General features: G+C 58.8%; 57 protein-coding genes and 1 pseudogene (2 of these 58 only partly in view). 27 read left to right on the plus strand and 31 right to left on the minus strand.

What is annotated here, in order from left to right:
- On the minus strand, positions 1-316 hold the beginning of the coding sequence (locus tag ACV7GQ_RS18065) for a S8 family peptidase (protein WP_470313307.1). The gene continues 1817 nt to the left of window position 1, outside the view; 316 of the gene's 2133 nt are visible here — the first part of the coding sequence; its start codon is at positions 314-316; its stop codon lies off the left edge, out of view.
- A 316-nt stretch (positions 317-632) separates the two neighbouring features.
- Here ACV7GQ_RS18065 and ACV7GQ_RS18070 point away from each other — a divergent pair, with 316 nt between their 5' ends.
- Complete coding sequence (locus ACV7GQ_RS18070) at positions 633-929, plus strand: helix-turn-helix transcriptional regulator (protein ID WP_470313308.1); 297 nt, start codon at positions 633-635, stop codon at positions 927-929.
- A 77-nt stretch (positions 930-1006) separates the two neighbouring features.
- Here ACV7GQ_RS18070 and ACV7GQ_RS18075 read toward each other — a convergent pair whose 3' ends face one another.
- Positions 1007-3928, minus strand: coding sequence for a DUF7282 domain-containing protein (locus tag ACV7GQ_RS18075; RefSeq protein ID WP_470313309.1), 2922 nt, complete (start codon positions 3926-3928; stop codon positions 1007-1009).
- A 123-nt stretch (positions 3929-4051) separates the two neighbouring features.
- Here ACV7GQ_RS18075 and ACV7GQ_RS18080 point away from each other — a divergent pair, with 123 nt between their 5' ends.
- Positions 4052-5086: a hypothetical protein gene (locus ACV7GQ_RS18080; protein ID WP_470313310.1), complete on the plus strand. Its 1035-nt coding sequence runs from the start codon at positions 4052-4054 to the stop codon at positions 5084-5086.
- A 49-nt stretch (positions 5087-5135) separates the two neighbouring features.
- Here the strand turns inward: ACV7GQ_RS18080 and ACV7GQ_RS18085 are convergent, their stop codons facing one another.
- On the minus strand, positions 5136-5315 hold the full coding sequence (locus ACV7GQ_RS18085; protein WP_470313311.1) for a DUF7576 family protein: 180 nt from the start codon (positions 5313-5315) through the stop codon (positions 5136-5138).
- A 205-nt stretch (positions 5316-5520) separates the two neighbouring features.
- A complete protein-coding gene (locus ACV7GQ_RS18090; protein WP_470313312.1) occupies positions 5521-6318 on the minus strand; it encodes a helix-turn-helix transcriptional regulator in 798 nt (265 codons plus the stop codon).
- A gap of 993 nt (positions 6319-7311) precedes the next feature.
- Here ACV7GQ_RS18090 and ACV7GQ_RS18095 point away from each other — a divergent pair.
- On the plus strand, positions 7312-7872 hold the full coding sequence (locus ACV7GQ_RS18095) for a DUF7344 domain-containing protein (protein ID WP_470313313.1): 561 nt from the start codon (positions 7312-7314) through the stop codon (positions 7870-7872).
- Here the strand turns inward: ACV7GQ_RS18095 and ACV7GQ_RS18100 are convergent, their stop codons facing one another.
- Both ACV7GQ_RS18100 and ACV7GQ_RS18105 read right to left on the minus strand, forming a co-directional pair.
- Positions 7873-8100: a DUF8028 family protein gene (locus ACV7GQ_RS18100; protein ID WP_470313314.1), complete on the minus strand. Its 228-nt coding sequence runs from the start codon at positions 8098-8100 to the stop codon at positions 7873-7875.
- A gap of 69 nt (positions 8101-8169) precedes the next feature.
- Positions 8170-8550 carry a winged helix-turn-helix transcriptional regulator gene (locus tag ACV7GQ_RS18105; protein ID WP_470313315.1) on the minus strand — a complete coding sequence of 127 codons (381 nt, stop codon included), beginning with the start codon at positions 8548-8550 and terminating at the stop codon, positions 8170-8172.
- Positions 8551-9594: 1044 nt separating this feature from the next.
- On the opposite strand from ACV7GQ_RS18105, the gene ACV7GQ_RS18110 reads away from it, so the two are divergent.
- The 5 genes from ACV7GQ_RS18110 to ACV7GQ_RS18130 all read left to right on the plus strand — a co-directional run bounded on the left by ACV7GQ_RS18110 (position 9595) and on the right by ACV7GQ_RS18130 (position 18339).
- Entirely contained in the window at positions 9595-12777 is a 3183-nt protein-coding gene (locus tag ACV7GQ_RS18110) for a bacterio-opsin activator domain-containing protein (RefSeq protein WP_470313316.1), read from the plus strand.
- A gap of 177 nt (positions 12778-12954) precedes the next feature.
- Positions 12955-15774 carry a bacterio-opsin activator domain-containing protein gene (locus tag ACV7GQ_RS18115; RefSeq protein ID WP_470313317.1) on the plus strand — a complete coding sequence of 940 codons (2820 nt, stop codon included), beginning with the start codon at positions 12955-12957 and terminating at the stop codon, positions 15772-15774.
- Positions 15775-15953: 179 nt separating this feature from the next.
- Positions 15954-16673 (plus strand): hypothetical protein, encoded by a 720-nt coding sequence (locus ACV7GQ_RS18120; RefSeq protein WP_470313318.1) that lies wholly within the window; start codon positions 15954-15956, stop codon positions 16671-16673.
- Positions 16670-16834 (plus strand): hypothetical protein, encoded by a 165-nt coding sequence (locus tag ACV7GQ_RS18125; protein ID WP_470313319.1) that lies wholly within the window; start codon positions 16670-16672, stop codon positions 16832-16834. Before ACV7GQ_RS18120 ends, ACV7GQ_RS18125 begins: the two co-directional genes overlap by 4 nt.
- Positions 16831-18339 carry a sodium:solute symporter family protein gene (locus ACV7GQ_RS18130; RefSeq protein ID WP_470313320.1) on the plus strand — a complete coding sequence of 503 codons (1509 nt, stop codon included), beginning with the start codon at positions 16831-16833 and terminating at the stop codon, positions 18337-18339. The genes ACV7GQ_RS18125 and ACV7GQ_RS18130 overlap by 4 nt, the downstream gene beginning before the upstream one ends.
- Before the next feature lies 1 nt (position 18340).
- Here the strand turns inward: ACV7GQ_RS18130 and ACV7GQ_RS18135 are convergent, their stop codons facing one another.
- On the minus strand, positions 18341-18853 hold the full coding sequence (locus ACV7GQ_RS18135) for an HTH domain-containing protein (protein ID WP_470313321.1): 513 nt from the start codon (positions 18851-18853) through the stop codon (positions 18341-18343).
- 662 nt (positions 18854-19515) lie between these two features.
- On the opposite strand from ACV7GQ_RS18135, the gene ACV7GQ_RS18140 reads away from it, so the two are divergent.
- On the plus strand, positions 19516-19938 hold the full coding sequence (locus ACV7GQ_RS18140; RefSeq protein WP_470313322.1) for a hypothetical protein: 423 nt from the start codon (positions 19516-19518) through the stop codon (positions 19936-19938).
- 157 nt (positions 19939-20095) lie between these two features.
- On the opposite strand, the gene ACV7GQ_RS18145 is transcribed toward ACV7GQ_RS18140, so the two are convergent.
- Both ACV7GQ_RS18145 and ACV7GQ_RS18150 read right to left on the minus strand, forming a co-directional pair.
- Positions 20096-21142, minus strand: a complete 1047-nt coding sequence (locus ACV7GQ_RS18145) for a hypothetical protein (protein WP_470313323.1) — start codon at positions 21140-21142, stop codon at positions 20096-20098.
- A 164-nt stretch (positions 21143-21306) separates the two neighbouring features.
- Positions 21307-21591, minus strand: a complete 285-nt coding sequence (locus ACV7GQ_RS18150) for a DUF7331 family protein (protein WP_470313324.1) — start codon at positions 21589-21591, stop codon at positions 21307-21309.
- Between the two features lie 397 nt (positions 21592-21988).
- Here ACV7GQ_RS18150 and ACV7GQ_RS18155 point away from each other — a divergent pair, with 397 nt between their 5' ends.
- The 4 genes from ACV7GQ_RS18155 (at position 21989) to ACV7GQ_RS18170 (ending at position 24746) form a co-directional block, all read left to right on the plus strand.
- A complete protein-coding gene (locus tag ACV7GQ_RS18155) occupies positions 21989-22213 on the plus strand; it encodes a hypothetical protein (protein WP_470313325.1) in 225 nt (74 codons plus the stop codon).
- A 69-nt stretch (positions 22214-22282) separates the two neighbouring features.
- On the plus strand, positions 22283-22897 hold the full coding sequence (locus ACV7GQ_RS18160) for a helix-turn-helix domain-containing protein (RefSeq protein ID WP_470313326.1): 615 nt from the start codon (positions 22283-22285) through the stop codon (positions 22895-22897).
- A 101-nt stretch (positions 22898-22998) separates the two neighbouring features.
- On the plus strand, positions 22999-23382 hold the full coding sequence (locus ACV7GQ_RS18165; protein WP_470313327.1) for a winged helix-turn-helix transcriptional regulator: 384 nt from the start codon (positions 22999-23001) through the stop codon (positions 23380-23382).
- Entirely contained in the window at positions 23379-24746 is a 1368-nt protein-coding gene (locus ACV7GQ_RS18170) for a dihydrolipoyl dehydrogenase family protein (RefSeq protein ID WP_470313328.1), read from the plus strand. Before ACV7GQ_RS18165 ends, ACV7GQ_RS18170 begins: the two co-directional genes overlap by 4 nt.
- Here ACV7GQ_RS18170 and ACV7GQ_RS18175 read toward each other — a convergent pair.
- Positions 24743-26500 (minus strand): carbamoyltransferase family protein, encoded by a 1758-nt coding sequence (locus ACV7GQ_RS18175; protein ID WP_470313348.1) that lies wholly within the window; start codon positions 26498-26500, stop codon positions 24743-24745. The genes ACV7GQ_RS18170 and ACV7GQ_RS18175 overlap by 4 nt on opposite strands.
- Positions 26501-26507: 7 nt before the next feature.
- Positions 26508-27494 carry a hypothetical protein gene (locus tag ACV7GQ_RS18180; RefSeq protein WP_470313329.1) on the minus strand — a complete coding sequence of 329 codons (987 nt, stop codon included), beginning with the start codon at positions 27492-27494 and terminating at the stop codon, positions 26508-26510.
- Positions 27495-27781: 287 nt separating this feature from the next.
- Here ACV7GQ_RS18180 and ACV7GQ_RS18185 point away from each other — a divergent pair, with 287 nt between their 5' ends.
- A complete protein-coding gene (locus tag ACV7GQ_RS18185; RefSeq protein ID WP_470313330.1) occupies positions 27782-28141 on the plus strand; it encodes a hypothetical protein in 360 nt (119 codons plus the stop codon).
- The gene (locus ACV7GQ_RS18190) at positions 28141-28461 is read left to right on the plus strand and encodes a DUF7521 family protein (RefSeq protein WP_470313331.1); all 321 of its coding nucleotides are present in this window, start codon (positions 28141-28143) and stop codon (positions 28459-28461) included. Before ACV7GQ_RS18185 ends, ACV7GQ_RS18190 begins: the two co-directional genes overlap by 1 nt.
- Positions 28462-28469: 8 nt before the next feature.
- Here the strand turns inward: ACV7GQ_RS18190 and ACV7GQ_RS18195 are convergent, their stop codons facing one another.
- Positions 28470-29009 carry a peroxiredoxin family protein gene (locus tag ACV7GQ_RS18195; protein ID WP_470313332.1) on the minus strand — a complete coding sequence of 180 codons (540 nt, stop codon included), beginning with the start codon at positions 29007-29009 and terminating at the stop codon, positions 28470-28472.
- Positions 29010-29139: 130 nt separating this feature from the next.
- Between ACV7GQ_RS18195 and ACV7GQ_RS18200 the strand changes: the two genes are divergently transcribed.
- The gene (locus ACV7GQ_RS18200; protein WP_470313333.1) at positions 29140-30165 is read left to right on the plus strand and encodes an NAD(P)/FAD-dependent oxidoreductase; all 1026 of its coding nucleotides are present in this window, start codon (positions 29140-29142) and stop codon (positions 30163-30165) included.
- On the opposite strand, the gene ACV7GQ_RS18205 is transcribed toward ACV7GQ_RS18200, so the two are convergent.
- Positions 30150-31142 (minus strand): patatin-like phospholipase family protein, encoded by a 993-nt coding sequence (locus ACV7GQ_RS18205; protein WP_470313334.1) that lies wholly within the window; start codon positions 31140-31142, stop codon positions 30150-30152. The genes ACV7GQ_RS18200 and ACV7GQ_RS18205 overlap by 16 nt on opposite strands.
- The gene (locus ACV7GQ_RS18210) at positions 31135-31998 is read right to left on the minus strand and encodes an SDR family oxidoreductase (protein ID WP_470313335.1); all 864 of its coding nucleotides are present in this window, start codon (positions 31996-31998) and stop codon (positions 31135-31137) included. The genes ACV7GQ_RS18205 and ACV7GQ_RS18210 overlap by 8 nt, the downstream gene beginning before the upstream one ends.
- Before the next feature lie 190 nt (positions 31999-32188).
- Here ACV7GQ_RS18210 and ACV7GQ_RS18215 point away from each other — a divergent pair, with 190 nt between their 5' ends.
- On the plus strand, positions 32189-33181 hold the full coding sequence (locus tag ACV7GQ_RS18215) for a transposase (protein ID WP_470313336.1): 993 nt from the start codon (positions 32189-32191) through the stop codon (positions 33179-33181).
- A gap of 79 nt (positions 33182-33260) precedes the next feature.
- On the opposite strand, the gene ACV7GQ_RS18220 is transcribed toward ACV7GQ_RS18215, so the two are convergent.
- Positions 33261-34238, minus strand: a complete 978-nt coding sequence (locus ACV7GQ_RS18220) for an aldo/keto reductase (protein ID WP_470313337.1) — start codon at positions 34236-34238, stop codon at positions 33261-33263.
- 232 nt (positions 34239-34470) lie between these two features.
- Between ACV7GQ_RS18220 and ACV7GQ_RS18225 the strand changes: the two genes are divergently transcribed.
- The gene (locus ACV7GQ_RS18225; RefSeq protein ID WP_470313338.1) at positions 34471-34647 is read left to right on the plus strand and encodes a hypothetical protein; all 177 of its coding nucleotides are present in this window, start codon (positions 34471-34473) and stop codon (positions 34645-34647) included.
- Positions 34648-35005: 358 nt separating this feature from the next.
- On the opposite strand, the gene ACV7GQ_RS18230 is transcribed toward ACV7GQ_RS18225, so the two are convergent.
- Positions 35006-35962 (minus strand): sulfite exporter TauE/SafE family protein, encoded by a 957-nt coding sequence (locus tag ACV7GQ_RS18230; protein ID WP_470313339.1) that lies wholly within the window; start codon positions 35960-35962, stop codon positions 35006-35008.
- A gap of 2 nt (positions 35963-35964) precedes the next feature.
- Positions 35965-36522 (minus strand): carboxymuconolactone decarboxylase family protein, encoded by a 558-nt coding sequence (locus ACV7GQ_RS18235; protein WP_470313340.1) that lies wholly within the window; start codon positions 36520-36522, stop codon positions 35965-35967.
- Positions 36523-36671: 149 nt separating this feature from the next.
- On the opposite strand from ACV7GQ_RS18235, the gene ACV7GQ_RS18240 reads away from it, so the two are divergent.
- Positions 36672-37709 (plus strand): two-component system sensor histidine kinase NtrB, encoded by a 1038-nt coding sequence (locus ACV7GQ_RS18240; RefSeq protein WP_470313341.1) that lies wholly within the window; start codon positions 36672-36674, stop codon positions 37707-37709.
- A gap of 4 nt (positions 37710-37713) precedes the next feature.
- Here the strand turns inward: ACV7GQ_RS18240 and ACV7GQ_RS18245 are convergent.
- The 4 genes and pseudogenes from ACV7GQ_RS18245 to ACV7GQ_RS18260 all read right to left on the minus strand — a co-directional run bounded on the left by ACV7GQ_RS18245 (position 37714) and on the right by ACV7GQ_RS18260 (position 41698).
- Positions 37714-38090, minus strand: a pseudogene (locus ACV7GQ_RS18245) (winged helix-turn-helix transcriptional regulator).
- A gap of 683 nt (positions 38091-38773) precedes the next feature.
- Positions 38774-40024 (minus strand): M20 family metallopeptidase, encoded by a 1251-nt coding sequence (locus ACV7GQ_RS18250; protein ID WP_470313342.1) that lies wholly within the window; start codon positions 40022-40024, stop codon positions 38774-38776.
- Positions 40025-40034: 10 nt separating this feature from the next.
- Positions 40035-40466, minus strand: a complete 432-nt coding sequence (locus ACV7GQ_RS18255) for a hypothetical protein (RefSeq protein WP_220620377.1) — start codon at positions 40464-40466, stop codon at positions 40035-40037.
- Between the two features lie 239 nt (positions 40467-40705).
- Positions 40706-41698: a transposase gene (locus ACV7GQ_RS18260; RefSeq protein WP_470313349.1), complete on the minus strand. Its 993-nt coding sequence runs from the start codon at positions 41696-41698 to the stop codon at positions 40706-40708.
- A gap of 181 nt (positions 41699-41879) precedes the next feature.
- Here ACV7GQ_RS18260 and ACV7GQ_RS18265 point away from each other — a divergent pair, with 181 nt between their 5' ends.
- Positions 41880-42404, plus strand: coding sequence for an HTH domain-containing protein (locus ACV7GQ_RS18265; protein ID WP_470313343.1), 525 nt, complete (start codon positions 41880-41882; stop codon positions 42402-42404).
- A gap of 83 nt (positions 42405-42487) precedes the next feature.
- On the opposite strand, the gene ACV7GQ_RS18270 is transcribed toward ACV7GQ_RS18265, so the two are convergent.
- A complete protein-coding gene (locus ACV7GQ_RS18270; RefSeq protein WP_470313344.1) occupies positions 42488-43246 on the minus strand; it encodes an iron-sulfur cluster assembly protein in 759 nt (252 codons plus the stop codon).
- Positions 43247-43315: 69 nt separating this feature from the next.
- Positions 43316-44368 (minus strand): amidohydrolase family protein, encoded by a 1053-nt coding sequence (locus ACV7GQ_RS18275; protein WP_470313345.1) that lies wholly within the window; start codon positions 44366-44368, stop codon positions 43316-43318.
- Between the two features lie 95 nt (positions 44369-44463).
- Here ACV7GQ_RS18275 and ACV7GQ_RS18280 point away from each other — a divergent pair, with 95 nt between their 5' ends.
- Positions 44464-45504: an NAD(P)-dependent alcohol dehydrogenase gene (locus tag ACV7GQ_RS18280; protein ID WP_220620375.1), complete on the plus strand. Its 1041-nt coding sequence runs from the start codon at positions 44464-44466 to the stop codon at positions 45502-45504.
- Positions 45505-45588: 84 nt separating this feature from the next.
- Here the strand turns inward: ACV7GQ_RS18280 and ACV7GQ_RS18285 are convergent, their stop codons facing one another.
- From ACV7GQ_RS18285 to ACV7GQ_RS18295, 3 genes are all read right to left on the minus strand, one after another.
- Complete coding sequence (locus tag ACV7GQ_RS18285; RefSeq protein ID WP_470313346.1) at positions 45589-45756, minus strand: hypothetical protein; 168 nt, start codon at positions 45754-45756, stop codon at positions 45589-45591.
- Positions 45757-46119: 363 nt separating this feature from the next.
- Positions 46120-46956 (minus strand): alpha/beta fold hydrolase, encoded by an 837-nt coding sequence (locus tag ACV7GQ_RS18290; RefSeq protein WP_470313347.1) that lies wholly within the window; start codon positions 46954-46956, stop codon positions 46120-46122.
- Between the two features lie 246 nt (positions 46957-47202).
- Entirely contained in the window at positions 47203-47907 is a 705-nt protein-coding gene (locus tag ACV7GQ_RS18295) for a bacterio-opsin activator domain-containing protein (protein ID WP_470313191.1), read from the minus strand.
- A 212-nt stretch (positions 47908-48119) separates the two neighbouring features.
- Between ACV7GQ_RS18295 and ACV7GQ_RS18300 the strand changes: the two genes are divergently transcribed.
- Both ACV7GQ_RS18300 and ACV7GQ_RS18305 read left to right on the plus strand, forming a co-directional pair.
- A complete protein-coding gene (locus ACV7GQ_RS18300; protein WP_470313192.1) occupies positions 48120-48434 on the plus strand; it encodes a M20/M25/M40 family metallo-hydrolase in 315 nt (104 codons plus the stop codon).
- Positions 48431-49216 (plus strand): sulfite exporter TauE/SafE family protein, encoded by a 786-nt coding sequence (locus tag ACV7GQ_RS18305; RefSeq protein ID WP_470313193.1) that lies wholly within the window; start codon positions 48431-48433, stop codon positions 49214-49216. The genes ACV7GQ_RS18300 and ACV7GQ_RS18305 overlap by 4 nt, the downstream gene beginning before the upstream one ends.
- A 17-nt stretch (positions 49217-49233) precedes the next feature.
- Here the strand turns inward: ACV7GQ_RS18305 and ACV7GQ_RS18310 are convergent, their stop codons facing one another.
- The 4 genes from ACV7GQ_RS18310 to ACV7GQ_RS18325 form a co-directional block, all read right to left on the minus strand.
- Positions 49234-49494: a winged helix-turn-helix domain-containing protein gene (locus ACV7GQ_RS18310; protein ID WP_470313194.1), complete on the minus strand. Its 261-nt coding sequence runs from the start codon at positions 49492-49494 to the stop codon at positions 49234-49236.
- Between the two features lie 143 nt (positions 49495-49637).
- A complete protein-coding gene (locus ACV7GQ_RS18315; RefSeq protein ID WP_470313195.1) occupies positions 49638-50618 on the minus strand; it encodes a hypothetical protein in 981 nt (326 codons plus the stop codon).
- Positions 50619-51094: 476 nt separating this feature from the next.
- A complete protein-coding gene (locus ACV7GQ_RS18320; protein WP_470313196.1) occupies positions 51095-51331 on the minus strand; it encodes a hypothetical protein in 237 nt (78 codons plus the stop codon).
- Positions 51321-51686: an ArsR/SmtB family transcription factor gene (locus tag ACV7GQ_RS18325; RefSeq protein ID WP_470313197.1), complete on the minus strand. Its 366-nt coding sequence runs from the start codon at positions 51684-51686 to the stop codon at positions 51321-51323. Before ACV7GQ_RS18325 ends, ACV7GQ_RS18320 begins: the two co-directional genes overlap by 11 nt.
- Positions 51687-51803: 117 nt before the next feature.
- Between ACV7GQ_RS18325 and merA the strand changes: the two genes are divergently transcribed.
- From merA to ACV7GQ_RS18345, 4 genes are all read left to right on the plus strand, one after another.
- Entirely contained in the window at positions 51804-53261 is a 1458-nt protein-coding gene (gene merA, locus ACV7GQ_RS18330) for a mercury(II) reductase (protein ID WP_470313198.1), read from the plus strand.
- Positions 53262-53305: 44 nt separating this feature from the next.
- Positions 53306-53560 (plus strand): glutathione S-transferase N-terminal domain-containing protein, encoded by a 255-nt coding sequence (locus ACV7GQ_RS18335; RefSeq protein ID WP_470313199.1) that lies wholly within the window; start codon positions 53306-53308, stop codon positions 53558-53560.
- A 113-nt stretch (positions 53561-53673) separates the two neighbouring features.
- Positions 53674-55050, plus strand: a complete 1377-nt coding sequence (gene lpdA, locus ACV7GQ_RS18340) for a dihydrolipoyl dehydrogenase (protein ID WP_470313200.1) — start codon at positions 53674-53676, stop codon at positions 55048-55050.
- Between the two features lie 100 nt (positions 55051-55150).
- Positions 55151-55456, plus strand: coding sequence for a putative quinol monooxygenase (locus ACV7GQ_RS18345; protein WP_470313350.1), 306 nt, complete (start codon positions 55151-55153; stop codon positions 55454-55456).
- A gap of 166 nt (positions 55457-55622) precedes the next feature.
- Here the strand turns inward: ACV7GQ_RS18345 and ACV7GQ_RS18350 are convergent, their stop codons facing one another.
- A protein-coding gene (locus ACV7GQ_RS18350; protein WP_470313201.1) for a redoxin domain-containing protein crosses the window boundary here: on the minus strand, positions 55623-56552 show its 3' portion. The gene runs 186 nt beyond the window's last position; 930 of the gene's 1116 nt are visible here — the last part of the coding sequence; its start codon lies beyond the right edge, outside the window; the stop codon is at positions 55623-55625.

Below are 56552 nucleotides of genomic sequence, written 5' to 3' on the forward strand. Positions count from 1 at the left end.
ACTCGACGTTGACATCCTCTTCGACGTATCTCACGCCCGCAGTTCCCTCGAGTGCAGAGGCAGTCGCAGAGTCGAAAAAACCGACGACAGCGTCTCCGATATCCCCGAGATCGACGGTTTTTTCCACCGCCGCGGACTGCTGTACCACGCTTTTTGTTTTAAATTGAGAGTCAGTCCCGACGACCCACCGATCCGTTGACGTCGAACGTTTCCCGGCGGATGCGACTCCGCTTCCAAATAGTCCGAGACCGATAGTCTTCGTGAACGCTCGACGAGTCACCGAACCTGATTCTCTGCGCTTGTTTGTGTCCGTCATAGGCTACCACATAGTTGGTTGGTAACAGTCAGGTAAGGTAATAGCCGTATAAAAAGATTGTTCAAGATTCGTTGAACGATCGTGTACTCATGGCGCACACGGTTCGACAGTTCGGACAATTTCGATTACTGAAACACGGTTAGTTCACTCGGACACCGACCCGAGCGGTGCCCTAGGAATTGAAACCGTCGGGTAGACGCTCGCTTTGTTCGAACGGGAGCGCGAGTCCCGTCCCGGTTACCGGCTTTCGGACCGGTAACGCCGTGAGCGGCACACGAGCGAGAGAATATACGCACGGAGCGAGCACTGACAAAATATGGATGGTCTGACCGGGTTCCAACGCGACATCCTCTACGTGCTCGTCGGACTGGAGTCGCCGAAGGGACTCGCAGTACAGGCAGAACTCGACGAATACTACAGCGAGTCCGTTACCCGAGGTCGCTTGTACGCGAACCTCGACGAACTGGTCGACCGTGGATTCGTCCACAAGGGGCGGCAGACTGACCGGGCGAACCAGTACACTCTGACCGAGCATGGGATCCAAGCCATCGTCGTCCACCGCCAGTGGACCGAGCAACAACTGCTGGACGCCCTCCGGCGTAGCGGGCAGTAACCGGCCACCGACGGCGACCCACGTAGACATAAAGTGATGCTCGGTAGCCCAACCACTCGACAGGCAGCGGTTGGCCGCTATCTTGCTCGCCGCCCGAGGAGAACCGAACCGACTAGCACCAGGAGGGTTACACCGAAGAGGAATAATCGATCAGCGCGACTGCGATGGAGTGTCGTTGGCGTTTCACCGGTTGGAACGGGATGGTTTACGTCGCTGTTTCGATTATTTTGGGCCACATGGACACCCGAAGTCCGTTGATCTGGGCCCGATGCCGGTGTTAGGGTCTCCACAGTCGGCGACTGGGTCGGTCGGTGACTGGACACGATGCTCGCAGAGTCGGACGTCTGCACCGTTGAGGCATTCTCTCGGTCGATGAATGCACTCGCGGCGACAACGTCACATGAACGACGGAAGGGAGTATCCACGGTCGCCCCATCGAATCGGGCGTCCCCGTTAGTGTCGGCGTACGGGACGGCGACGGCAGTAAACGACCCGTTCGGCCGTCGGTCCAGTGCTATCTGGACGTCACGGTGTACGCCGGCGGCAAGTCGCTCGCTCACGCCCACTAGGTCGAGCCCAGTCGCATCGTAGACCACGACGAATCCACTCGCCGGGAGGTGGACGGCGTCGACGTGAATACTGTTCTCTCCGACCGACTGATTGCGTAGCTGTACCGCTGCAGGTGATCGGTCGACGACCTGGACCATCTTAGTGGGGCCTCTTTCTTTGTGGGACGAAATAGAGAGGGTCGTGTTCGATTCCACGTCAGAGAGGTTGATTAGTGCCTCGAACCGTCCGGTAGACTTGATAGTCGTCTCGGGGAGTGCCACCGTCCGGCCGTCGTTCCCACGCACTCGGAGGTGGAACGACGTACCCGGTGCGAGGGTACTCTGTCCCGTGATTCGCTGACAGGGTGCGGGGCGGACGTGGCGCGGTCCATCCACCGTCACGCGACGCTCGACAACCTGCCAGTCGGCGACGGCGGTTCGCTGGCCCTCGACACCCCCGTTCGTCCGGGCGACAGTCAGGTTCGTCCGCAATTCGTCTGCGGATCCCAGCGTCCGCGTCTCACCGTTCGGCCTCTTGAGCACGGCTCGCGCTGTGTCGATGACGAGGAACACCGTTCCGTTTCCAGTTTCGGTAACGACCCTGAGCCCATCCGCAGCGGCCGTGGAGCGCAGATCGAGACGTGATGGCGGTTCGTTGGGTGCAGGGTCCCACTCGTGAACTCGGACCGAGAACGAATCCGAGGACGCGACACCGTCGACGAACGTGCTCGTCACGTCCGCGTCGTCAGGGTGGTTGGCCGCGATCCAGCCGACGAGCCCGGGCGCTCGGAGTTCGAGGACGGCGACGTCGCCGTGTGCAACGCTCGTATCGCTCGTGAGTGTTCCCTGGTCGCTGGCCGCCCTGATGTCCTTGACACTGTCTAACTCCACGTAGGCGACCGCGGGCGCGGTCAATGTTCGTGGTCGCTCAACCGAACGATTCTGGACCGCCACGAGCCCTGCGTGTTTCTCGTGCCCTCGGACGGACAGAGCGAGCGGATAGTTCGCGACGTCGAGTGGTGGACTCGCAATTGGGTCGGTGTGCAGTGTCACGTCCCGTACGCGCCCATCCGTCGCGGTGAATGCCCGTTCGTTGGCCGCCACCGAGCGTCCGGCGAGCCACGCGTTCATTGTTAGGACAACGAAGCTGTCATTGTCGGTATCCACTACCTCGGCCGTAGTGTGGTAGTTGACTGCCGGAGATCCGACGGAGACGGTGCCCCGGTCGGCGTTGCGTAACCGAATCGGGACCCGGACGACGCCGCCTTCGCCAGTCGTGTAAACCCTCGTCGTGAAAGCGGCCTCCACGTCCTGCTCACCGAATCGGACCACTGGCACGGACGCGTCGGCAGTGCCGTCGGTGACCGCGATGTTGAGGAGGTAACGGCCTCGTTCCACTCTCGAAAGGTTCAGACGGATCCGGTCCCTCTCGGGTGTGATCCTGACCGCGACGCCGTCTTCTCGTGCGACAGGCTTCGCATCGGTGAACAGTCGGCCGAGTTCTGCCGTCGATAGTCCGTCAGCTGTTACCACCACGGTGTACTGCGCCCGATTCGAATCGAACGTGAGTGTAGTGGGTCTCGTCGCTACTGACGCATTTTCGGTACCGACTGTCAGGTCTTGTGTGCTGACAGGCACGGCCGCCCGCCGAAGGGCCTCGTCATAACTCACCGGTGCCCGCTCGGCGACCCGACCCTCGTGGTCGAATCTGAGGACTCGCCCCGCTTCGGACACGACTATGTACCGGCCATCAAGTCGCCTCGTGTCGATGACGGCCTCGGCATTCTCGTCGAGTGTGACCGCCCCAAGACGAATCGGTCCGTCGTCGGAGAGTTCGTATAGCGTCCAGACCGCACCGGCATCAGCGGTGACTCTGTCGCTCTTCAGGAAACGCTGGCTCCCGCGCCAAACCCGCCGACTGGACTGCCAGTAGCCGTCGGCCCTCTCGGCCCTGACGGCGCTCGTGTTCGCGACGAGCAATCGAGTCTCGGCATTACCCCATTTTTTGAGGCGCGCGCCCTCGACCGGTTCGGCTGCGTGAGTCGCGTTCTCGGTCGCGTACACCGTCCAGACGCCGGCGGCGTTCGCCATCGAGCCTAGGTCGAACTCTGGAGACGGTCCAGTGGCCATCAGATCCGAAGATGCCTGATATCGATTGTCTCTGGAGACGACGACACGGACTTCTCGGTCGCCGCCTGACCGAACCACCGTCTCGAAGCGCGCGTCGTCGGCCACGACACTATCGTTGGCATCACCCGACGTCTCCGCTACCTCGACATCAGAGACTGTGGTCGGTTCCCGACCCGTCATTGCCGTCGTGTCCGCGTTACCAGCCTCTGCTGTTGCTACTCCGACGACTGCAGGACCTGCGCTGACCCCGACGAGGAGTATGGTGACGAGAACACAGCTACGGAGTCCCGGATGTACTGACATACTGATGGAGTCCTGCACTGTTGGGTTTCGGGCATACACGCATAGTCTCTAGCTTACCCGACTACTGGCCGATTTCGATGACGAAATGGACGCCACTCGTCAGCCGTCACCTGTTCGGTCGTTGGCTGATACGTTCCTGTAATGGTCTCACTGGACAGTAATCGAGTTTTTAAGACTCTAGCCTGTATACTCTCTAGTGGGACGAAACAAAACGGTGTCGAGACCACACCCAGCATGACTCAAAAACCACCACAGCCATCGGCACTCGCCGACGACGTTACGTCGATCTATGAGTCGCTACTGCAGGATGTCCGCGACCTAGATGACGGTCTGGGTTCGACCGCTCCCGACGGCATCTCCGTCTCGCCGGTGGCCGAAAACCTGCGACTGCCACTGGAGCTCTGGGTGTACGGAAAGAAGCCCACTCGGACGGTGCCCGCACTTGTTGCGTACGACGACCACGTCGAAACGGTTGACACGCAGCATCTGAAGCTCTTCGTGGGCCTCGACGTGTTGGTGACGATGCTCGACGAGTTCATTGACACGGCTAATGCAAATCCCCGGGATCGTCTGCAGGTAGCGGTTAACGTCGCGTTCGCGAGTCTGTTATCTTTCGCGAACGTCCCCAGCGCGAACGCCGAGGCGATAACCGAGATGATACGCGAGTACCTCGTCGATACCGCCCGTATTCCGTCGGTTGAGCGTGCAATACATAGGAAACTGGTCCAGGCGGACTCGGTCGACGATGCACTAGCACTGATGCAGTTCGCGTACGCGTATCGCGCCCGTGACATTACTGCATTCGGTCGGCTCCCGGGCCTTCTCTACGATATCGACGAGAAAACTGTCGACCGGACGGTACGTGATCTTGTAACCTACAGAGCGCACTCACTCGTATTCGACGACGTAAGAGACGTTCGAGAGGACGTCCACAACGGCGTCCAGACCCCGGTCGTCTGGCTACTGTGGACTCACGATGACGTCTCAACTGCCCAGGAGGTGCTCGTAGAGTTGTTCGCTCAGTTCGAGTACGCGGACACATCCTACCGAAATGCCCTCCGCGAACTGGAGCGCAAACCCGATGATTTGGAATCGGCGCTCGCAGCTGGGAAGAGCGCTCTTTCAGAGGAATCGGCATGTGTCGAATCGACCTCCGTGTCCGAAGACCGCAAATAGAGTAACAACCTCCCTGTGGTGAACTGTGACGACCAGCGTCAGGTGTTTTTTATTTTTCCTCCCATCGCTCCCGACAGCCCTCGCTACAGAACGTGCGTATCGTGATCATACCGTCCGTCGACGTCTCCGCCGTGACGATGTGCCACGTATCGGTCTCTATTTCTGCACCGCAGACCGCACATTCGTTGGTTGTCTCGCTCTGTAGCGTATCGTTGCCGTTGGATACCATGTGTTCCGGGCCTCGGGCCCATTTGTTGGTACGGGCTGTAGGTCAATTACTCTGCCGAGTCGTACGTGGGTACCGGCATAACCAGGTTCGAGTTTCCGAATCATGATTCGCGTCGCGAAACATCCACGTCACCTCAGTGAGCGCGTTGACGGCCGGTCTGTTCACGTCGACAGCCAGTTCTACCACAGCTTTTGCGCCCAGTTGCCTATTTTTCCGTATCCGAAACCGGCTGGGTCGCGGAGCTGAGGTACTCTTTCCATCGGTCGCGTCCCCACTCGTAAGCTCGGTCCGAGTCGTTGATCAAGACTCCCTCTATGTCTCCAGTACTGTCGTATACAATAATCGCGATGGCCTGTGTCGGCTCCTTGACGACTAATAATCCGTACGGGAGTTCGACGTCGGTCACCCAGCCACAGAGATCGTCCATCTCTAAGGCCGCGGTAAAATCTTCTTCGTAATCCGTGGTGAGATATTCGAAGACCGGGCGTTCCCATACCAGCTCGGCCTCCAGCTCTCCGGACATGACTTGCTGAGAGAACAGTTCGACGTAGCGTGGTAGCACGACCGGTGCAGTCCCTTTAACCGAGGACGCTGCCTCAACGAGGCGTTCGATTTCTCGGACTGGTTCGTTCGGTGCGTGCCGCTTCGAAAAGGATACATCGGCGTCTTCGACGACGGCGAACGGTATCTCGACGTCCGGCGGGAGGACGGCCAGTAGTCCTCCGGCACGGCACACGTCTTCGACTCTGTCGCGGAAGCGTCGATACTCATCGTAGAGAAGCCGCCCAAACACGGTCAGTTCGTGGCCGTCGTCACTCCGGCGAACTAGTTGTAACGTCTCCAGTTCCGACGTGGCCTTGTATGCTGTCGACCGGGAGACGTCGAGAGCGTCTCGGATATCTCGGTTGTACTTTGGGCCCTCAATCAGACAGTCGATGACTGCCGCGCGCCGCGAGACGATGTCTACTGCGTCATCAGTGTCCGTCCCTGTGTTTTTGACCATGCTGTTCCTCTATCAAAACAACGGTGTTCGGACGTTTAGCTGTTTGGTCCCCAGTTATCTGCTCTCGATATAGTTCTGAAACCGACTTACCGTGAAGATAGGGAATTAGAATTGGTAGTCAAACATTTAAGACACAGACTGGCGAACGTACACGCGTACTCGTAGGCGCGAACCCGTCGGATTTAGTTCAGTGATACTCTCACGTGGCTCGCATTCGAGCTATAACTGAGGGAGGCGCGACAATCACTGACCCTACCGGACGGTGTGTTCGCTGTATACGAGCGACCAGACTATGACGACAGACCATCCCGCACACGACAGGCCACGAAGAACTGACACGCTAGACCCGCTGCCGGCCCCGCTTGCGCGGGTCGAGTCGTACTGTTCTCGGTCTGCTCTCCCGCTGACCGATTGGTTGTATAGCCTGCACAACCGTCCTTTTGACGCTTGTCTCCAGTGTGAGATGGCAAACTCCACGCTATATCTCACGTGGAACGCCGACCGGCAACAATTGTACGAGACCGAGCGAACAGCGGACGGTGTGGTCGTTGGCCCCCAACCGGCAGGATCAGTCCGTACGGCTGCAGCTATCGGGACGGCGCGGGTGGTGACACTCGTACGCAGAACTGATACACCTCTGGAGTGGTCGTCGGGACAGTAGTATCTCGGCACAACGTGTACCGTGCCTTCTCACGTATCTAGCCTACCGCGACGTTACGCCCTGACCGTGTCGTGAGCGAGTTACCCTCACGTACGTAAAATATTATATTATTTTAATCAAAACAGCGTCATACCGGGCATCGAAAACTGAACTGATGTCTACCGGTCGCTCGTGGGTATCGCTTCCCGTCAGCGGCACGAACCCGTATCCGAGAGCTCGTGAACTTCGGATGCACGGTTCGCATCGCTGTTCATGAATGCTCCAGGGATGGATCGTGTGGGAGTGACCGCTGAGAAGAACCGTCGCTGAACACGTCCATCCGACCGACAAAAATGTCAGTCCCACCTCACAAATCCGACAACGAACACCGACTCTCGCGAGACCGAATCTTCCACATACTCAGCAACAAACGCCGCAGATTCATTCTGGAGTACCTACGGCGTGCAGACGAGCCAGTAAAACTAACCGACCTCGCCGAAATTGTGGCTGCTTGGGAGAACGACAAACCACGAGAAGAACTAATTGTAGACGAACGGCGCCGAATGTACGTCTCACTTTATCAATCACACGTGCCGAAGCTCTCTAGCGCAGGACTCGTCGACTACGACACAGACGAACAGACCGTCGCGACCGGTGACACCATCACTCAAATAGAACCGTATCTTGCCGGGCATCGGACTGGACCGGACTGGTATCTGTACTATTTATTGGTCGCAGTGTTCGACATCGGTCTGCTCTCAGCTAGCGTCACGCCGTTCCCTGGCCTCTGGCCACTTGAGAACGTACTGGCAGTCGTCGCTCTCTCGTTTTTATTGCTGGCCTCAGTCCACTTCATTGTTGAGCGTAATAAAAAAGAGCTGAAACCCAGATCAGTCAACGGACGAAGTGTATAGCTAATACCACTGGCCGACGTACACTGTACCAGCGTGTAGTACCAGGAGAAAAATAAAAGCCTCTATCATCGGGGGGGTTTCGAGCCCTGTCGCCAACAATGGTATATATAAAAAGGGGAGCGTGATGGCGAGCCAAAACCCTATTCGAGTCACTACCGCTCGGACGTAGTGCTCGACTCGATTGATAGTATTGGACGTGGGGCGGATCTGCTCCGGAACAACCGTCATCGTTCGTAACTGATGAAGTGTTGCGTGTGGGACAGCTGTCCATAGTTGGGTCTCGGCAGGGGTAGGCAATCAGGTGACATTGATCGTACCCTCCCGAACTTTGTCGATAACCGAATCGAGCGCGATTCCACGGTTGGTCAGGGAGTACTCCACACGGAATGGTCGCTCACTAACAATAGTACGTTCAACGAATCCAGCCTCCTCTAGGTCGTCGAGACTCTCCGAAAGGACTTTACTGGAGATATCGTCTATTTCGGTCAACAGGTCGCTGAACCCGAGCGGGCCGTCTCGTAGAAGTTCGTGGACGATGACGAGACTCCACTTCCGTCCGAGGACGTCTGAAAGCGATAACAACTCGTTGCGCGTGCGTACTGATTCTGGCTGTCTTGGTCTGTTCTGTATCTCACTGTGCTCGGCGGCAGCGCCGGTCGTTTTGCGGTCGGGACACATGGTATCCACACTAACCTTTAGACTGTGGTATCATATCCCTTGTACCGACCACTCTGGTACTCGCCCACCCAACATAGTTTGGGAGTTGCTGACATGGATACCAAAAGCCAAGACATCCGTACCAATGTAATCAATTATTCGATGAAGTACCGTCTCTAAAACCGCCACCCACATTCTGTCTGAGCTCTCTCGAACATCCACAGACGCTGCTCAGGAGGGTACAGTGGATGGCTTGTTTGGTATCCTATGCGGCGACCGAGCGGTTTGACTCGTTCGTCTCGGTCTGACGTATCCGGGTAGCCCATCGCATCAGAACGATTCCAGCGCTTCAGATCCCGTCAACGACAACGAATGGGCGTCTGTTGAGATTCGGTTGGCCAACCAACAATGGTCGGCCGGGTCAGTGTCCAGTAATCTAGAATGTGCGATTGCGGAACCCTCATCACGTACCAATTCCGCCAGCTTAGCACAGAGTCCGGAAGATTGCGCCACTAGCATATTCCTAACAAGCGTACTTGTGTTATCTACACCAGAGACCGACCAGTAAGCGGGAGAGGTATTTCTACGCGACAAGTCCAGATTGTGGTGAAGATATTGGACAAAGAATGTGTGGCGACCCGTTTCAGAGCGAGCGAACCTGTTGTACCGAACTGCTTACTACACAAAAGGATCGAATAATCAAAATAATGGACAGACCATAAGACAATTTGACCGACGGTGTTCAAGCAAAATAAGCGGTCGATACGGAAAGTATCCTGAAAAAACATCATAGTAAGTAAAATAATACTCAGAGGAACAGACTGTGACTCTATTCGCGTTTTGGAATCGGAAACGCACCCGTATAAATCCATGTCCGACGACTGTGCGAACGAGAAACATAAGGGGACGAACTATATATGTTGATAGAATTATTATTTGTTGTGGAACTTGGAGCGTCTGATCTCGAGCAGCCGCCGACAGATATCCGAACAGCCATGGGATGATGAGTGTATGTCACTAAATAATCAAACTCAGTCTGAATTCCTGACGCGGGTAGTCGACGATATGACTACGAGTATCCTCGTGGCCGACGAAACTGGTCAGGTAGTGTACGCGAACGAATCTGCCGGTGAGTTACTCGACGTCGATACTACCGCTATCGAAGGACAGTCGGTCGATAGTGTGCTCTCAAACGGCACGGATGGGCTATCGCTGGACGAACTGCGCGACCGACCTCTCACCCATGGGGAGTCACATCGCGAGACAGTTACGGTGCGTGGGCAAGATGGACCGCTGTCGGTGTCTCTCTCGGAGAGTGCGCAAAACGAACGGCGATTCTTCGCTCTCTCTATCGAACGTGGTGGCTGGGAACGGCCCTCTGGAGACGCGTTTCGGGAGGCGATTGGTGGGGAGGCATTCGAGACAGTCAACGACGCTATCCTCGTGTTCGACCCGGAAGACGGTACGTTCGTCGACTGCAACGTGCGCGCGTGTTCACTGCTCGGCTACGACCGAGAGGAACTCCTGTCGCTCACTCTCGAGGATGTCCACCCCGACGATATGGACCGGTTGAACTCGTTCGTCGACCGTATCATGCAAGCCGGGGAGGGATGGACAGACAATCTGAGCTGCCACACCTGTGAGGGCACTCGGATTCCGGCAGAGGTGTCTGCGACGAGAGTCGATACTGCGGGGAGTTCGTACGTTCTGGCCAGCGTCAGGGACATCTCGGAACAGACAGAGTACGAGGCTCGACTCGAAGCGCTGACGAAGACCACGAGTGAACTGATCACCGCCGAGTCGGTTACAGAAGTAGCTACGGTCGTTCTCAACATCGTCCAGCGTGTCCTCGACTGTCCAGCGGCAGCGCTCTGGGTACCTGACCCGGAGACAGACCGTCTGAAGCCGGTCGAGGTCAGCGACGAAATCGAGGCGATGGTCGCTGATGAACGCATCGGGACGCAGTTCGATATCGAACCGGAAACTGTCGAGATGGATGCGTTCCATACCGGTGAACAACAGTTCATCTCGGACTACGGGGCCATCGGGAACCCGGCGCACCCCGAGTTCTCGCTCGAGAGCCGGTTCCTGTTGCCGCTCGGTGAACACGGTCTCTTGGGGGTCGGCGCTACAGAGAGCGGGCAACTCACCTCTACCATTCGGAGCCTGCTTCGAATCGTCGCTGGTAACGCCGAGACAGCGCTCGACCGGCTCGCGAGCGAGCGGACCGAGCGCCGTCGGTCGGCCGCAGTGGAGGCCGCTAACGACGGCATCGCGATACTCGACGAGGACGCCGAATTCGTCTACGTGAACCCTGCCTACGCCGATATCTTCGGATACGAAGACCGTGAGTCACTTGTCCAGCGGGGGTGGCAGGAGCTCCTCGACGACGACAGCGTCGAACGGATGCGGACCGAGGTCATCCCATCAGTTACCGACGAGGGAGCTTGGCGGGGGGAGCTGACAGGTATCCGTCGCGACGACAGTACCGTGGACCTCGGCGTCGCACTGACGCGACTCGACGAGGGAGGGTACGTGAACGTTTGTTCTGACATCAGTGACCGAAAGGCACAGGAGCGACGTCTCAAGGCGCTGAACGAACTGAATCAAAAATTGATGCAGGCCGAAAGCTGGGACGAGATATCTCGACTCGGGACTGATATCGTCACGGACTGTCTCCCGTTCGATGTGGCTGCTATACGGCTGTTCGACCGGGAAGCGAACACGCTCGAACTCGATGCAATGACTGACAGTGCCGAGTCACTACTGGAGTCACGGCCCGCCTACGATCTCGACGCAACCTACGCGGGCACGGCGTACCGACGTGGTGAACCAGTTATCAAATCGGCCGACGAAAACGGACCGGCCGCTGAAGCGTCAGCGTACGCGAGCCTGCATGTACCACTGCGGGACTACGGATCCCTGTCCGTACTTATGGATGTCGGACAGACGCCCGACGATGACGTCGTAGAGTTCGTCAGACTGTTGGGAACTGCACTGGGAATCGCCCTCGAACGGCTGGAGCGCGAGCAGGAACTCCGCGACGGGCGAGACGAACTGACGTGGGTCAACCGGATAAACACCGTCGTGAGAGAGATTATCCAGTCGCTAGTCGACGCGGCGACCCGCGACGAGATAGAGACCGTTATTTGTGAGCGCCTCGTTGAGTCAGGCCTCTACGAGTACGCGTGGGTCGGTGAAGTCGACAGAGAGACGGAAGAAATTATTCCACGGGCCAGCGCAGGGACCGACGCCGAGACACTGCAGGCGACAGCGGGCATCGACCTGTTCAAGGCCGGTGCGGACACGGTCCTGAACGCAGTCCAGACCGGCGACGTCGAGACAGTCCGACAGTATCGCGTATCTGACGAGGAGATGGACGCGGCCTCGGATATCGTTCTCAGTGAGTTAGAGGGGTTCGAGACAGTCGCTGCCATCCCACTCTCGTACGGCACGCGCATCTACGGCGTTCTGATACTCAAAACCACTCGCTCCGAGACGTTCAAACGAAGCCCGAAAGAGGAGTTCGAACTGCTCGGTGAGACAGCAGGATTCGCCATCAACGCCGTCCAGAACCGACAGGTGTTGCTGTCGAATCGTATAACGGAGCTCAGGTTCGAGGTCCGGGACCCCAGTAGTCTCGTCGTCGCCGTATCCGACCGTCTTGACTGCAACTGTCGGCTCGAGATAGCCGAACCCTCGGACGGCGGGAGTGTCCGCTGTTACCTCCGGATAAAGGATACCGATTCGGAAGACCCGGCCGCGGTGGCGGAAGAACTCGACAGCGTCGAGCGTGCCGAACTGGTCAGCGAGAACGATGCGGAGTGCTTACTCGAGTTGATTCAGACGCGGGCGCTCGCACAGGAACTTGCGACCACTGGCGCCAGTATCCAGACCGCTATTGGCAGGCAAGGTGAGGGCGAAGTAGTCCTCGAAGTCCCTCAAAGCGCGGACACCCGTAACGTCGTCGACAGGTTCCAGCAGCTGTACCCCGACTCCGAACTCGTCGCAAAGCGTGAGCGCAAGCGCGGTGGAAAGAGTGTTGGCGAGTTCCGGGAGACTATCGAAGGTAAATTAACTGACCGCCAGCAGGCCGTTCTCGAGAACGCGTACGAGGCCGGCTACTTCGACTGGCCCCGCGAGAGTACGGCCGAGGAAGTCGCTGATCGGCTGGAAATCTCCTCGTCGACGCTCCACCAGCATCTCCGACTGGCCGAGTGGAAATTGCTGTCCACGCTGTTCGAATAGGTACCGGTCGGGAACGGACTCCCAATACTCGGGCCGACCGACGACATCACCATGCCTCGTGACAGGGCAAAAAGATGTCTACATGAACCGTCTCCAGAGACCGTCAGAGGTCCACAAACACCTGCGTAAAACAATTAGGCCCAAATTTGTTACTGTAACGACTATAACCAATCCACTATGTCCACGCCATCGTCGTACGAAGCTCCGTTTCTTCAGGGTGTGGTGACCCGAACTACGGAGTGTATCGTCACAGTAGACTCCCGGGGTGTAATTGTCTTTGCTAACGCGGCAGTCGAGGAAACGTTCGGCTACACGCCTGAGCGTTTGATCGACGCACCGCTCGACATACTGTTTCCAAACACACATACGAGCCCCATCGAGACTGTCCGCAGCGTGGCTGTTCAGAACACTGCCGAACCGGACTCACAGGCGCGGCGGGTAGATCTGATCGACAGCGACAGCCAACCGGTAGAGGCGTTCTTTTCCGCGACGACCGTCGAATACGACGGTCAGACATATATCACCGTCACGATACAGGAAACGTCGTTGGCGGCCGATCGGTCTGGCGACGCCGTGGAGTCTGAAAATCTACTCAGACGAGTGCTCGACCAGAGCCCGACCCCCGTGTTCGTTCTTGGTCCGGCTGGCGAGACGATCGACGACTGCAACCAGAGCGCAGTTGATCTCCTCGACGCCGGGGGCACGAATGCCGTCGTCGGCCGGTCCGTCTCGGCGCTGTTCGGAGACGGTGAAGACGAAGTTGAGGCACTGTTCGGGCGGCTACGGAGCGAGGAACAGAACGGTGAGTTGTGCGTTGAGAGGACCGATGGGCGCGCCATTCCCGTCGATGTCACTGCGTCCCCTATCGAAATTAACGGGCACCACCGAGTGCTAGTCCACGCCGAGCGTGACGCGACCGTAGACAGGCGTGGACAGGACCTCGCTGCAGCCGTCGAGGCGGCGACAGAGGGGATCGCCCTCCTCGACGACGAGGGGACGTTCAAGTTCGCCAACAAGGCACACGCAGACATCTACGGCTATGACGATCCGGCGGCCCTCATCGGTGAGAGTTGGCAGGAGCTATACAGTGACAGTGAAACGGACCGGTTCGAGACGACTATCCTCCCCGAGACTCGCCGAGAGGGTAGCTGGCGGGGCGAAGCGATCGGTGAGCGCGCCGACGGGACGACGTTCCCGCAAGAGGTCACGCTTCGGCGGCTCGATTCCGGAATATTCGTCTGCGTCGTCAAAGATGTCAGTGATCGTAAGGATTCGGGCGGCCTCGACCAACATCACCTACAACTGCTTAATCGGGCGAGTAGGGAATTGATACAATCGAAAGACTGCGAGACCATCGCCAATGTCGGCGTCGATACCGTCAAAGAACTCTTCGACTGCGACGTCGCCTGCGTCCGTCTGCTCGACAAAGAAACCGAGAACCTCAATGTGGTAGCAGCGACAGAGACAGCCGATGACCTGATGAACTCCCGGCCGGCCTGTGACCTCGAAGGTACATTCGCCGGGCAGGCGTACCGCCGCAAAGAGCTGGTCAAGCGGCCTGCCGACGTGTCCGAACAACTGGCTGGGACGCCCATCGCGGCCAGCGTCCATGTCCCGCTGGGTGAGTTTGGGACGCTCACTGTCGGAAGTACAGAGATGGCGTCGTTCTCGGACATCGACATCGAGGGAATAAAAATGCTGGCTGCGAACGTTGAGGCAGCACTTACGCGAGCGAAACACAAGAGCGAGCTCCGGAACCGGACCGAAGATCTCAGTCAGCGGCGTGACCAACTGGAGACGGTCAATCAAATAAACCAGCTGGTCCACGACCTCGTCAGCGATCTCTTCCAGGCTCGGTCTCGGGAGCGTATCGAGCGCGAGGTATGTGAGCGGCTCGCGGAGTCGACGCTGTACCGCAGCGCGTGGATCGGCGAATTGTCCGTAACCGGCGATGGATTGTCGACGACTGCTACGGCCGGCGTCGACGGCTGGAATTTCGACGCCGTCGAGGGCGTTCCGCTGGGCGTCATGAGTAGCGGTATCGTCGAGGAGGCGCTCGAGACCGGAGAGGTCGTCAGCGACCGGCGGTATCAGGTCCGCGATGGGACGGACGAGTCGCCCGATGCTGTCGAGGCTATGGCCGCCGTTCCGATCCGACACGACGATCGGATGTTTGGCATCCTAGTCGTCGACGCTACAGGTAAAAAAGCGTTCGAGACAATCGGGACGAGGAGTCTCGAAGTGCTCGGCGACATCATCGGCTTCGCGCTCAAAGCCGTCCAAAACCGTGAGTTGCTCCTCTCAGACGAGGCGGTCCAGCTCGAGTTCGAGGTGACGGATCGCTCCTGTCTCGCGGTGGCCGTCTCGGCGGAACTGGAATGCCACTGCCGCATCCAGCAGACTGTCAGAGCGAACGAAGAGGCGTACCTGAGTTATCTCCAGCTCTCCGGTGTGGACTCCGAGCGGGCTCGGGACGTGACGTCGGAACTCGAGTCCGTTATGAATTGCCGAATCGTCTCCGAGCACGACGAGGAGTGCGTGCTGGAAGTCAAACGAGAGACCTGCGGCGCGGAAGTGATGATGGAGTATGGCGCGACAACGGAGCAGGCCGAGGCCGACCGCGGCGTGGGCACGCTCATCGTGGAGGCCCCGCAGACGACAGAGATCCGTGACGTTGTCGAAGCTTACGCGGAGTACAACTCTGAATCTGAACTCGTCGCGAAGCGGGAGGTCGAGCGGCCTGTCAAGACCGCGGCGGATTTCACTGACCACGTCGAGTCACAACTCACCGACAAGCAACGGGCGGCCGTCGCCTCCGCGTACTTTTCCGGGTACTACGCGTGGCCGCGTGAGAGTACCGGCGAAGAGATAGCGTCGTCGATGGGTATCTCCTCGGCGACGCTCCACCAGCACCTCCGGTCCGCACACCGCCAGCTCATCGGCACAGTGCTGCACGACGATGCACGGGAGGACCGACTGCCGAGTGAGCAAACGTAACCGGAATATTATATGTTCTGCTGTCGATATCGAAATCGTCAATAGAACATCATATGGGGGAGTCGGTACGGCACGTCCTCGTTCAGAGAGTCCGACTGAGAGCGACGTGATCCCGGAGAAGACGTGGTAGAGGGACTGATTGTCCACTACAATCGCGGGGCAGCGACTAGGATATGCGTATGCGACCGCTCGCCTCGGCGAGCCTCGGGTTAATACTCGCCGCGGCTGTGGCCGGACTAGCGGTGACGCCGGCGGCAGGAGCAGGACAGAGCGGCGGCACCGCCGCAGGAGCTCGATTGGGGGATATAAACGTCTCGGTTGATGTGAGGACCGACGCCGACGTCGTCGCGACCTATCGCTTCGACCGGTTAGGAACTGACACCGGTGTCGGCCGGTCGTGGATCAACGGGACGATGTGGACGTTCGAGGGTGCGCCGGTCAATAACATCACCGTCTGGATCGACCGACGGCAAATAGACCCAGTGATCGAACCGGCGGCCAAACACCTGACCGTCAGCATTCCGATCTCGACCGGGAACAGTAGCGTTTCGCTGCGGCTGTCCTACACTGTCCCGGCGTCGACGGACCTCGTGGTCCCGCTGTGGGTCCCGAATCAGGGGGTGTCCGGCACTGACCGAACGGTCTCCATCCGGCTCTCCCTCGCCGAGGGAAACCGACTCACGCACGCTCGGTTCCCCACGGTCGACAGCCGTCGTGACAGTGGCCGAGTGTCGACGTTCCGGCTCAGGAAACCGCCCGGATTTCTGGCGGTCCGGTACGGTAGCGTGGGCTCCGCCAACGACGTTCGGACACTGACCGGCATCGCCGTGACCATCGGCATCGCTGGCATCTGGCTGGTCGTGGTCAGACGCGATACCGACGGAGGAGGGGAGTCGTGACGCTCGTCGAGCAACTCGCCGCGTTCCTCCTCGTCGCGTTGGCACACGTGGCGGTCGCGTTCCTGCTGGCTAGACGCGAGAACGCCCGCGGAGAGTGGGATGACACCAGCGAAAGTCCGACGAACACTCGCTATTCAGGCCCCGGGAGGGACACCAAGTGACCGTCCAGTCGACGCCGGGCACGCTGTTTTTCGTCGTCGTTGGCACCTACTTGCTCGCAATCACTCTTATTGGGTTCCGGAGCTACACCCGGACCGAGGACGAGGCGGATTTCTTAGTCGCCGGCCGCGAGGTGGGACCGCTCCTCGGCGGAGCGACGCTGTCGGCAACGCAGATGAGCGCGGGTACGTTCGTCGGCGCGTTCGGCATCCACTACCTGTTCGGAGTCGGGTTCATCTGGGTCTGGACGGGGCTGTGGCTCGGCTGGCTGACATCGCTGCTCTGGGTCGCTCCCCAGATGCGCCACCTCGGCCGGATGACCGTCCCGGACTACTTAGCCCAGCGGTACGCCGACGACGGGGCCGACGGGGACTACGCCCGCTTGCTCGGCGCGTTCTTCATCGTCGTCGTCTACACCGTGTTTCTGACGGCGCAGGTGACCGCCGGCGCGCTGGTGTTCAAAGCCGTCCTCGGCATTCCAGAAACCCTCGGCGTCGCGGCGATGGTCGTCCTCTCGGTCGCGTACACGATGTTCGGCGGGATGCGAGCCAGCGTCCTCACCGACCTCCTGCAGGTACTCGTGATGGTGGGTGGCTCACTCGCCGCACTTCCCATCGCACTGAACGTCGTCGGTGGGTTGTCAAACCTCGAGGCGATGCTCAGTTCGCTCGATCCGTCGCTTGTCGGTCAGTCCTTCGCAACCAACGATATCGCGGGCTTCATCGTGGCGTTCGCGCTCGTGCGGCTCTCCTCGCCGCGGGCAATCACCCGGTTCTACACCATGCGCGACGAGGCCACTGTCCGCCGGTCTATCGTCGTCACACTCGTGATCCAGACGATAGTCGCTGTCGGCATCGGTGTGTTGGGCCTCGCGACCAGAACCATGTTCCCGACACTCGGGACGCCGGACCTTGCCAGCGTCGTCATGGGGCTGAACTTGCTCGGCCCGGTACTGGGCGGACTGTTCGTGGCCGCCATCCTCTCGGCGACGCTCAGCACCATTGACTCCATCATGCTCGTCTCAGCGTCGGCACTCGCTCACGATATTTATGGGGAACTAGTCCATCAGTCCGCGACGGAACGCCAGAAGCTCATCGTGAACCGACTGGCCGTCCTTCTCACGGGCACAGCCCCGGCCGTACTCGTCTTGAACCGCGAACTCGTCGGTGGGCTCGTTCAGTTCATCGCCATCCTACAGGCCTCACTGATGGGCGGCACGTTCGCCGTCCCATTTCTCCTCGGACTGCACTGGAAGCTGGCGACCACGCAGGGTGGCATCGCGGGTATGACGGCGGGCTTCTCGACTGTCGTCGTCTGGCACGTCGGGACCGAGATCTACAGTTTCGTTCCTACGACAATGGATGCGCTAGTTGGTGACCCGGTAGTTCCCGGAGTCTTGGCCAGTCTCCTCGCCTTCGTCGCTGTCTCGTTCGTGACCTCTCCCCCTTCGATGCGGTCACTCTCGTCGTTTTTCGACGTCGGGGAGGATGCAACTGACCGCCGGTAAATCACCTGCCTGACGAGGGACGGCCTGTCGACTCCGCTTGCTCCGGGGCGGAGTCGTCTGCATGAGCTTGGAGTTTCTCTAGCCCAGTAACACAATCAGCGACGCTGTTCGTATTTCCGTCGCTCGTACACGGAAACACCGCAAGCAACTCGCCGTCACCACGAACTTCGATACACGTCACGGGGAGGGTGACCACTTCCTTCGTCTCGTCCGTGGCTAGCGACGTCGTCTTACACCACCGAAACGCGGGCTCTAGCTCGTGGCCCTCTGCGTCGGCCCAGTCCTGAAACTCCGCGAGTCTGTGCCGTATCTCCTCGTTAGACCCGTGCACTCGGTACTCCGGATCACATTCGATCTGTTTGCTCCAGTTGTTCACCGAAAGGTCCTGGATGACCCCATCACGTTCCAGTTCTCGGAGGCGGGTCAAAAGCTCTGACCGGTCGCTGGTAGTAGACCCTGCTTGGCGCAGCCAGACTGTCACGGACAGCGTGTCGTAGTCACCAAAGTCGACCATCGTTCAGGGTTATAATTCCAGCCTCTTTTTTTGATAGAGGCCTCCGGCCGTCGGACCGTGGGAGACATCGGGTCGCAGTTGTCGACCGGTCTTGTCGAATTCACCATTCAATTCGTGCCGCACAGCGTTAATCCGCATGTGCGTGATTTGTCTACTATCCATACGTAATCAACACGAATTGTTGATGGGGATTAATAAAAAGAGCGTACCTTAGCACATAGGGGTATCGAGCCCAAAGACTGTAGCCGCGAGTCCCAGTGGGGTCTCCCACCGAACCAGCGACCCCTCGTTATGACGTTCTGATCTATCGGTAACCCGATTACTCTTCGGTACAAAACAATAAAATATCCCACAGTCCAAGAAACAAATGGTACGCACGAACGTCTCAAATGTCGGATCCCCCTACCCTTGCCGACTGGCGTGCTCATAACGTCACTGTCATCCCTATCCCCCAACCACGCTCCGGCTAAAACGTGTGTGCCATCGCGGTTTTCTTTTGACGCGGAAGATGGTGATCGACGACATCTGAGTCATGGTCGCCTGTGATACTAACGCTGTGAAGTTGCTACCGTGACTGACTATCGAGATACCACGTTACCGGGCAGTTGTATTAGGTATTTGATACTGAGCACCCTTGTAGTACGTACGCACAATTCCAACCTATGATTCGAGACAGACATACTCGGATAGTCGTCCAATCGGCGGCGATCGCTGTCGCGTTACTGGTCGTAGGTGTCTCCATAATGGGTACGGTGAGTGCACGGTCGCTCGCGGTTCCGAGCGATGCACCGACCAACCCCGGAGACGCACTACAGTTTCAAAACGAATCGTCGACCGTTGAGCAGGAATCCGACGAGTTCGGTATATGTATGATCGGGACCGCTAGCCCGTGCAACGGCGATGAGTGGAAATACCGACCGACGATGGATAGCGACTCCAACGAGACTGTCGCGAGCGGTGAGCAGGTCGACCCGGACTTCGACGTCGAGTTCGACGAAGATATTGACTCCGACTTCCGGACCGAGTTCAACGAGACTGACCCCGAATTCCGAACGGACCCGGCAGAACGAGGCGAAAAGTCCTGAGGATTCGGTCGTCCGGCAATACTACTCTCGACCCGAGACGTCCTCGCTGACGGCTCCTGTCTGCTGGTCGTGATTTTTCGACACCAAACCCCGGTCAGTAGTCGGACAAGGGACGGTTAACCGGCAGGGGTTTGGGACGTGACTCGGACTCGGGTTCTCAAGGCCCGAACCCGTCGTCGAAGTCGCCCAGTAGCTCTTCGAGATGGTCGATCCGTTCGTTTAGCTGGTTCGCCACTCGCTCCATCGGTTCGACGAGACCGCCTCGGTTAGCCCCGAGTCGCTGCTCGGTCGTGTCGACGGCCTTCTGAACCTCTTCGAGCAGTGCGTGGGCCCGTTGACTCTCTTGTCGTACGATAGTGTGCTGGCTGGTCCTGATTTCGTCAAGGACAGTGGCTACCTCGGCGACCTCCTCGCGAACGTCGGCGAGGGCCGTCCGGGCTCGAATCCTTTCGATGGCCACCGTCTGCTCGTCGCTATGGCTCTGGCGACTGCCGGTGGCGTTCCCCGAGATGTCGCCTCCGACGCCGTCGGCGACAGCCTGTTCGCTGCTATTGGAAGCCCCATTTGCGGTGCCGTTGGTCGTCCCACCGCTGAGGTCTGCACCTGCAGTCGCGGCCGAATCGTTCGCCGTCTCAGTACGGGTTTCGCTCGCCTGTCCGAGGGGCACGCCGTTGACGATGACCCGACCGTCGAACTGGGAGAGCACCGACTCGTTGACCTGGTCCAGCGATTCCATCTGCCCGACCGGGACGCCGTTGATGACGAGGTCGTCGTCGACGTCGTCAAGACCCGGCGTGTCGTCTCCGCCGTCGAAGTCGGGAGACGGACTCTCGCCGTCGAAATCCGGTCCCTCAGAGAATCCGTCGAAATCAGGACTGCCGAGTTCGTCGTCGAAATCGGGTAGATCGCTCGGGTCAAAATCCCGTTCGACGTCGATTTCATCGAGTACGTTCACTGTGCTCTCTACCTCCGCTTCGAGGTCCACGAACGACTCGTAGAGTTCTTCGAGGGCATCGTGTACGTCGTCGGTCGAACGCCCCGCGCCGGTGCCGACACTCGCGATGCCTAGGACTGCCGCCCCGAATCGTCCGATTACCGTCCGTCGTGATAGTTTACGCATGGTTTCGAGCTCCTGGTGCTGTGGTCTCGGCTCTATCCTCGCGAGGCCACGATTACACTGTGTGCTACGGTTGCCGCTGTTCACAGTATTCTCCCGGTTAATATAACTATTTAGTAACTGTGTCGTAGCCGTATTTTCGATGGAAAAGACAGTTTTCTCATGGTAACTGACTGGCCAAGTGGTGACCGGTCCGGTAGCGGTGCCCACATCGTTCGAGACACAATCATCGCACAGATGCACTTTGTCCACTACCGGTACGTCTCAAGTTTTAGTGCTACCTGTGATTGAATCCACGCGTCGTCTGATTCGACGTCGTAAATGAGGAACTCGTCGTCGTCCGTAGTCACTGCCTTGTAGCGGTCGAACGTTCCGGTATCTGGACCTGCGGTCGGAAGTCGGTCAGCGGGGTCGCTAGTTTTCGTTGACATTGTTCTCAACCAATATTCTGGTGTAGCTGTAACTACGTACTTGATACATTTAACTGGTCCCGAACTTAGTGGTAATACCGTTACGTCGTCATCATATGCCCACATACATGGACTTTCGGACGCCGTAACGTGGTAATATAAATGTACGGTCAAAGAATAGTGGACAAATATATTCAGATATCGATAGAAACGGAATTACGGCCCGGAAACACTGCTACCTTCGGGTGAGTATTCCCTCTTCGAGAGTGACCTTACCTATCGACGGTCAGTCTCCCGTCGTCACTGGTTGAGCGAGGGTAGAGGACACGGTGCAGCGTAACCGTAGTCGGTTCCGATGCGTGGCCGGTGACTATCAGAACAGACCCTGTCGGATTCCGGCGAGTTTATTCAACGTAAGTCCATATCAATCGGGTAAGTAATCTATTTGAACGGGCTTGACTCTATCTCAACGTATCGACTGGTGCCTAAAATGGCTATATCTCCGGATAGTGTTCTAGAAGTGGTGTACAACGTGTACGAGAGTACCGGCCAGCCAGTCTCTACACACACCATCGCAGAGGCGGCCGAAACGACACCCGATCGCGTGATACCCGTTTTGAACACGCTCTGTCGGTCCGAGTTCGTTGAGCGGACGGGAGAAGGGGTCCGTCCCACAGAAACGGGGAGGGAGTTCCTCGAACTAGACGTCGAACTAAAAAACGTCGTTGTCGACGTCGTTGACGAGTGAGCTGACTAGAACTTTCATTACGTCAGTGGTAGAATGGTATGATACCATCCGGAAGAGGAACATCAAATTATGAGTGAAAACAAGACCCGGGATTGGGGTTCTGGCGACGACAACAGCCGACGGGAAGTAGATCTGATGGACCGCGAGTACGCTATCTACCGCTGTGTGGACTGCAACAACGTCGTTCTCACGATGCAGGATTGTGACGGCGGAATGACTTGCCACGGTGAAACGATGGAGCGAGTTATGGAGTCGCGTCTCGACATTCGCCCACCGGACGTTCGACAGGTGTTGCTCGACGCCTTCGGCCTTCCCAAACCGGGGCTGGATATCTGTTTGTGTGTCATTGGCGACGGACCTCTGTCACCGAGCGAGTTGGCCGACCGACTTGATTACGAGGAGGGGACTGTCAGAACGTATCTCAACGAACTCGTCGAGTTCGGCCTGCTTGAGAAGACACAACTTAACCGTGAATCCGGAGGATTCGTCAACGTTTATCATTCTATCGACCTCGAAAAGATGCGTGAAGATACACTCGTGGGATTTTATACATGGGCCGGCGAGGCTGCCAGCCTAATTGAAGAGGCCAATCTAACGAAATCGGATTATCAGAATGAGGACTACGACGAAGGGCTAGACGCCGTGTTCTGGGAACGGTTCTCAGACGTGGAGACCGGCGAATAGGTCGGGTGCTATTCTAATATAAATATCTGTCGGAGAACTGGGGCCTCGGTGTGCATCCGAGATGGGTTAAGAAGCGTTCCAATTCATTGTCCGGATACAGTATGAGTTCCGAATCGCCGACCGCCACGTGGAATCGAACCGAAACGACCGGAAGAGCGAATTTTTCCGATCCGGAGTCGGCATTTGGAGCCGCCCACGATATCCTCGGCCGTAAGTGGCACCTCCGAATCGTCTACTACCTCTTGCAGGACGGTCCGTTGGGATTCAGCGGGTTGAAAAACCGCCTCAATGGAGTCTCCTCGAAGATGCTCTCAGAGAGTCTCTCGTCGCTCGAAGACGAGGAGTTAGTCAGCCGAAACATCGTCAGCGACCAACCGGTTCGCGTCGAGTACTCGTTGACCGAGCGTGGAAGCGCTCTCGAGGAAGTCGTCGACGCAATCGTCCGCTGGGACGCCACCTACGGTCTGGCGGAGGGTGACCAATGACGAACCACTACGACGTGATTGTCATCGGCGGCGGAACTGGCAACAACGTCGCGGCGGCGGCCGCCGACGCGGGGCTGGAGACGGCACTAGTCGAGCCCGGTCCGCTCGGCGGGACCTGCCTGAATCGCGGGTGTAACCCGTCGAAGATGCTCATACAGGCGGCGACGGCCGCGAATCACGTTAGAGACGCGGAGAAATTCTTCGTCGACGCCTCGCTAGACGACATCGACTACGCGGCTATCATCGACGACATGGATGAGACGCTCTCCCCGCTGGCCGAGGGGATGGAAGACAGCTACCGTCAGAAAGAGCATCTGACGTTGTACAAGCACGAAGCGACCTTCGTCGACGAACGAACTGTCGCGATCGACGGCGAGCGCATAAGCGCCGACAAAGTCGTCGTCGCCGCCGGTAGCAGGCCGCTCGTTCCCCCTATCGACGGACTCGACGAGGTCGAGTACATGACCAGTCAGGACGCGCTCTACCGCCGGGACCAGCCAGAATCACTCGTTATTTTGGGCGGCGGATACATCGCGGTCGAACTTGGGTACTTTTTTGAGTCACTGGGTACCGACGTGACCATCGTAGAAATGATGGAGACGCTGGTCCCCCGAGAGGACCCGGACGTAGCCGAGACGTTCACAGACATCGCCAGTGAGCGCCACGAGGTCTACACCGGCCACCGCGCGACCAGCGTCGAGAGCAACGGTAACAGCGTGACGGTCCACGCCGAGACCGAGGACGGGGAGACTGTCGCTGTGTCCGGTGAAGATCTGTTGGTGGCGCTGGGCCGCCGTCCCAACACCGATACGCTGGGCGTGGAGGCCGCTGGCATCGAGACCGACGACAACGGATTCATCGTCACGAACGACAGACTAGAGACATCGGCTGATGGGGTTTGGGCGCAGGGCGACATCGCCGACAACGCGATGTTCAAACACTCCGGAGATTACGAGACGCAGGTCACCATCGAGAACGTGGTCCACGACGGTGACAGGGTGGCTGACTTCACGGCGATGCCCCACGCCATCTTCACCGAGCCACAGATGGCCGGGGTCGGCGAGACGGAGGCCGACCTAGCGGACGCCGACCGCGAGTACGTCGTCGGCCGCGCGGACCTGCCGGACACGCCCATGGGGCGGGCGAAGAAACTCGACGACGGGTTCGTGAAAGTGCTGGCCGCTCCCGACGGCGATATTCTTGGTGTCCACGCGCTTGGTTACGAGGCAACGACGATGATTCACGAGGCTGTCGTGGCGATGCGGGCCGGGTCCAGACACGTCTCGGACATCACCGACACTATCCACGCCCATCCGACGCTGAACAAGGTCGTCGAGTACGCGTTCGACGATGTTCCGCTCTAGAGCGACTGAACAAAGCGCGATTCGCGCTTGATAATCGCGTCCGTTTTTGTAACAACCAAGTCTTGAAGGACCAGCACGTCCAGTCCCATCCCAAAGAAGTCTTTCAACGCCTCGGTGGGGTTGTTGACAATCGGTTCGGCGTGGTCGTTGAACGAGGTGTTCAGCACGACCGGGACACCGGTGAGTTCCTCGAACTCGGAGATGAGGCGGTGATACCGTGGGTTCTGACGGGCATTGACAGTTTGGGGCCGCGTCGTGTCGTCAGCAGGGTGGAGGGCGCCCGGAATCTCGCCGCGCTTCTCAGGCCTGACGTCGAACGCCGAAATCATGAATGGGGCCCGTTCGCCGTCGACGAGGTATTCCTCGACCGCCCCTTCGAGCATCGAGGGCGCGAATGGCCGCCACTCCTCCCGGTGTTTGACGTACCGGTTTACTCTGTCTCGTGAGTCGATACTCCGTGGATCGGCCAGAATGCTCCGGTTGCCGAGCGCGCGCGGCCCGAGTTCGAGGCGTCCATTGAACCAGCCGACCAGCGCGCCGTCAGCGAGACGTTCGGCGATGTGGCGCTCCACGTTGTCAGGTTCGCTGTAGGCAATCTTGTTCGTCTCAAGGACGGTCCGGATGTCGTCCGCGTCGTACGACGGTCCGTAATAGACCGTCTCCATCGTCGGCACCTCTGACGGTCGCTGGTCGAGCAGTCCCGCACCGAGTGCCAGTCCGGCGTCGTGTGCGACCGGCTGGACGAACATTTCGTTGACGGTCGGCGACTCCCGGAGGCGCTTGTTTAATTTACAGTTCAGCGCGACGCCGCCAGCGAGGGCGAGGTTCGCGGTTCCGGTCGCCTCGGCCTGTCGCTCAACGATGTCCAGCACCGTCTCCTCGAGGAGTTTCTGTGCGGTGTGTGCGAGGTCTCGATCCCACTGCGTAAACTCTTCTGGAGTGTCTTTCCGGTCCCGACTGAAGGCGTCTTCGAGCCGTCTGATTCCGTATCCGGTGCCCCAGCGCCGGGTGAGTTCAGTCACGTCGTAGTCGACACCGGTGTCGACGAGCGAGCGGAGCGTGGCTTCGATGTCGGGGTTGTCCTCGCCATACGGTGCGAGTCCCATCACTTTCCCCTCGCCGTTGAACATACGGTAACCCAGATACTCTGTAATGGTGGCGAAGAAGAGCCCCAGGCTGTTGGGGTGCTCGTACGTCCGGACCCGTTCCAGCCCGTCCTCGTCACCGTGCCAGACGACCGTCGCGTCGTACTCGCCTTTGGCGTCAACGGTGAGTACGAGCGCGTCGTCGAACCCCGATGGGTGGAACGCGCTCGCGGCGTGAGACGCGTGATGCGAGCGGGTCTCTATCGGCGGTACCGGGGTTCCGATATCTGCCAGTCGCGACTCAATGCGCCGCGTCGGAGCGAAGCGACTCTCTAGTTGCGTCTTGACGACGTTCTCTATCGCGGTCAGCTTCCGCAATGGCCCGTCCACCCGAACCGCGTCGCGGACGTAGTGGGAGAGAATGTTCGACCGCAGCGACGGGTCGTACGGGAGTACCACGCGGTCTACCGCCGGCAAGTCGATGCCGGCGTAATCGAGCGCTGCCCGAATGGCACGCTCCGGGAAGGTGTCGACGGCGTGTTTCTCCCGCGAGAGTCGTTCCTCCTCGACGGCGAAAACGAGGTCTCCGTCCTCGAAGAGCGCTGCGCTTGGGTCGTGTTGACCGTACAGCCCGATTGCCGGTTTGAAGGCCAAAGTGTAGGTACTCATAGTCGTATCAGTGGTTGTCGGGTGCCCTCTCGGTGTGGACGTACACCCAGATGACATCGCCGTCCTGTAGTTCGTACGTCGTCGGATCAACCGCAGTTGCCCGCTGACGGACGAGTATCTCCGTCGCGTCAGCGGCGTCGTGATAGGTGCCGCCGTAGTCGCCGCCAACCCCGTATTCGAAGACGTGCTCGCCGGCGCCATCCTGTCTGTACTCCACGTTCGGTAGCGCTCCGAGCGCTTCGGCCACCGTCACTGGATCCCCGGTGTTGTACCACCGGTATTGCTCGCCGTCGTCTCGGAATTCGAACCTACCAGTGTCGACGCCACTGAAGATCTCGCCGCCCTCGTTCAGTCGACGGTTGTTCACGTCGACGACGAGCTGTCCGGACCGCTCGGAATCGTCTGTCGAACCGTCCGCTGTCCGGACGCTGACCCAGAAGTTGTCACCGTTTTTTACTTCGTAGGTCGTCGGGTCTATTCGTTCGGTGCCGCGGTGTATCGACACGTCCGTCCCGTCGTTGGTGCCGTCATAGGTCGACCCTTCATAACCGATGACGTGGTCACCGTCACGCTGGGTGTACTCGATGCCGGGCAAGAGGTTCAGTGCGCGACCGAACGTGACCACTTGCTTCTCGTTGCTCCACTCGTTCGGCGCGTGGGCGGATTCATGAAAGTGGAAGTACACCGTCTCCGGGCGTTCGTCCTCGATGTTGTCCAGGTAGTACTTCGGCTGGGCGAAATCGACGATGTCGCCGTCGATTTCAAAAAAGAGACGTCCGTGCCAGTGATCCTCGATGTATCCCGGGGCTTCCTCTTCCGTCGGCGTCGGGGATGCCGTCTCAGTCGGTGACGGGGTATCCGTGGCCTCCCGAGGAGTCGTCTCCGTCTCTGGCGTCGCCGACTCCTCAGTGCCGAGCCCGCTACAACCCGCCAATCCGACGAGCGTGCCCGCGCCCAATAGTACGCGTCTCCGAGTTGGATGCTTGTCGTTCATCGGTCCTCCGACGACGTGACGACTGGTTCAGCGTGCTGTTCGAGAATGACTGTTGGCGAGGTGTGCTGTATCTGCATGAGTGTATTTTATTACTCTTAGAGCGAGCCGGTTTGGCCGCGTCGGCGCTCACATTTAGGTGAAGAACGCTGTCGAAGATAAATCGGGGAGCGCGTTCGCAGCCGGTGCGAACGCGCCTCACCGGGGGAACTACTCACACCAGAACGGATGAATCGCTTTTTTATACAGGTATTAAGTAAGTCCACGGAGCCCTGAGTGGATTGCACTGTATGGCCGGAATAGAGGGGTCGAACGACCACATACTCGACCTACTCAGCGACGACGTCGTGAAACAGATTCTGATCGTAACCGACTGTGAGCCGACTTCGGCTCAGTCGTTGGAACCACACTGTGACGCATCGCTAGCGACTATTTATCGACGTATCGAGGACCTACTCGAGTTCGGTCTTCTTCGCGAGCGAACAGAACTGCAGTCCGATGGCAATCATTACAGACGGTTCGAGTCGAATCTGGATCGTCTCGAGGTCAGTCTCGACGACGGCGACCTAGCGATTGATATCGACAGGCGTGATGACGCACCGGACCGTCTGCGGACAATCTGGGACGCGATGCAGCCGGGGTTGGACTGATGTTCCTCGGGTTGCTTGCCGCGAAGGCCCTGATCGTCGTGCTCGGACTGGTAATCGCACTGCAAGGGTATCGGGCTGCCCGTCGTGAACGTAGCCAGCGGATGTTACTCGTTGCGGGCGGATTCACGCTTCTCAGCGTTGGATCGGTCCTCGAAGGCATTTGCTACGACGTGTTCCACTTTTCGACACTGCTCTCTGGCGCGATTCAGACAGGATTCGTGGGTCTGGGCATGTCGCTCATCGTCGTTTCATTATATGCACCCGGCACCGGTGGGCGACCGACAGAGACGGAGACGCCCGAAGTCAGGAACCGGGACTGACGACACAATCAGCAGTCGACCAGCGAGCAGTCGAACACGAACGACTCCTGTACCGACTCAACTTGGTCGATCAGTTCCGACACGGACGGTCTGTCGCCGACAGCGTCGCCACGATGGGTGAACACCACTTCGGGAGCCTCGCCCCGAAGGTCCAGGACGAGACTCTGTGGGAGACGACCAATGAGGTCGTGGAGCGAGCCAATGGGACCGTACTGGGTCGGCTGGTCGTACGCTTCGGCAACGCGTTTGTTACCGTCGGCCAGCAGTGGAAACGGGAATTCGGCCTCGAAGTTCTCCTTCCACGACCGGGCTCTCTCAACCGGTTCTGGCAGAATCGGTACGATTGCGGCGTTGAGTTCGTTGAATCGGCGCGCTTCCTCAACCATCGACTCGACCTGTGTCTTGCATTTGGGGCAGTGATAATCCCGTAGAAACAGCAGGACCGCGAAATCCGTGGCTGTGTCCACGTCGCTCAATGAGAGAGAGTCCGGACCAACACCGACGTTCGGGAGTTCAAAATCTGGTATTGCGGACGTATCAGGGGTCATAGGTACGGCTTACAGTTTGTGTTGGATGCGTATGAAAGACGGAGTAAGCCGGACGTAACGGAGCAAGGGTGACGTTATCAGGATTCCGCTATGTCTAGGTTTTTATTCAAATCATCTCTATTGTGTACACATGAGTGACGATCAGTCACGCTACGAGTACGACGTAGTGGTAGTCGGCGGTGGCCCCTCAGGGATGACTGCAGCATTGTACGCCACACGGCTCGGCCACCAGACAGCCGTAGTCAACCGTGGCGGCGGCCGCGCCGCGATGATGCAAGAGGTCCACAACCTGCTCGGGGTCACCGAGGAGACGAGCGGCATGGAGTTTCTCAACATTGGCCGTGAGCAACTCCAGGAGTACGGCTGTGACCTCCAGCAGGACATGGTCCAGTCGTGTGCACCCACCGAAGACGGCCACATCAGGCTGACGGGTAACAGCGCCGAGTACGACGCCGAGGCAGTCGTTCTCGCCACTGGGTTCAACGACATCCGGCCAGAGCCACCATTGCCCCGGACCGGTCGCGGGCTCCACTACTGCCTGCACTGTGACGCCCACATGTTCGTCGACGAATCGGTGTACGTGATGGGCCATGCCGAGAGCGCCGCCCACGTCGCCGGCATCATGCTGAACTTCACCGACGAAGTCGACCTGCTCACGCGTGGCCACGACCCCGAGTGGAGCGACGAGACGGACGGCATGCTCGACCGACACCCCATCGACGTCGTTCACGAGGACGTGACCGGCGTCCAGAACGGCGAGGACGGCTGGCTGAAGGCCCTCGAGTTCGAAGACGGAACGGTCCGAGAGTACAAGGGTGGGTTCGCGATGTACGGCGCCGAGTACAACAACGGTCTGGCCCGCGAACTCGGCTGTGACATCAACGACGACGGGACTGTCGCCGTCGACGATCACGGTGAAACCAGCGTCGAGAACGTCTACGCGGTCGGGGATATGACGCCGGGCCACAACCAACTCCCGGTCGCGCTGGGGCAAGGCGCGAAGGCCGGCATCGACATCCACTTCGAACTCCGTGACTTCCCACGAGACCCCGAACTGCTCGACGAACAGGGACCGGTGCGCTCCGAAGAAGTGCCGGGCATCCCGGACGAACTGCTCGAACAGGCCGTCGACTTCCACACCTACGGCGGGGACTGAGTCGCGTCCCGTCGGTCGAGGAACTCCTGAGCGCGCTTCCGACCCAACTCCTGGAGTTCGTCGAGGAACGCCGGGTCGCGGTCTACCTTGGTCGAACAGTGGAACCGTTTCCCCATCTCGATGCGGTGAATCTCGGTCTTTGTGAACTCGTCATCGGGGAGTTTCCCGTCCTCGACCCAGCCGTTGACTCGCTCGATGAATCCCAGTTCCTGATTGAGCGAGATGTTTCCCGATAGCTCGTTACGCCGGTCGGCGATGACCTCACTCGTCGTCGGTTCACCCTCGAACGTCTGTGGGTTCACTTGAATCACCCACAGCTCCTCGGGCTTGCGGCCGGGTGGCTGGTCCATCAGGTCGCTGACCGGTGGATTCTGCGAGAACAGCCCGTCCCAGTGGTAGTGGCCGTGTATTTCGACAGCCTCGAAAAGGTTCGGCACTGCCGCTGATGCCAAGACCGCGTCGACGGACACGTCCTCGTTCGTGAACGTCTCGAACACGCCGGCGTTGATATTGACTGTCCCGACGACGAGATCCGGCACGTCGCGCTGACAGAGCTCGGGAATGGTGTCGAAGTCGATGTAGCGCTCCAGTACGGTGCGGATGCGTTGCTTACCGAGTTCCGGCATCGGGAGCTGTGAGGGACTCACCGAGGGAATGGCGAAACCCGCACTCTCCATCCGAGAGAGACCAGTCACCCAGGTGTTGAGCCACTGATCGCTCGGCCCGTCGACGGCCATGTCTGACCAGATGCCCTCGAGGATATCCGCCGCGTCGTCGGCGTCGCCGGTCAGCAAGCCGTACCACATCGCGAGTGCGTTGAACGCCCCACCGGAACTGCCGCTGATGCCGACGAGGTCGTATCGGTCGTCGTCCCAGTGGGCCAGAATCTCTCGGAGGACGCCTGCCGTGAAGGCAGTGTGGCTCCCGCCACCCTGACACGCAATGGCGACTCGGGTCGGGTCACGCTCTTCACTCATAAGTGTGGACGTAACCACCATCGAATAATAAATCGCCACCGTTGAGGTGTTTCGCGTGGCTAGAAAAGCCGAACACAAAGAGGTTGGCCACCTCTGCTGGCGTCATCATTTCTTTGGTGCGGGCCTGTCCCAGCATCACCTCCTCAATCACCTCCTGCTTCGAGATCCCGCGCTCCGTAGCGGTATCCTCTATCTGATCGACCATCAGCGGCGTCAGCACGTATCCAACGCTCACAGAGAACCCGCGGAGGGTCCCGTCACCCTCGGCGGCGATAGCACGTGTCAGGCCGGTCAGACCATGTTTCGCAGCAATGTACGCCGGTTTGTCTTTCGTCGCGTAGTGGCCGTGGACCGAAGACATGTTCGCGATTGCGCCGACGCCGTCGTTCGTCGCCTCGATGTGGGGAATTGCTGCCTGCGCGGTTTTGAACGGCGATCGCAGCATGATGTCGAGCAAGAGGTCGTACTTTTCCATCGGGAACTCCGCGATGCTGGCGATATGCTGCATACCAGCGATGTTCGCGACGAACCGAAGATCACCTTCCTCGGCGGCTGCCTCGACCACCGCCTCTACGTCCTCGTCGTCCGTCAGGTCCGTTTCGATGCCGTGGAACGCGCCATCGGCGTCAAATTCGGAGACGACATCGCCAGTCCCGTCCAGTCCTTCGGCATCGATATCGGCACCGACGACCGTCAGCCCATTGCTCGCCAGTGCGACGGCGGTCGCACGGCCAATACCGGACGCGGCACCGGTCACCAGTGCGACGGAATCGGTGACGAAGTATGGGTCATCAATACGAAGCAGGTCGTCAGGAGTCAACTCCGGTGCAGATAAGTCCATCTCTTGGTCGGGCATCGTGTACTCGGATAGACAGAGACAGTTCGTGTTCATAACTGCATCTCACGTTGGAGTAACGCCGAATATCCGTCGTCGTCGGTTTCGTCACAGGAGCGAGGTGAGCTAGCAGTTAGCGAGATACTTTAGGTAAGTAGAGGGTGTCATAGAACGATTAGCACACCAAAGAGCAGGGTGAACGCTGAGGTGGATGAGTTCAGCGACCCTGCAAGATGATCCTTCGGTAGACTCGTTCTTCAATGTCGTGGAGACCGAAACGCTGGCGCTGTTCGAGCATCTCTCCTTCGAGTTTCTCGAAGAGTTCGACGTGTTCGCCCCGGCGAACACGGGGCGAACACGAGAGCACGAACCACCAGAGCTGATGCGTGGCTTTCTCCACTGCTACTACAAGGACATCTACGGCATTCGTCCCGTTGAACGAGAGCTTCGAAACACGGTTGTCTGGGTGAGCTGTGGATTCGATCGACCGGCGTCAAGAGACGCGGTCGATCGCTTTCTCACCGACCTCGAACACGTCGTTGATGATATCTTCACCCACCTCGTCGAGCAGGCCGCCCGCCGCGGCCTGCTCGACATGACCTACTGCATCAATTCAACCGACGTGAGGGCAATGCCTGACGACCAAGATGCGTCGAAATGCTACGATCCTACCGACGAAGAGTACTACTACGGCTACGGCTGCACAATCGTCTCCACCGCACAAAAGATTCCGATTGCAGCAGAGTTCACCGAGAGCAAACAAGCGCCAGAAGAGACGGCGATGCGCGTCACACGTGACGCACTCGCCGTCGCCACGCCGATCTGGATGGTCGGTGACAGCGCCTACGATACGCTCGACTGGCACGACCACCTGCTGGCCGCGGGGGTCGTGCCAGTCGCCCCGTACAACGCGCGAAACACCGACGACCCGAAAAACATCGAGTACAGGGTCGAAGACCGCATCGAGAAACACAGCAAGGACGTTCAGCTGAAGCAATCAACGCTAGACGAGACGTACAATCGCCGCACAGGAGTCGAACGTACCAACGAATCAGTGAAGGACTGCGGCCTCGGGCGAACGCACGCCCGAGGCCGCATCCACGCACGAGCGCAGGTTTTCCTCGCTCTGTGCCTTCGCCTCGTTGTCGCTATCACCAACTACGAACGCGGAGACAATCCGGGAAGCACGATCATCACGGTGTGACAAGAGTTCTATGACTCCCTCAACAAGTTATTGAAGTCGGTTTCGTATGCACTCTCTCTTGACCGTGTAAATTCCAGACCTACACGTCACCGATTTCCGGGTTCCAGACAGGTGTGATCGGGGCTTCCAGTCGTTCAATCTCGTCGTCGGTAAGTTCGACATCAAGTGCATCAACGTTACTTTCGAGATGATCAAGAGTCCGTGGCCCAACAATCGGTGCATCGACGACTTCCTTATGCAGCAGCCATGCCAGTGAAACCTGCGCTGGCGACGCGTCTTTCTCCTCGGCGAGGTCTCGGACGACGTCGAGCACCTCCCAGTTCTCGTCGGTAAACCGTTTCTGCATGAACTCGTCTGTCGCCGCGCGTCCCTCTTCGGGATCTTTCTCACGCTCGTACTTCCCCGCGAGGAAGCCTCCGGCGAGCGGCGACCACGGAACAACGCCGAGATCCTGGTCGTCACAGAGTGGTAACACGTTTGCTTCCTCGTGTCGATCGACGAGGTTGTACTCGCATTGCATCGAGATGAATCGCTCGTCGTGATTGATGTCGGCCTCGTGCAGTGCTTTCATCAGTTTCCAGGCCGGCATCGTACTCGCCCCGACATACCGAACAAGGCCTTCCTCGACAAGGTGGTCGAGGGCCGCAAGTGTCTCCTCGATCGGTGTGTGCTCGTCCCACCGGTGAATCTGGTAGAGATCGATATAGTCGGTGCCGAGTCGGTCGAGACTCGCGTGGGCTTGGTCGAGGATGTGTTTGCGAGAAAGACCCTGTCCGTTTGGCCCCTCGTACATCTCGCCATACACTTTGGTCGCAACGACGAGTTCCTCCCGGTCGCGGTCGGCGAGAGCTTCCCCGAGGATCTCTTCGCTTTCGCCGTTTGAGTAGACGTTCGCTGTGTCGAAGAAATTGATTCCGAGATCGACTGCCCGGTCAATGACCGTGCGTGCTTCATCGTGATCGTGAACCATCCACGGCTGTTCACTTCCGAAGTTCATACAGCCGAGACACAATCGAGAGACTTCCAGTCCCGTGTTTCCGAGGTATGTATACTTCATCGATAAAATAGTCACTCCACATCAAGTTAAGATGTGGGGCTAAGTTAGTCAGGTTCAACCGCTCTCTCGGTCTGAATCTCCACGGTTTCCTGTTCGAGTGTGGGGACTATCTGCGGTAAGTGCGGTCTCTGTAGTTAGCGATTCGGCAGGTGCAGTATCGGGGGGTGTGTGAATTGTTCTATGACACCCTCTAAGTAGATAGTATATCGAAATGTAACGGAGGCACCAAACTATGTCCACGAAGACTGACGATAGTCACGAGAGGTTCCCAACTACCGGCCCAGTGGCGGGCGACTACGCGCGGTACACCCACGTCACGTCGGGCGAAGATACCATCATCTACGACGAAGACAAAGAGGACGCGTGGGTTCAGGCTACCCAGTCGCTGGACCTCGATAGTTGGCGGTAGCCACCGACTGTTCTTCGGAGGACCATATGAGAGGCGTGCCGGGCGGAACACTGTGAACGAGACAAGCTGAGCGCCACCGCCGTCGTCACTCACGCGTCTGATTCTGATTCGTCGACGACGAGTTTGAACACTTTTTTGCGGGCATCAGGCAAGTATACTTCCGAATCAATAAATCCCAGACGTTCCAATCTATCGAGGGCGCTGCGAACAGTTCGTTGCGGGAGGGTCGTTTCATCGACGAGTTGTCCCTGAGTTAACGGTTCCTCGTGGACGAGGGTAATATAAACTAGTTTTGCGCTGGGCGGACACTCGGAGAGCTGACTGCGCCGGTGCTCTGGAAGGTTGCGCGGTCGCACGGTCACCCCACGACTAGTTCCAGTGCTAGCACGATGCCCCCGACAATAGCGAAAACGATACCCAGTCCCGTCTCCATCAGTTCACTCGGGACGTATTTACCGACTCGGGTGCCGATGGTTCCGCCGATGAGGACTCCCGGAATCGACCACGCAACAACGTACCAGACCGGTGTCGCAGTCAGAGCGTGGACCACGGCACCGGCGACAGCCGTGATACCGAGCACGAAGACACTCGTGGCGACTGCGACACGGGGCGGGATACGGCAGCGGACAATAAGTTGTGTCGTGACGATTTCCGGCAGGCCAGCACTGATGAGTCCAGTGATGAACCCACCGACCGTCGAGAGGGCCACGCCCGGTGGCCGCCAGCACGTGTCGTACCGAAAGCTTTCGCCGTCGGTGGCTTTTATTTCCGTACTGCCTCTCCCGGTGTTTTTCTTTTTGAGGAACTCGCCCTCGCACTCCCCCGGTTCACACCGTTCAGGAGACTCGTAGTAAACGAGAAAGCCACCCAGTAAGAGCAGTCCGGCACCGAAAATGAGCTTCAGGAGCGTCGGATCCACGAAGTGGGCAGCGAACGCACCGACAACGATGGCCGGTACCGACCCCGCGAGCAGCCACTTGGCGGTCTGGAAATCGACGACACGCTGTTTTACATACGACCGCAAGCCGTTGCCCATCCCGAACACTTCGGTCAACAGGCCCGCCCCGATTGCTTGGGAAGGCGTGAGACCCACGACGAGCATAAAAAAGGGACTAAAAAACAGCGCTCCAGAGACGCCGGATGATAATGCCACTGTCGCGAACACAATCGACACCGGAAACACCCACCAGTGGGCGAGGAACTGTTCCATGGGGAACGCGCCGACGGCCGACAACTGTCCGGATACGACTGCCATCACGATCGCCCCAACTGTGCCCAGAACCACGAATCGGTTGCCGTCGACTGGGACCTCCATTCTCAGGCAAATCGGGTCTCGATGGTCTCGTCGTCGGGCGTCCAGCCGACGAACTCGCCGCCCTCGAACGGGAGGTCGACCGATGCAACGTAGTTACACAGGCCCACATAAAAATCGACCAACAGGCCGACTGCGACGATTTCAGCCGGTGAGTACGCGTCGGCGAGCGCGTCGTGAATCTGGTTGGTCACCGTGCCGGTCGCGACAGCCTCAGCATACTGGACCAGGACGAACTCGGCGTCGTCGAAAACAGAAAAATCTCCACCACCGATAGCCCGCATCTCGTCGGTAGTGACCCCTTTGTCACGGGCAATGTCTACGTGTTGGTGCCACTCGTAACGGGCGCCTCGGGCCCGTGCGACCGTGAGAATGACCAGTTCCTTCGTCCGTGGAGTGAGCTGGTCGTACAGCGTGTTCAAATACTCCAGCGTCGCCTCGAGTAGTTCCGGGTTGTGTGCCCACACTCGGAATATGTGGCGGTCACCGAGATAGTCGTCCGTGAACAGGTGATGATACGATTCGGGTATATCGTCGATATCGAGGAGTTCGAGTCGGGTCACGTCAAAAGAAAGCTGCGGGTCTACAATAACCGTAGCTCACCCGAACGTAACATGGTTGTTGGTTGCAAAGGGAGGTTACGTACGTGTTACAAAAGAATTAGATATATACAAATTATCTCTCTGATCAATAACTGTATCCAGGGATCGACATGGACGAGAGCATCCCGAACCACGACGCCGACCTAAACGAACGGTACGCGAAGATCTTTCGGTACAGTAACGACGCCATCATGGTTGTCGATTTCGGCACCGAATCGTTCGTTGACGTGAATCCATCCGCCTGTGAGATGCTCGGATACGATCGTGAGACGCTTTTATCACTGGACCCGAGCGAGATTCACCCGGACGATATGGACCGCGTGCGAGAGTCGTTCATTGATGACGTGCAACAGACCGGGTCTGGGTGGACGGACAATTTGACTTGCATCACAAAAGACGGGCGAGAAATTCCGACAGAGGTGTCTGGGGCCACACTGGAATCTGAAGGTACGTCGTCAGAACAGACACGAATGATCGCTATCCTTCGAGATGTGTCCGAACGCGTCCGCCGCCAACGCGAACTCGAACGGCAGGTAGAAAGGTTAGACCGATTCGCGCGAACGGTCTCTCACGACTTACGGAACCCACTGACGACACTACACGGCCACCTCGAACTTGCCCGCGAGAACGGTAAAGAACAACATTTTAAAAAAATGGAAACTACTATTACAGAAATCGATACCATCGTGGATAACGTCCTGACATTGGCGAGGGCCGACAGCGTCGATGAAAATAATCTCGGACCCGTTGACCTCGATACCGTCGGGACAAAAACATGGGAACAAGTTCAGACAGCGGACGCGAGCTTACGGACGGATGCATCCGTCAGTTTGGTGGCAGACGGCGATCAACTCCGAGAACTGTTCGATAACCTCTTTCGGAATGCGGTGGACCACGGTCCGGTTGACGTGACAGTCACACTCCGGGCTACCGACGACGGGTTTGTCGTGAGTGACGATGGCCCTGGGGTGCCCCCAACAGAGCAGGACCAGGTATTCGAATGGGGATACACAACAACCGACAGTGGCACCGGATTCGGGCTAGCGATCGTAGCGGACATCGTAGCGGCTCACGGCTGGGATATCGATGTCTCGGACAGTGAGGCCGGAGGTGCAGCGTTCGAAATCACGGGCGTCACTTTTGTTTGAGCAGTCAAAACCTGCCGCTATGCTCGTCTTCGGGCGGCTGGAGGTGCCGCTTACCCCAATTTTCCATTGCACTTACCACTGGCTCAAGTTCGCTCCCCTGCTTGGTCAGCGAGTACTCGACACGGAACGGTTGCTCGCTAACTATCGAGCGCGCGACCAATTTCTTTTTTTTTAAAGATCCTCCAGACTGTCTGAGAGGACCTTACTTGAGATACCATCGACTTGATTTTGTAATGCGCTGAACCCGAGTGGTCCGTCATTCAGGAGTCTATGGATGATCACCGGATGCCACTTCCGACAAATGAGCGTCGCCGTCGAGGTGACGGGACACCACTCTTTGCCAGCGCACCACACCTGAAGTCCATCGGACGAGTCACGCATGCTATGCTGAACTGTTCGTCCTGTAGGATTATATAATTACTCTACGTAACCGACTTACGATACACTACTATTTTCGTGAATCGGTTATTTGACCGTTTCAACGGCGGTTTGGCTGCTGCCCAGTCCGATTGTTTGTCAGAATTCTCGGCGCACCACGCGTATCGGATCATTTGCGTCTGATCCACAAAGAGTACCACACCATCACGATACGTCGATATCTCTGAAATTCGTTGTTCAACACGTAGTACGTTTCAGCGACAGTCCCATTACTTTCGGAGAGTAGCGGGTAGTCCACTTTAGCGGGCGAATCACGGTGACTGAACTTACTGTCAGTCGAAATGCCGTACACGCCTATGTCGGTGTCGAAATCAAATCACGACAGATCGTGTAGATCGCAAACGTTCTGTCGACACATCGGAGTGAACTACCCCACCCAGCTCAACCGCCAGAGTAGGGTAGGGTATTTTACAATCAAATAAATAGACATTCAGCAACACCGGCTTGGATCCGAGTGCGTCGGACAACCGAGATCGCTCTACATTGGCAGATTATTTCGATATAACTTACAGGAATATAAAATCCGGTGCTCTGTCTCCCTTGACGGAAATACTGGACCCGTATGAGCCAACTACTTCAATCGCTACTACGGTGGCGTAACGCCTTAAAAAAGATTATGCCGTTTTTTATTCGCCATCTACCGCCTCTAGCGCTGCCGGGAGGGCAGCGTATATTTCAGCAGTGTGTGCGAGCGCATCGACCGTCGTTCGCTCGTCGACGGCGTGTGCCGTCTCCGTCCCGAGCGCGAATTCGACAGTCGAGATGCCTCGGTCTCGCAGTGTCTTGGCGTCACCGCCGCCGGTGGCGCTCCGAGCCAATAGCTTGCGTCCGGTGACCGTGCATCCGGCGCGCTGGACGGCCTCGACAAGTGGCGCGTCGGGTGACTCGTAGGTACCGTCACTCCACTCGACGGACGATAGTGTCACGCCAGTTTGTTTCTCAACGAACGTGCGGATGCGGTCCAGAATCGGTTTGGTAGCGACACTCGCCGTCAACCGCACGTCGATCGTCGCACGAGCGGTCACGGGAACACTGTTTATATTGTCACCCCCCTCAAACGTTCCAAGGCTCACGGTCGGGCGCTCGAACAGGTCCCAAGCGGTGTCCTCGCCCATCAGCGGTGAATAGTAGGCGACCGATTGAGTGAGGATGCGCTGGACATCGGGATGCAGGTCGAAGCGCACAGCGTGAAGTTCCTCGCGAAAGGTATCAACCGTCGCGTACAACCTATCGACGGCGTTCTCTCCAAGCATCGGCCGGGAACCGTGAGCTCCCTCACCTGTCGAGGACAGGGTCAGCCAGATGCTTCCTTTGTCTGCCACGGCGACGGCTGGACGGTCCGGCGTCCCCGACAATTCGCCGATGACGCATGCCGATGGGGCGCTCTCGAACGCGTCAAGCCCGTGCAAAACTGCGTCCCCACCGCCCGTCTCCTCGTCAGTAACAAAGGCGAACCCCACTGGGATTGATCCATTTTTATCGACCGTCGCAAGACTGCGCGCCGCTGTCAACATTCCGGCGACGGCACCTTTCATATCAGAGGCACCTCTGCCGTAGACGATATCGCCATCACGCTCGCCCAATGGGTCTACTGACCACTCACTCTCGGTGTATGGCACCGTATCTAGGTGGCCGCTGAACACGAGTTCTGGTTTCGGATGCCCCTCAATCCATGCGACTATACCCTCGGACTCGTCGTCAGCAAGTCTTCGTGTGACAAGACCAGCCGATTCGAGTTTCTGTTCCACGTACGAGACGGCGGCGGCGGTTTCTCCGGGTGGGTTTTGCGTGTCAATCGAGAGTAGGTCCAGCGCCGTCGTCACCAGCCGATCACGGTTGTCGTCGGTACCAGCTGCCGTCTCAGAGTCCTCCATCATCTGTGGTAGCTCACAACGGGACGTACGTTACCATCGCGCCGAGAACGATCCCGTACACCAGATGGAACAGCGTGAACATGCCAACCATAGCCGGCTCGGGCTCCATCGCAAGGACGACTCGCATCCAGAACACCGCGCCGACAACGGTCAGGACAAGCCCGTACACGACTGCCCACAGCAGGCTTGTAGTGAGCGCACCGGGACCGACGCCGAAGCCGAGCGCTGTCACAACGACAGCAAAGACTGCCCCGGCACCAATGCCATACAGCATGTGCAACGCCATGCCTTGCATCATGTACGACTCGGGACCTTCGTCGCCGACATACTTCGCCCAGAGGGCTGCCGTCGGTGGGGGTGAGTCGTCTCCGAGTGCCATCATGAACATCGTCATAACTATTGTTGCGACCAATCCGCCGACCAAACCGCTGAGTATGCTTACCATGGGTGAGTTCCTGACGCGTATTGCGTCTGTAGGTTACCTCCAGTAACCACATACTGCACAGTAAGTAATAAACCGGGTGTAACGTTCGGATTAGTTGGTTACGTCACCGTAACTCATTCTGGGTTTCTAAGTCCGTTACCGTCCAGCGCTCTGGGTGGGCGCGAACGCAGTTCTTAAGCGGTACAGCTTCTTCGAAAATTACGTTCATTAGGTTATCTGAGCGTGTCATAGAATCCATCTCATAGCTTCTCGCAGCCCGGTTCGTTTCCTCGCTCGTAGTTGGTGATGGCGACGACGAGCCGTAGGCAGAGCGCAACGAACACTTCTGTTCGTGCGTGGACGCGGCCTCGGGCGCGAACGTGCCCGAGGCCGCAGTCCTTGACTGCGTCGTTGGTTCGTTCGACTCCTGTCCGGTTGTTGTACGTCTCGTCCAAGATGGATTGTTTCAGCTGAACGTCCTCGCTGTGTTCCTCGATGCGGTCTTCGACCCTGTACCCGATATCTTTCGGGTCGTCAGTGTTTCGCGGGTTGTACGGAGCGATTGGCACGACCCCTGCGGCCAGCAGGTGGTCGTGCCAATCGAGGATGTCGTAGGCGCTGTCTCCAAGCATCCAGATCGGTGTATCGACGGCGAGCGCGTCACGCGTGACGCGCATCGCCGTCTCTTGGTCTGCTTGTTTGGCCTGTGTGAATTCCGCTGCTATCGGGATTTTTGCGCCGGTTGAGACGACCGTACAGCCGAAGCCGTAGTAGTACTCCTCGGCTGTTGGGTCGTAGTTCCACGACGCAGCGTCGTTGTACTGGATCGCTTCGATGTGGGTCGAATCGATGGAGTACGTGGAGTCGAGCAGGCCGCGGGCGGCGGCCTGCTCGACGAGCCTGTCAAAGACATCGTCAATAACGTGTTCGAGGTCGGTAAGAAAGCGGTCAACCGTGTCTCTGGATGGCGGTTTGTCGAGTCCGCAGTAGTACCAGACAAGGCCGTTCTGAAGTTCTCGTGTAACCGGACGCGTGCCGTAGACGTCCTTGTAGTAGCAGTGCAGAAAGCCACGAAAGAGATCCGGTGGCTGATGCACTCGTGTTCGCCCCCGGCGAGCGGGGGCGAACACGTCGTACTCCAGTAGAAACTCGAACTCAAGGAACTCAAACAGCGGTACTGTCTCGGTAGCCGCCGCATTCAAGAAGTCGTCTACCGAAGCTACGTCTTGCAGGGCGTTGGTACTGCTGGACACAGTTTCCAAACCCTGCGGCCTCCCTTGGGAGGCTTTCTATGACACGCTCTATCTCATAAAAACATCCGAGAAGGGTAGACTTCTGTCTGGTTGTCTAGCACTTACTATGCCATAACGCCGTTACCTGGGTTTTACCCGCCAGTTATGATGCCCTCGTAACATGTGTTGATATGGGACACCGATGGAGAGACAACAGTGGAGCGACGAGATGACAATGCTCTACAATCACCTCGGGGGCGGGCACTCTTTTTTCCGTATCGAGGTGTTCGTTCGATCGCTGGCACCCGGGACAGCCAGACCACAACAGGAGGACCTCATCCGCAGACTACGGACACTGGAGGCTGAAGGCGATATCGAGACGGTCGATCTCTATATCACTGGAGATTGCGTCTGCGAATCGACGGCCGCTGCAGCAACAGACACTGGACAGTTCCTTCTCAATCGATTTGAGCGATTTGGGGCGTGGGCGAGCGAGTTCGGAGTAGACCTCGTTGGATTTCGAGATCGATGCGTCGACTCTACGCTGACGAGGACGACGGTAACGGGGCATCAATTCCCACGAATCGCTGTTGCAGTGTTTGATGACGACGACCTAGTTCTGGTCACGCCATGCGCAGAAAACGACGCGCAACACTCTGTCGCGGAACTGGTAACGACGCTTGAATCGGTCAGTGATTCCGCCGGAGAACAGGATCTGTCTGCCTGAGGCCAACGTGGATCGACTGTGTGGTTCTCTCGCCGACCGAGTCTCTCAAGAAGCGAATTGATTTTGCCTAGTTTTTGAACCAATCAGTCGAAGTGGACCCCGTTCCGAGATTCATGAAGCGATTCGCAGATCGCCCCCTGGCCCTCGATGTTCGCGGCAGCGAGCCGCGCGTCACGGACAATCGATTCGAACGACTCCGGGTCGGAAGCTAGCGGCTCGCCTTCGCGGTCAGCGAACAGACGATCGCTCTCGTCAGCAACGAGGCCCGTCTCTCGGGCCTTGTTGAGATACTCGGCCAGTGGGTCGCGCGCCACGGTGACCGTCAGTGCGCCATCTTGGACGGTTACAGCCGCCAAATCAGAACTAAAATCAAGTTCGATGTCGGCCCGCGTCAGTGGCGCGATCTGATCGGGATCGAGTCCGCCCTGTTGGAGGGCCTTGATCGCGCTGTGTTGGCGAGCGAACCGGGCCTTCTCGTCGAGTTTTTGCTGGACAGCCATGATGCCGTCTTCGGCGTCCTCGAACACAGAGTCGAAGGAGCGACGTTGATTGACACCGGTCGTGATCTCGTCGCCGTGCATGTGGTCCGAGAGACGGACAGTAACGGACGTGACGCCGGAAACCACCTCAACTTCGTCTCGGATACCCGTCGCCATCATCCACGCAAAGGCAGGCGAACACCAGGCCGTCGGAAGCACGAACGCAACGGTCACTGCCCCATCGTCAATCTCGATCGCTTCGACGTACTGGAGTTCGACGATAGAGCGATCCAGTTCAGGGTCGTGGACGTGGTCGAGACGGTCGCGGATGGCGTCGAGATCGACCGACTTGTCGGTGGTCACCGAGGAGTGGGCTATCTCCGAGTGGTTCGTCGAGCCCGGTGAGTCCGGTGGATCTGTCGTCGCCATGGTTCAGTCCGCCGATGCCTCCTCGTAGCTGTCGCCGAGCTCAAACTCCTGGCTGATCGCGTCGTCGCGGAACTGTTCTTTCTTTTCCTCGATGTCGATGTTGTAGAGCCGTGCCGCGTTTTCTCCCATGATCTTTCGCTTGACGTCTGGGGAGAGTTCGACGCCGTACTCGGCTCGTTCCTCCTGGGTCAACTCCGCGTTCATCACTGCCGGAACGAGCCAGTCGGGCTCCCAGATGCCGTAGTCGCTGCCGAAGAGGAGGTTGTCTTCGCCAACCCAGAACAGGAGTTCGCCCATCATCTCGGCGAACTTCCGCGGGCGGTTCTGAGCGAATGGCGCCGCGACGGCAAGTCCGCCGTAGACGTTAGTCTCCTGGGTGGCGATGTGACAGAAGTCGTCCACACGCGGGAAGCCGACGTGTTCCACGATAAAGTTGAGATCCGGGAACGACGTGGCCGCGTCGTCGACGTCGCCAACGTCGAAGGCATCGCGGTTCAACGGCCGGATCGTCGGTCCCTTGTGGGCGTGGATGTTCTCGATCCCGAGTTCGGCGCACTTCTCAAGGAAACGGAACGATTCCTCGCTGTCGAGGCGCCAGCCCTTCGAGTCGCCGCGCCACTCCGCCGTGTAGAGCTTCACGCCCTGGATGTCATAGTCGTCCTTGAGGCGTTCGAGGTGGGCGATTCCTTCGTCGCCGTCCCGCGGGTCGAAGCTTCCATTGAGGACGAACCGCTCGGGATATTCCTCGGCGAGTTCGGCGTTCTGATCGGTCGTATTGAACCCCTCGTCGTAGAAGTCAGTCAGGTACGTCGGCTGGAAGATGCCCATGTCGACGTAGCCGTCTCGGAAGAGGTCCTGGATCATTCGTTCGGCTCCGTACTGCCGGTACGTGTCCATGTCCCACTGCTCTTCCTCGGGCGTGAACGCCGTGTGGTAGTCGTAGAAGCACTGGATGAACTGTTCGCCGCCCTCGTGGACGATGTTCTCCTCTGTCGCGTCCCAGAGGTGGATGTGTCCGTCGATGACGAACACGTCTTCGCCGTTGTGCGTGTACATTGCTCTTGGATAGTGGTAACACACGGCAATAGTGATTTTACCGATAACTATAGGCGTACTTCTTAGGCAGAGTGGTGCTATTGTTAGAGTGTGACATGCACGCAGCACGACTCCACGAGTACACGGACGACATGAGCGAGGGACTGACGATCGAGGAGATCGACCGACCGACAATCGAGCGGTCGGACGGCGTCCTCGTCGAGGTGATCGGTGCCGGATGGTGCCAGACGGACAACCACATCATCGAAGGAATGTGGGACGAGTACGTCGACCAGGACCTGCCGATGACGCTTGGCCACGAAAACGCCGGTCGAGTCCTCAAAACAGGTGACGAGGTTGACATCGTCTCAGAGGGCGACCAGGTCATCTGCCATCCGGTCCAGACGTGTGGAACCTGTCGACCCTGTCGACTCGGCGAGACGATGTACTGCGAGAACCAGTCGTTCAACGGATTGACGATCGACGGCGGGTTCGCCGAGTACCTGCTGACCAGCGAGCGGTCGGTGATCCCGCTGCCCGATGGCGTCGATCCGGCAGAGATCGCACCCCACGCCGACGCCGGGATCACTGCCTATCACGCCGCAAAGAAGGCAGTCGCCGAGCTGAATCCCGGTGACCACGCCACCGTCATCGGTGTCGGCGGCCTCGGTCATATCGGCGTCCAGTGTCTCGACGCGATGAGTGCGGCAGAGATCACCGCAGTCGACCTGAAAGACGAGGCACTCGAACTGGCCGAGGACCTCGGCGTCGACCACACTGTCAATCCCGAGAAAGACGACGTACGCGAGTTCATCGACAGCGTCACCGACGGCACAGGTGCAACACAGGTGCTTGACTTCGTCGGTGCGGATGTGACGACCGAGTACGCCCCCGACATCACCGCCGCCGGTGGCGACCACCACATCATCGGCTACGGCGGCCACATCCACGAACCCGCTCAGGCACTTGTCAACGGTGAATTTTCCTACGTAGGTAATATCGTCGGACAGTTCTCGGAGCTTCAGGAACTCGTCGCTCTGGTCGAGCAGGACGAGGTCGATCTACACACGTCCTACTACGACCTCGACGATGTCAACGTAGTCGCTGAAAAACTCGAACATGGTGAGATCGAGGGTCGAGCGGTGATCCGCCCATAGGTAGCGAAGGATGGGGATCGAACAATACTACGGAACTTCGCCCTTCATCGATCCCCGGAACCACCGTCCTGTCTCCGCGTTGCATCACTTGCAGTAGGCAACGACTGTACTCTCGTCATCGGTTCGTTCCAGTCGCCCCTCCGTGTCGGTCTTGCACTCCGGACAGTGTCGCAGTTTGCGTTGCTCCCAGTACTCCAGCGGTGCGCCGAGCGCGAGCGCGCGGACGCTTATCGTCTCCCCGATTCCAGCCACGCTGGAACTCCTCACGGTCGAATCGGATAATCTCGCCTTCGTCGACCGCCACCGGATCGGCCTCGGTCTTGAACGTCGCCGTCCACGACTGAACGTAGAACGGTTCCTCCTGTACCTCGTGGTTGTGGTAGGCGAACACAAAGCTATCGCCGGGTTCGTGCTCGTAGTAGTTGATCGCGAGGTCGGTGACACCGAGCGGCTCTGTGAGGTGGCGCATTACTGCCGCCGGCTGGACGCTGTTGTTTACCTCGTCGATGCGAACCTTCTCGATGCGTGTCCTATTCGGGCCGAGAATATAAAAGACGGCAAGCGAGTGGTGTGTCAGACGGAGATTCGTCTACAGGCGGAGCAGGCCGAGGCGGTTCACAGCAGAAACTCGGTCAGGTGGTCGGTGAACTCTGCCGTCCGATCCTCCGGAACCCAATGGTTCGCTTCGAGACCGATCAGCTCACAGGAGTCGATGTCGGCTTCGAGTCGTTCCGCCCATTCGATCGGCTGGAACTCGTCTTCGGTTCCCCACAGCAAGAGCGTGTCGGCGGTTACGTCACTCGGATCAACCTCCGTCGTGTGGCTGGTGTTTGTCGCACTCGCGTTGCGCACGACGGAGGTGACGCCTTCCTCAGAGGCCCACGGCGCCTTCATTCCGTCAAGGAATGCTTCGTCGTGGTCGTCGCCGAAGAGCGTGTCCCGGAACAGCCCATCGAGCATCCCCTGGAGTTCCTCAACGCTCGTTTCTCGTGCCGTCTCGGGCAGGCCGAGGTCGGTGATCGTCTGGATCGGCCAGGAGTCGTAGGCGACAGAGTTCGACAGGACCAGCCGGTCGATCGCGTCTGGCGTCCGGGCCGCGTAGCGTAAACCCACACCGCCACCGAGATCGTGCCCGACGAAGTCGATGGTATCGAAGTCGTGCTCGTCAACGAGACTCCGGATCGCAAGCTCCTGGGCGCGGATTGACCGGTCGAATCCGTCGTCCATCGCGGAGTTGCCGTAGCCGATCATGTCCGGCGCGATTGCACGCCGTTCCGCAGCAACCGCGTCGAACTGGTCGCGAAAGAGGTACGAGTTTGTCGGGATACCGTGGAGGAAGACAACGGGGTCACCACTGCCTTCGTCGCGGTACGTCATCTCGATCTCGTGGTCGTCCACGGTCACCGTCGTGCTGTCCTGTGCCGCAGTCCATTCGTCGTAGGTTGTCGTCATCGTCTCTCTTGACCTCGCAAATGCTTTGGTAGAAAGGCGCAAAGCGCTAGTCCCTATGTTCATAGGACCGGTTTTTATACGGATTATCGTAGTGGTGGATAGATTCACTCTCTCGATAGAATCGAACACCTCGGTTGGCAGGCTTGCTCTATCCGTTCGGCTACGATGAGCCCTCTCAATGGAATCGGACAGCAGCCGGTTTCGAAGCAACAATAACTTCTCTGTCGGACGGTCAGTCGCTGACAGTCACTGCTCGACGCCACTTTCGAACAGCCGCCCGATGACCTTCTCCTCGGCAGTCCGGATGTGCTGGCTAAACGTCGATTGTGCGATGCCGAGCGCGTCGGCACACTCCTCGGCACTGGACCGTCGTGGCCAGCTGAAGTAGCCGCTCAGGTAGGCGGTTCGGAGCACTTCCTGTTGCTTGTCGGTGAGCTGGTCGGCCATCGTCGCGTGAACCCCGGACTCGGTCCGGACCGGAACCGGTTCGTTGGAGTTTCGGCAGGCAGTGAGCGTCGACTCCGGATACTGGTCTCCGAACTGTTCGGCGACCCGCCTGACGTCGACGTGGGCGGGCACGTCTGCGACAATCTCACCGATCCCTTCGTCAGCCAGCACTGATCGTGCGATGGCCCCCGTATCAGCGAGGGTAGTCGTCACGCAGGGGCCCGAAACAACGAACTCGAACAGGCCGCGGTCAACCCCCCGGCTAATTAGCCGCGCCTCGTCGATAACTGCCGTCTCCTCGACCATGGAGAGAACGCGATCAGGTGCCGTCCCTTCCACGGTAAAGTACTCCAGTAGCCGATCATCGGAACGGTTCACCATATGTTCAAGGGTGACTCGACAGTCAGCGACGGCGGATGCATCGACGAAGAAACAGTCACGATCCAGAAGCTCGAATTCGAGTTCGACTGCTGAGCCGGTCGGATCGACGCTCGTCATTCCCATGATAGATATTAACAAGCGCGCAAATAAGAGATAGGGGGTATTACGAGCGCCGCGTCAAACCACCAGTCCGTTGCGGCGAGCTAGGAGACCGAGCCGAGAGAAGTTGCAGCGACGTGACGCCGCCTCGTTCACGAAGTAGAGTCGATATTCGATTGACGGCCGGTGTCGACACCAGAGACGCGCTTAGCGGGATCCGGAACTGTTTGGCCGGGATGGACGGCATCGAGATCACTGATATCTCGTGGACCCGTGGTTCGTACGAGCCGCTCGGGAGTCCGATCGTCGAAGCGAGCGCGCGGGCGGCCGCCCACGTCGTTGACGACCAAGTCTACCGGCGGAGCGCAACCGGTGGCGGTGATGCCAAAGTGCTTCGACACGAGGGGATTCCAACGGTCGAGTTCGGCTTCGGGACCCAGACAGCGCACGGAACTGACGAGTACACGACGACCGAGGCCCTGGTTCGAAACGCCATCAGCTACGGGACACTCCCAGTCCTCTACGAGCAGCTTACGAGCGCTGACAAATGATTGCAGCCATCGGGGGGCCGACAGTGGCGCTGATGACGCTCGTTATTCTGGTCGCCGGGACGACGAATGGACTCGCTGGCTTCGGGTTCGCCCTCGTCGGGACGATGGCGCTTGCAACGGTAATCGATCCGGCAACGGCAGTTGTTTTCATGATCATCCCCATTCTCGCGGTGAATCTCTCGCTAGTACGAGATCTCACCCGGGAAGAGCTGCGAACCTGTAGTCAACGGTTTGCCCCACTCATCGGTGCAGCACTGGTCGGCACGGTTGTCGGGATGGCCGTTCTTAGTAGTCTTCCCACCGCCCCGCTGCGTGTCGGTCTCGGAGTATTGACGCTCGGGTTCGTTGCGACCGCTCAGCAACGGATTCCTCTCCCGGAATGGTCGGCAGGTGGAATCGGTACGTTCGCTCACACGCGAATTGGGATGCTCGGTGTCGGCGGCATTTCAGGACTGCTGTTCGGCGGGACGAACGTCGGCGTACAGCTCATCGCGTATCTTCGGAGCTTCGACCTCTCACACGGGTTATTCGTCGGCGTCGTCGCCCTCGTATTCCTGGGGCTCAACGGGATCCGCGTTGGTGTAGCAGGTCTATTCGGGCTGTATCCCAGCCAGACCGTCCTGTTCGCGTCCGTCGTCGCTGCCATCCCGGCCGCAATCGGAGTCGCTGTCGGCAAACGCCTCCGAGTGACTGCCAGCGAGCGGTCTCGCAGACTCGTCGTCTTGGGTCTCCTCACAGTCGTCGGATTCCGTCTAGTCGGCGGTGGATTGGGACTGATATAGATGTCGATGCCAATACGCTAGTCGTCACCCGATTCGAGTGAATAAATCCGTTGCCTGGCATCCATAAACGAGATGCGAGAAGCGACGATTCCGTTCTCTTCGAGTTCCGTGAGGGCATAGCGAACGGTTCGCGGCGGGAGAAGCGTTGATTCAGCGAGTTCCGATTGCGTGCTATCGCCCTCGTATTCGAGTGTTTTTGCGACGAGTTTGGCGCTCGGCGGGAGATCCGCAAGGTCAGCAGTAGTTTCCTGGGAGGACAGTGACGGCTGGTTAGGCATTAGTACATGGAGGGGGCGGAACGGTATTAATAAACTATCGGGTGTGCAGTAGTATTACACAACCGCCCATCCGTGGGTACTCACTCCGCCGTCGAGGTCCGATGAAATATGAATCGAACAAGAGCCACACTTCATAATTATCGTCAGTCGGCGAATACTTGACACGCGGCAGACTCAGAAAGACGGATCGCGAACCGCGACGCACTCCAAACGAGGAGGATGACGGCAGCCGCAAAAAAGAGTGCGCCGAGCGGCGATGCCGGATCGATGAACGCCCAGTAGAGTGGACTCGCCGAGACGCCGAAGAACACGCTCGCGACCGCATACACCGCGGGTCCACAGCAGCAACAGGCCGTCGCGCCCATCGTTGCGAGCCCACCGAGGATCCCGCTCGAAGACGACAGTTCCAGACTCCGTTGCCAGATCGCCGTCATCAACGAAACAGTTAGTCCGATGAGCCCCATCAGCGTGCCGATAAGCAGTGCGGTGCCGACCGACATCGCTCCCGCGAGCGGGATCGACGGAGCGTAGAATTCGACAGCGGGCCAGACAACCAGCGGATTCGCAAAGCTCGCCGTGGTGACGAACGCGGTCGTCGGGCCGTTTACCCCCTGCTCCGGATTCACGGTGAACAACCCCGCGGAGAACAGGAAGAACACACCGAACATGGCTGCGACGAGACCACCCACGCGTCCTGCGAGCTGATCGACTGCGTCGCTCCGAACCACGGGCCAGACATCCACCCACAGGATGTAGCCAACCAGAAGTGGGACGACGGCCACAAGCAGGTACCCGAGCGGGTTCGTGTACCCGCTGTTCGGCATCAGGGCTGGATACCCCACCCAGATCCCGAGTGCCAGTCCGAGCACGCTGTATTCGGGACGGGTGGGCCACCGCCAGACGCCGAGCAACAGGCTCCCCGTCGTGAGCAACCCCGTTATGACCACGGCGAGGGGCAGATACCACGCGTGGAGCGTTGTGGTTGTCCCGACGGGTTCGATTTGGATTTGGATGATGGCAATCGTTCCGACGAGCGCCACTCCAAGTCCGATCAACATCCCGCCGAGAGTTCGTTTCGGACGATCACTCCACGCCCGCTGTCCGAGAAGCGCACTGCCTCCCATACCCATGACGCCACCCAGGATCAGCACGAGAAACGCCCAGTGTGGAGTACCGGCGTGGGTACTGCCACTATGAGCGGCTACCGGTTGGGCGAACAGCAATGCGCCGGCGAAGACGAGCCCCCGAATCAGGAGGCGGTGGCCCATCCTCTGTACTGTACGTTGATCATGGCTCTCCGAACGGTCAGTCTGCTGTCTCGGAGTCATTGATACAGGGAACCTACGATGCCACAGACCGGACACGTCGCGTCCGTCATTGTCGTCCCCTCCGTCGGAGAACCAACCCAATGACGAATAACGGTAGCGCGGTGATGAGCGCAGTCACGAGGATTCCACCGAGTCCACCCACGGCGCCACTGACAGCAGTCGCGCCAGCGGCGGTTCCGCCGGCGACTGCGGCCCCGCCTGCGAGCGTGGCAGTACCGATACAACAGAGACTGAGTGCCCCCGCAAATCCGAGGAGCCCCCATGGCGACCCATCAGCCGAGGAAGCCATTGTTATCATTTTCAATGTGATGATAGCCAGCAACGAGCCCCAGCGCAACCAACCCGCCTATGCCGATAACCGCCAGATACGTCACGCCCGTCGAAAGGCCAATTGTGGCAGCAAGGCCACCGACTACCACTGCCCCACCGAGCACCTCGAGGCCAAGACAGCACGCGACGACGCCACCGACTCCCGCATATGGGAGCCACGAGTCAGCGTCACTGCTCATCGGTCTCAGACTCGATAACGACCTCGCACCCGAGAACGCTCTCGATATTCTGACGAATACAGTCATCGGCCAGAGAGAGCATTTCGACAGCTTCCGGCCGACTCACCTCGTAGTACTTTTTGCGGCCGTCGCGCTCCGCGTCGACCAGCTGGCAGTTCTTGAGACACTGGAGGTGATGAGAGACGAGATTCGTTCCGAGGTCGACGCGGTCGCACAGTTCACTGACGTTGAGCGGGTCATCCGCCTCGGCGAGTGTCTGGAAGATCCGGAGTCGGGTTGGGTCACCGAGCGCACTGAAAATATTCGCCCGGGCCTCGTTCACATCGTCGTTCGATTGGAGGAGATTGATACTCATTACAATATTCAAATTTCTATTTGGTCATAGCCCTTTCGGAGTTTAGCGACAGTGAAGGTCTACGGTAGGCGCGTAGGACAGAAGATTAAAGACTTAAACGACACAACGAGTATTAGAATGTCTGAATCAGCTGAGTACGATCTGGTGATTCTCGGCGGTGGGGCAGCCGCGTTCGCTGCGATCACCGAAGCGAGTGACCGAGGACTCTCGACAGCATTAGTGAATACAGGGTTACCGCTTGGCGGGACCTGCGTCAACGTCGGCTGTGTCCCCAGCAAGCACCTGCTCGCGGTGGGCGACCAGGCAGCCACCCCGCAGGAGAATCCGTTCGACGCCATTCGGTACAGCGACGGCGAACCGACAGTCAACTGGGTCGACGCACTCGACGGCACCGACGACCTCGTTGAGGGATTCCGCCAAGAGAACTACGTCGACGTCGCCAAGCACTTCGAGACCGACATCTACGAGGGCTACGGCAGGCTGGTCGACGATACGACCATCGAGGTCGTCGACGGCGCCGACGAGGGCGCCCGCATCACTGGCGAGAAGGCACTCGTCGCGACCGGAAGTTCACCGTGGGCGCCACCCATCGACGGCCTCGACGAGGTCGACTACTACACGAGCGAGACAATCCTCGAGGAGCGAGACCTCCCAGAGAGTATCGTGGTCATCGGCGGCGGCTACATCGCGCTGGAGTGGGGCCAGATCCTCCACCGCGTCGGCGTCGACGTGACCATCCTCCAGCGCTCCGAGCGCGTCCTCTCGGGCATGGAAGGCCAGCTCGGGCGCGAGATGCAACGCGCGTTCGAGGAAAAAGGCATCGAGGTGATTACCGGCAACGACTTCCAGCGCGTGCATGCACCGGCAACCGACGGCGGGGTTGAAGCGATCCAATCGGGCGTCGCCGTCGAGACAGTCGTCGACGGCACCGAGCGGACAGTCACCGGTGACGCGCTGTTCGTCGCAACCGGCGTCCAGCCAAACAGTAAGGGCATCGGCCTGGAAACGGTAGGAGTCGAAACGAATCCTGACGGGACAGTCCACGTCGACGAACACTTTCAGACAACGAACCCGGACGTGTACGCTGCCGGCGACGTGATCGGCGAGCCCGAACTCGAGACGGTCGCTGCAAAGGAAGGCAATCACGCCGTCAAGAATGCCTTCGGCAACGAGGGCATCAGCATCGACTACGATGCAGTCCCCGCAGTCGTCTTCACCAGTCCCGAGGTCGCTGCTGTCGGTACGACCGAACTGGAGTACATGGACGAACACGGCACCTGTTCGTGTCGGACCGTCCAGATGGCGGACGTCCCGCGTGCGAAGGCGGTCAAGAACACGGATGGCCTCGTTCAGGTCGTCAAGCACCACGAGACCGACGAGATCGTCGGCGTCCACATGGTCGGGCCCCGTGCCGCCGATATGATCATGGAGGCGACGCTCGCGGTGAAGTTCGGACTGACCGTCGACGACATCATAGACACCGTCCACCCGTTCCCGACGTTCAGCGAGGCGTTCAAACACACTTGTCAGGCGTTCCGGCGCGACACGTCGACGATGAGCTGCTGCGTCGAGTGACGTAGCCATACATCTTAACCGACTTCCCTGTGAACACATCGCACGTGCTCGAACTCTACCAGGCAGATGATTGTCCGTACTGTGAGAAAGTCCGCGAGAAGCTCATGGATCTCGGGGTCTCGTACATCAACCACAATCCACGCACCGCCGGTGGGGCGACACGGAACCAGCAGACGCTCGACGAGATGGAAGCGCTCGGCGGGCAAGACCAGATCCCGTTCCTCGTCGACCACCAGCACGGCGTCGAACTCTACGAGAGCGACGCCATCATCGACCACCTCGAAGAGCACTACGCCTGAGAGACGCACAGACAGACACATCATTTGCCGTTCGTGCTAATACGATGCTTACAGATGTACTCAGATAGCCCGCGACAACCCTCGCTCGACTTAGAATGGATGGACATCCGACAATGACAGACGCATACGACTACGACCTGCTGATCCTCGGTGGCGGTATGGCCGGCCTCCCGGTCGCCATGAAGTGCGCGTACTCCGGCATGGAGACGGCGCTCGTCGAAGAGGACCTCCTCGGTGGCACCTGTCTCAACCGCGGGTGCATCCCGACGAAGACGATGCTCCGGAGCGCGGAGATCGCCAACCTCGCCCGCCGCAGCGAGGAGTTCGGCATCGACATCGACGGCACCATCGAGTCCGACATGGACGCAATCGTCCAGCGAAAAGACGAGATCGTCGAGACCATCCGTGAAGGGGCCTACGAGAACGTCGAGAACAACGAGAATATCGACTTCATCGAAGGCCACGGTATATTCGCCTCCCCTCACGAAATCCAGATCGACAACCGGACTATCTCGGCCGACACCGTCGTCATCAACACGGGTGCCCGACCGACGAAGCCGCCGATCGACGGCCTCAACGACGTCGACGTGCACGATAGCACCGACCTGCTCAAGCTCGACGCAGTTCCCGACTCGCTGGCCGTCATCGGCGGCGGGTACGTCGGCTGCGAATACGCCCAGATGTACAGCCGATTCGGCGCTGACGTCACAATCTTCCAGCGCGGTGAGCGCCTCCTCCCGGATGAAGACCCCGAGGTGAGCGAGGTCATCGAGAGCGCCTTCGAAGACGAAGGAATTACTGTCCAGACCGGCGCGCCCGTGACGGCACTTGCGGAGACTGATTCCGGCATCCGTGTCGACGCCGATGGTGCTGACGCTATCACCTTCTCGGACGTTGCGCTCGCCGCTGGACGGAGACCGAACACGGACGGGCTCCGGCTCGAAGATGTCGGCGTGTCGCTCGACGAGCGGGGGTTCGTCGAGACAGATGATAGCTTCAGTACGACTGCCGACGGTGTCTACGCCATCGGCGACGTGAGTGGGCCGCCGATGTTCACTCACTCGGCGCGCGACGACGCCGATCTCCTGTATCGCCACCTCGCGAAAGACGAAGAAATCAGCACCGAGGGCCGAACCGTCCCGTGGGCGGTGTTCACCGATCCGCAGGTCGGCCACGTCGGGCTGACCGAACAGGAAGCCCTGGACGAAGGGTACGAGGTGGGTATTGGCCGCCAAGACTTCGCCGACCAGGGCAAGCCGAAAGCGCTCGGTGAAACCGAGGGATTTGTCAAACTCGTCACCGACGCCGACACCGACGAGTTACTCGGCGCGCACGTCGTCGGCGAACAAGGGGCCGAGATCGTCCACGAACTCGTCCTCGCGATCGAACTCGGCGCGACGGCCGACCAGGTCGCGGAGACGATGCACATCCATCCAACACTTCCAGAAAGCATCAACTCTGCTGCCGGTGGCGTACATCGGCCATCCTGATTGGATTAGCCGTTCGCCTCGGTCAGAGGATGTCCGCTAGTCCGACGACAGTACCTTTACGGCAGGGATTTATTTGAGCGGGGTGTCCCTCTCTATCTGGATGATTGTTTTACACGCCACATTCCCACTCGATCCATCAACCCGTGACGAAGCACTCGACCTCATCGAAGACCTCGTCGAACAGTCGCAGCAGGAAGACGGAATGATCGACTACCGCGCCGCAACGGACATCGCGGACCCGAACGTCGTACGATTCTTCGAACAGTACGAAGACGCCGCTGCATTCGAGGCCCACTCGCAGACAGACCACTTCCAGGAATTCGAAGCGCGGCTCCCCGACCTGCTCGCAGGTGAGCCCGAAGTTCTCCGGTTCGAGGTCGACTCGGCGACCGAACTCGAGCTCTGACAGGAGATCCTCAGTAGATACCGTCCAACGCCAGTCAGTGAACTAACAGCGTTGGTTTGGCATCGGGGTCTACCTCACCCCACTCCAACCCCAGGAAATGGCGTCAGTAAGCCACCTGTATCGTCACAGCGACGAGGTGGTGTTTTTGGTCGACAGGAACCGGCAGTCACTCGGACGCGACCTGCCGCCGCTCCGGGTTCTCGTACTCGAACTCCTCTGATCGGATCATCTCCAAGGTCTCCTCAATAGACGGTCGATCACCCCAGAACGTCCCGTAGTACGCGAAGCGAACAGTTCCAGTGGGATCGAGAATAATCGTCGCGGGACGGTTGATATACTCGGCGTGGACAGCGTAAGCCATCGGATCGACGCCGTATTTCGCGCCGATAGCCCCCGCACGATCGAGGAGGTGTGGCCACCAAATCTCCTCGGCGTACGACTCAATAAACGACTCTTCGGCGAACCAGTACTCCGGCTCGAGCTCCCGACCGACCATCACGCGACCACGATACTGGCCGTGACACTCGATCGTCGCCACGTTGATATCCGCCTCCTGCAGTTCCTGGCGAAGCTCAATCAGTTCGTCGAACTCACGGTGACAGACCGGACACCAGTCGGCGAATACCCAGATCAGGACCGTCCAACCGTCTCCAATCGAGTCCTCCAAGTCCCATGTCCGCCCGTCAGTATCCGGCAGTACGAATGACGGGGCAGCCTCACCGACTGCTAGCTGTTCGAACGTGTCCTCGTCGAGATTTCGATAGGCAGCTTCTAGCTCAGGTTCGGCGACTGCGCCCTTTTCGATGCGGTCGATCGAGAGTTCGGCTTGATGACGGACGTCTTTCGAGTCGTCGTTCGCGTGCCGGTCACGTAGCAAGTCCAGCGACCGAGTGGCACCGATTTGCCCCAACGCGACGATCGCCTGCGACCGTGCCAGTGGGTCCGGATCTTCGCGGACCACCCGTTCGAGCGACTCCACCTCGCTCTGGGCTCGCAGAATTCCCAGCGTCGTTGCACAGACATAGCGGACCTGTACGTCGTCGTCTTCGAGTCCGACGGCAATTTCAGACGTTTTGGTATCCCCGAGCCGAACGAG

Source organism: Haloarcula sp. MBLA0163, from assembly GCF_055632435.1.

Excerpts from the sequence above, each read along its gene's own strand:
- ACV7GQ_RS18195 (WP_470313332.1), bottom strand. The coding sequence starts at position 29,009 with ATGACCCCTGATACGTCCGCAATACCAGATTTTGAACTCCCGAACGTC.
- ACV7GQ_RS18295 (WP_470313191.1), bottom strand. The coding sequence starts at position 47,907 with ATGGGAATGACGAGCGTCGATCCGACCGGCTCAGCAGTCGAACTCGAA.
- ACV7GQ_RS18070 (WP_470313308.1), top strand. The coding sequence starts at position 633 with ATGGATGGTCTGACCGGGTTCCAACGCGACATCCTCTACGTGCTCGTC.
- ACV7GQ_RS18180 (WP_470313329.1), bottom strand. The coding sequence starts at position 27,494 with ATGAACGACAAGCATCCAACTCGGAGACGCGTACTATTGGGCGCGGGC.
- ACV7GQ_RS18205 (WP_470313334.1), bottom strand. The coding sequence starts at position 31,142 with ATGAGTGAAGAGCGTGACCCGACCCGAGTCGCCATTGCGTGTCAGGGT.
- ACV7GQ_RS18345 (WP_470313350.1), top strand. The coding sequence starts at position 55,151 with ATGATTGTTTTACACGCCACATTCCCACTCGATCCATCAACCCGTGAC.
- ACV7GQ_RS18120 (WP_470313318.1), top strand. The coding sequence starts at position 15,954 with ATGCGACCGCTCGCCTCGGCGAGCCTCGGGTTAATACTCGCCGCGGCT.
- ACV7GQ_RS18240 (WP_470313341.1), top strand. The coding sequence starts at position 36,672 with ATGGACGAGAGCATCCCGAACCACGACGCCGACCTAAACGAACGGTAC.
- ACV7GQ_RS18250 (WP_470313342.1), bottom strand. The coding sequence starts at position 40,024 with ATGATGGAGGACTCTGAGACGGCAGCTGGTACCGACGACAACCGTGAT.
- ACV7GQ_RS18095 (WP_470313313.1), top strand. The coding sequence starts at position 7,312 with ATGTCAGTCCCACCTCACAAATCCGACAACGAACACCGACTCTCGCGA.
- ACV7GQ_RS18305 (WP_470313193.1), top strand. The coding sequence starts at position 48,431 with ATGATTGCAGCCATCGGGGGGCCGACAGTGGCGCTGATGACGCTCGTT.
- ACV7GQ_RS18225 (WP_470313338.1), top strand. The coding sequence starts at position 34,471 with ATGTCCACGAAGACTGACGATAGTCACGAGAGGTTCCCAACTACCGGC.
- ACV7GQ_RS18080 (WP_470313310.1), top strand. The coding sequence starts at position 4,052 with ATGGTCTCACTGGACAGTAATCGAGTTTTTAAGACTCTAGCCTGTATA.
- ACV7GQ_RS18325 (WP_470313197.1), bottom strand. The coding sequence starts at position 51,686 with ATGAGTATCAATCTCCTCCAATCGAACGACGATGTGAACGAGGCCCGG.
- ACV7GQ_RS18280 (WP_220620375.1), top strand. The coding sequence starts at position 44,464 with ATGCACGCAGCACGACTCCACGAGTACACGGACGACATGAGCGAGGGA.
- ACV7GQ_RS18310 (WP_470313194.1), bottom strand. The coding sequence starts at position 49,494 with ATGCCTAACCAGCCGTCACTGTCCTCCCAGGAAACTACTGCTGACCTT.
- ACV7GQ_RS18150 (WP_470313324.1), bottom strand. The coding sequence starts at position 21,591 with ATGTGGGCATATGATGACGACGTAACGGTATTACCACTAAGTTCGGGA.
- ACV7GQ_RS18110 (WP_470313316.1), top strand. The coding sequence starts at position 9,595 with ATGACTACGAGTATCCTCGTGGCCGACGAAACTGGTCAGGTAGTGTAC.
- ACV7GQ_RS18115 (WP_470313317.1), top strand. The coding sequence starts at position 12,955 with ATGTCCACGCCATCGTCGTACGAAGCTCCGTTTCTTCAGGGTGTGGTG.
- ACV7GQ_RS18200 (WP_470313333.1), top strand. The coding sequence starts at position 29,140 with ATGAGTGACGATCAGTCACGCTACGAGTACGACGTAGTGGTAGTCGGC.
- ACV7GQ_RS18085 (WP_470313311.1), bottom strand. The coding sequence starts at position 5,315 with ATGGTATCCAACGGCAACGATACGCTACAGAGCGAGACAACCAACGAA.
- ACV7GQ_RS18185 (WP_470313330.1), top strand. The coding sequence starts at position 27,782 with ATGGCCGGAATAGAGGGGTCGAACGACCACATACTCGACCTACTCAGC.
- ACV7GQ_RS18275 (WP_470313345.1), bottom strand. The coding sequence starts at position 44,368 with ATGTACACGCACAACGGCGAAGACGTGTTCGTCATCGACGGACACATC.
- ACV7GQ_RS18175 (WP_470313348.1), bottom strand. The coding sequence starts at position 26,500 with ATGAGTACCTACACTTTGGCCTTCAAACCGGCAATCGGGCTGTACGGT.
- ACV7GQ_RS18210 (WP_470313335.1), bottom strand. The coding sequence starts at position 31,998 with ATGCCCGACCAAGAGATGGACTTATCTGCACCGGAGTTGACTCCTGAC.
- lpdA (WP_470313200.1), top strand. The coding sequence starts at position 53,674 with ATGACAGACGCATACGACTACGACCTGCTGATCCTCGGTGGCGGTATG.
- ACV7GQ_RS18140 (WP_470313322.1), top strand. The coding sequence starts at position 19,516 with ATGATTCGAGACAGACATACTCGGATAGTCGTCCAATCGGCGGCGATC.
- merA (WP_470313198.1), top strand. The coding sequence starts at position 51,804 with ATGTCTGAATCAGCTGAGTACGATCTGGTGATTCTCGGCGGTGGGGCA.
- ACV7GQ_RS18255 (WP_220620377.1), bottom strand. The coding sequence starts at position 40,466 with ATGGTAAGCATACTCAGCGGTTTGGTCGGCGGATTGGTCGCAACAATA.
- ACV7GQ_RS18265 (WP_470313343.1), top strand. The coding sequence starts at position 41,880 with ATGGAGAGACAACAGTGGAGCGACGAGATGACAATGCTCTACAATCAC.
- ACV7GQ_RS18190 (WP_470313331.1), top strand. The coding sequence starts at position 28,141 with ATGTTCCTCGGGTTGCTTGCCGCGAAGGCCCTGATCGTCGTGCTCGGA.
- ACV7GQ_RS18170 (WP_470313328.1), top strand. The coding sequence starts at position 23,379 with ATGACGAACCACTACGACGTGATTGTCATCGGCGGCGGAACTGGCAAC.
- ACV7GQ_RS18160 (WP_470313326.1), top strand. The coding sequence starts at position 22,283 with ATGAGTGAAAACAAGACCCGGGATTGGGGTTCTGGCGACGACAACAGC.
- ACV7GQ_RS18135 (WP_470313321.1), bottom strand. The coding sequence starts at position 18,853 with ATGGTCGACTTTGGTGACTACGACACGCTGTCCGTGACAGTCTGGCTG.
- ACV7GQ_RS18290 (WP_470313347.1), bottom strand. The coding sequence starts at position 46,956 with ATGACGACAACCTACGACGAATGGACTGCGGCACAGGACAGCACGACG.
- ACV7GQ_RS18230 (WP_470313339.1), bottom strand. The coding sequence starts at position 35,962 with ATGGAGGTCCCAGTCGACGGCAACCGATTCGTGGTTCTGGGCACAGTT.
- ACV7GQ_RS18300 (WP_470313192.1), top strand. The coding sequence starts at position 48,120 with ATGGACGGCATCGAGATCACTGATATCTCGTGGACCCGTGGTTCGTAC.
- ACV7GQ_RS18220 (WP_470313337.1), bottom strand. The coding sequence starts at position 34,238 with ATGAAGTATACATACCTCGGAAACACGGGACTGGAAGTCTCTCGATTG.
- ACV7GQ_RS18165 (WP_470313327.1), top strand. The coding sequence starts at position 22,999 with ATGAGTTCCGAATCGCCGACCGCCACGTGGAATCGAACCGAAACGACC.
- ACV7GQ_RS18215 (WP_470313336.1), top strand. The coding sequence starts at position 32,189 with ATGAGTTCAGCGACCCTGCAAGATGATCCTTCGGTAGACTCGTTCTTC.
- ACV7GQ_RS18100 (WP_470313314.1), bottom strand. The coding sequence starts at position 8,100 with ATGACGGTTGTTCCGGAGCAGATCCGCCCCACGTCCAATACTATCAAT.
- ACV7GQ_RS18320 (WP_470313196.1), bottom strand. The coding sequence starts at position 51,331 with ATGAGCAGTGACGCTGACTCGTGGCTCCCATATGCGGGAGTCGGTGGC.
- ACV7GQ_RS18090 (WP_470313312.1), bottom strand. The coding sequence starts at position 6,318 with ATGGTCAAAAACACAGGGACGGACACTGATGACGCAGTAGACATCGTC.
- ACV7GQ_RS18315 (WP_470313195.1), bottom strand. The coding sequence starts at position 50,618 with ATGGGAGGCAGTGCGCTTCTCGGACAGCGGGCGTGGAGTGATCGTCCG.
- ACV7GQ_RS18105 (WP_470313315.1), bottom strand. The coding sequence starts at position 8,550 with ATGTGTCCCGACCGCAAAACGACCGGCGCTGCCGCCGAGCACAGTGAG.